The organism is Pseudomonas sp. FW305-70 (genome assembly GCF_058783925.1).
Genome location: NZ_JBYSYZ010000006.1, coordinates 115,344 through 172,590, shown reverse-complemented (window position 1 = coordinate 172,590; position 57,247 = coordinate 115,344). Strand labels below are relative to the sequence as shown.

The 57,247-nt window shown below is 60.5% G+C and carries 48 protein-coding genes (1 of these 48 running past the window's edge); 26 read left to right on the top strand and 22 right to left on the bottom strand.

The features are described 5' to 3' along the window. The first annotated feature begins 50 nt into the window (after positions 1-50). Both AC3WN7_RS07265 and AC3WN7_RS07260 read left to right on the top strand, forming a co-directional pair. On the top strand, positions 51-2,306 hold the full coding sequence (locus tag AC3WN7_RS07265) for an Orn/Lys/Arg family decarboxylase (RefSeq protein WP_102673604.1): 2,256 nt from the start codon (positions 51-53) through the stop codon (positions 2,304-2,306). A 14-nt stretch (positions 2,307-2,320) separates the two neighbouring features. Further along, the gene (locus AC3WN7_RS07260) at positions 2,321-2,935 is read left to right on the top strand and encodes a GNAT family N-acetyltransferase (protein WP_095966995.1); all 615 of its coding nucleotides are present in this window, start codon (positions 2,321-2,323) and stop codon (positions 2,933-2,935) included. Here the strand turns inward: AC3WN7_RS07260 and AC3WN7_RS07255 are convergent. Continuing rightward, positions 2,901-3,794, bottom strand: a complete 894-nt coding sequence (locus AC3WN7_RS07255) for a LysR family transcriptional regulator (protein WP_102673603.1) — start codon at positions 3,792-3,794, stop codon at positions 2,901-2,903. The genes AC3WN7_RS07260 and AC3WN7_RS07255 overlap by 35 nt on opposite strands. Positions 3,795-3,882: 88 nt before the next feature. Then, a complete protein-coding gene (locus tag AC3WN7_RS07250; protein WP_102673602.1) occupies positions 3,883-4,110 on the bottom strand; it encodes a hypothetical protein in 228 nt (75 codons plus the stop codon). Positions 4,111-4,285: 175 nt separating this feature from the next. On the opposite strand from AC3WN7_RS07250, the gene AC3WN7_RS07245 reads away from it, so the two are divergent. Next, positions 4,286-4,846, top strand: coding sequence for an NADPH-dependent FMN reductase (locus tag AC3WN7_RS07245; RefSeq protein WP_102673601.1), 561 nt, complete (start codon positions 4,286-4,288; stop codon positions 4,844-4,846). Positions 4,847-5,045: 199 nt separating this feature from the next. Here AC3WN7_RS07245 and AC3WN7_RS07240 read toward each other — a convergent pair whose 3' ends face one another. Further along, positions 5,046-5,996 (bottom strand): DUF1853 family protein, encoded by a 951-nt coding sequence (locus AC3WN7_RS07240; protein ID WP_095966998.1) that lies wholly within the window; start codon positions 5,994-5,996, stop codon positions 5,046-5,048. A 117-nt stretch (positions 5,997-6,113) separates the two neighbouring features. Here AC3WN7_RS07240 and AC3WN7_RS07235 point away from each other — a divergent pair, with 117 nt between their 5' ends. Genes AC3WN7_RS07235 through pepN form a run of 6 tightly spaced genes read left to right on the top strand, consistent with a single transcriptional unit; the run spans position 6,114 to position 12,630 of the window. Then, positions 6,114-7,004 (top strand): NAD(+) kinase, encoded by an 891-nt coding sequence (locus AC3WN7_RS07235; RefSeq protein WP_007979142.1) that lies wholly within the window; start codon positions 6,114-6,116, stop codon positions 7,002-7,004. Continuing rightward, the gene (locus AC3WN7_RS07230; protein ID WP_409077334.1) at positions 7,001-7,975 is read left to right on the top strand and encodes a metallophosphoesterase; all 975 of its coding nucleotides are present in this window, start codon (positions 7,001-7,003) and stop codon (positions 7,973-7,975) included. The genes AC3WN7_RS07235 and AC3WN7_RS07230 overlap by 4 nt, the downstream gene beginning before the upstream one ends. After that, positions 7,972-8,841 (top strand): rhomboid family intramembrane serine protease, encoded by an 870-nt coding sequence (locus AC3WN7_RS07225; protein WP_102673599.1) that lies wholly within the window; start codon positions 7,972-7,974, stop codon positions 8,839-8,841. Before AC3WN7_RS07230 ends, AC3WN7_RS07225 begins: the two co-directional genes overlap by 4 nt. A gap of 33 nt (positions 8,842-8,874) precedes the next feature. Then, complete coding sequence (locus tag AC3WN7_RS07220; RefSeq protein WP_007979148.1) at positions 8,875-9,135, top strand: YeaC family protein; 261 nt, start codon at positions 8,875-8,877, stop codon at positions 9,133-9,135. After that, complete coding sequence (locus AC3WN7_RS07215) at positions 9,132-9,962, top strand: DUF2797 domain-containing protein (protein WP_102673598.1); 831 nt, start codon at positions 9,132-9,134, stop codon at positions 9,960-9,962. Before AC3WN7_RS07220 ends, AC3WN7_RS07215 begins: the two co-directional genes overlap by 4 nt. A 10-nt stretch (positions 9,963-9,972) precedes the next feature. Next, positions 9,973-12,630: an aminopeptidase N gene (gene pepN / locus AC3WN7_RS07210; protein WP_102673597.1), complete on the top strand. Its 2,658-nt coding sequence runs from the start codon at positions 9,973-9,975 to the stop codon at positions 12,628-12,630. Between the two features lie 82 nt (positions 12,631-12,712). Here pepN and AC3WN7_RS07205 read toward each other — a convergent pair whose 3' ends face one another. Beyond that, positions 12,713-14,020, bottom strand: a complete 1,308-nt coding sequence (locus AC3WN7_RS07205; RefSeq protein ID WP_095967003.1) for an ElyC/SanA/YdcF family protein — start codon at positions 14,018-14,020, stop codon at positions 12,713-12,715. Positions 14,021-14,387: 367 nt separating this feature from the next. Here AC3WN7_RS07205 and AC3WN7_RS07200 point away from each other — a divergent pair, with 367 nt between their 5' ends. Beyond that, the gene (locus tag AC3WN7_RS07200; protein ID WP_095967004.1) at positions 14,388-15,440 is read left to right on the top strand and encodes a WD40/YVTN/BNR-like repeat-containing protein; all 1,053 of its coding nucleotides are present in this window, start codon (positions 14,388-14,390) and stop codon (positions 15,438-15,440) included. A 28-nt stretch (positions 15,441-15,468) separates the two neighbouring features. Continuing rightward, positions 15,469-17,853 (top strand): efflux RND transporter permease subunit, encoded by a 2,385-nt coding sequence (locus tag AC3WN7_RS07195; RefSeq protein WP_095967005.1) that lies wholly within the window; start codon positions 15,469-15,471, stop codon positions 17,851-17,853. A gap of 181 nt (positions 17,854-18,034) precedes the next feature. Here AC3WN7_RS07195 and AC3WN7_RS07190 read toward each other — a convergent pair whose 3' ends face one another. Together AC3WN7_RS07190 and AC3WN7_RS07185 are read right to left on the bottom strand one after the other, a co-directional pair. Continuing rightward, a complete protein-coding gene (locus AC3WN7_RS07190; RefSeq protein WP_032829613.1) occupies positions 18,035-18,754 on the bottom strand; it encodes a FadR/GntR family transcriptional regulator in 720 nt (239 codons plus the stop codon). Positions 18,755-18,939: 185 nt separating this feature from the next. Then, positions 18,940-20,676 (bottom strand): IlvD/Edd family dehydratase, encoded by a 1,737-nt coding sequence (locus tag AC3WN7_RS07185; protein WP_095967007.1) that lies wholly within the window; start codon positions 20,674-20,676, stop codon positions 18,940-18,942. Positions 20,677-20,870: 194 nt separating this feature from the next. On the opposite strand from AC3WN7_RS07185, the gene AC3WN7_RS07180 reads away from it, so the two are divergent. The 9 genes from AC3WN7_RS07180 (at position 20,871) to AC3WN7_RS07140 (ending at position 27,835) form a co-directional block, all read left to right on the top strand. Continuing rightward, positions 20,871-22,193 (top strand): MFS transporter, encoded by a 1,323-nt coding sequence (locus AC3WN7_RS07180; RefSeq protein WP_102673595.1) that lies wholly within the window; start codon positions 20,871-20,873, stop codon positions 22,191-22,193. A 159-nt stretch (positions 22,194-22,352) separates the two neighbouring features. Further along, complete coding sequence (gene araD1 / locus AC3WN7_RS07175) at positions 22,353-23,345, top strand: AraD1 family protein (protein WP_095967009.1); 993 nt, start codon at positions 22,353-22,355, stop codon at positions 23,343-23,345. Between the two features lie 10 nt (positions 23,346-23,355). Beyond that, positions 23,356-24,936, top strand: coding sequence for an aldehyde dehydrogenase (NADP(+)) (locus AC3WN7_RS07170; protein WP_102673594.1), 1,581 nt, complete (start codon positions 23,356-23,358; stop codon positions 24,934-24,936). 176 nt (positions 24,937-25,112) lie between these two features. Further along, positions 25,113-25,412, top strand: coding sequence for a DUF5629 family protein (locus AC3WN7_RS07165; RefSeq protein ID WP_172435746.1), 300 nt, complete (start codon positions 25,113-25,115; stop codon positions 25,410-25,412). Then, on the top strand, positions 25,405-26,574 hold the full coding sequence (locus AC3WN7_RS07160; RefSeq protein WP_102673593.1) for a lactonase family protein: 1,170 nt from the start codon (positions 25,405-25,407) through the stop codon (positions 26,572-26,574). Before AC3WN7_RS07165 ends, AC3WN7_RS07160 begins: the two co-directional genes overlap by 8 nt. A 156-nt stretch (positions 26,575-26,730) precedes the next feature. Then, positions 26,731-26,910 (top strand): hypothetical protein, encoded by a 180-nt coding sequence (locus tag AC3WN7_RS07155; RefSeq protein ID WP_102673592.1) that lies wholly within the window; start codon positions 26,731-26,733, stop codon positions 26,908-26,910. A gap of 217 nt (positions 26,911-27,127) precedes the next feature. After that, entirely contained in the window at positions 27,128-27,253 is a 126-nt protein-coding gene (locus AC3WN7_RS07150) for a hypothetical protein (protein WP_007979948.1), read from the top strand. A 115-nt stretch (positions 27,254-27,368) separates the two neighbouring features. Beyond that, positions 27,369-27,581 (top strand): hypothetical protein, encoded by a 213-nt coding sequence (locus AC3WN7_RS07145; RefSeq protein WP_102673591.1) that lies wholly within the window; start codon positions 27,369-27,371, stop codon positions 27,579-27,581. Then, positions 27,578-27,835: a hypothetical protein gene (locus AC3WN7_RS07140; protein WP_102673590.1), complete on the top strand. Its 258-nt coding sequence runs from the start codon at positions 27,578-27,580 to the stop codon at positions 27,833-27,835. Before AC3WN7_RS07145 ends, AC3WN7_RS07140 begins: the two co-directional genes overlap by 4 nt. A 167-nt stretch (positions 27,836-28,002) precedes the next feature. Here AC3WN7_RS07140 and AC3WN7_RS07135 read toward each other — a convergent pair whose 3' ends face one another. The 10 genes from AC3WN7_RS07135 to AC3WN7_RS07090 form a co-directional block, all read right to left on the bottom strand. Beyond that, entirely contained in the window at positions 28,003-28,599 is a 597-nt protein-coding gene (locus AC3WN7_RS07135; protein ID WP_102673589.1) for a glutathione S-transferase, read from the bottom strand. After that, positions 28,596-32,237: an AAA family ATPase gene (locus AC3WN7_RS07130; RefSeq protein WP_102673588.1), complete on the bottom strand. Its 3,642-nt coding sequence runs from the start codon at positions 32,235-32,237 to the stop codon at positions 28,596-28,598. Before AC3WN7_RS07130 ends, AC3WN7_RS07135 begins: the two co-directional genes overlap by 4 nt. Continuing rightward, a complete protein-coding gene (locus tag AC3WN7_RS07125) occupies positions 32,234-33,478 on the bottom strand; it encodes an exonuclease SbcCD subunit D C-terminal domain-containing protein (protein WP_095967015.1) in 1,245 nt (414 codons plus the stop codon). Before AC3WN7_RS07125 ends, AC3WN7_RS07130 begins: the two co-directional genes overlap by 4 nt. 291 nt (positions 33,479-33,769) lie before the next feature. Then, positions 33,770-35,422, bottom strand: a complete 1,653-nt coding sequence (locus AC3WN7_RS07120) for a BatD family protein (protein ID WP_095967016.1) — start codon at positions 35,420-35,422, stop codon at positions 33,770-33,772. After that, positions 35,419-37,158 (bottom strand): VWA domain-containing protein, encoded by a 1,740-nt coding sequence (locus tag AC3WN7_RS07115; RefSeq protein ID WP_095967017.1) that lies wholly within the window; start codon positions 37,156-37,158, stop codon positions 35,419-35,421. Before AC3WN7_RS07115 ends, AC3WN7_RS07120 begins: the two co-directional genes overlap by 4 nt. Continuing rightward, on the bottom strand, positions 37,155-38,237 hold the full coding sequence (locus tag AC3WN7_RS07110; protein ID WP_095967018.1) for a vWA domain-containing protein: 1,083 nt from the start codon (positions 38,235-38,237) through the stop codon (positions 37,155-37,157). The genes AC3WN7_RS07115 and AC3WN7_RS07110 overlap by 4 nt, the downstream gene beginning before the upstream one ends. Continuing rightward, positions 38,230-38,724 carry a DUF4381 domain-containing protein gene (locus tag AC3WN7_RS07105; RefSeq protein ID WP_095967019.1) on the bottom strand — a complete coding sequence of 165 codons (495 nt, stop codon included), beginning with the start codon at positions 38,722-38,724 and terminating at the stop codon, positions 38,230-38,232. Before AC3WN7_RS07105 ends, AC3WN7_RS07110 begins: the two co-directional genes overlap by 8 nt. Then, positions 38,721-39,665, bottom strand: a complete 945-nt coding sequence (locus AC3WN7_RS07100; protein WP_007979925.1) for a DUF58 domain-containing protein — start codon at positions 39,663-39,665, stop codon at positions 38,721-38,723. The genes AC3WN7_RS07105 and AC3WN7_RS07100 overlap by 4 nt, the downstream gene beginning before the upstream one ends. A 5-nt stretch (positions 39,666-39,670) precedes the next feature. After that, positions 39,671-40,630 (bottom strand): AAA family ATPase, encoded by a 960-nt coding sequence (locus tag AC3WN7_RS07095; protein WP_015095342.1) that lies wholly within the window; start codon positions 40,628-40,630, stop codon positions 39,671-39,673. 294 nt (positions 40,631-40,924) lie between these two features. After that, positions 40,925-41,278, bottom strand: coding sequence for a hypothetical protein (locus tag AC3WN7_RS07090; RefSeq protein ID WP_095967021.1), 354 nt, complete (start codon positions 41,276-41,278; stop codon positions 40,925-40,927). A gap of 321 nt (positions 41,279-41,599) precedes the next feature. Between AC3WN7_RS07090 and AC3WN7_RS07085 the strand changes: the two genes are divergently transcribed. Both AC3WN7_RS07085 and AC3WN7_RS07080 read left to right on the top strand, forming a co-directional pair. Further along, entirely contained in the window at positions 41,600-43,420 is a 1,821-nt protein-coding gene (locus AC3WN7_RS07085; RefSeq protein ID WP_102673587.1) for a S8 family serine peptidase, read from the top strand. Positions 43,421-44,007: 587 nt separating this feature from the next. Further along, positions 44,008-48,903: an NAD-glutamate dehydrogenase gene (locus AC3WN7_RS07080; RefSeq protein ID WP_102673586.1), complete on the top strand. Its 4,896-nt coding sequence runs from the start codon at positions 44,008-44,010 to the stop codon at positions 48,901-48,903. A gap of 79 nt (positions 48,904-48,982) precedes the next feature. On the opposite strand, the gene AC3WN7_RS07075 is transcribed toward AC3WN7_RS07080, so the two are convergent. From AC3WN7_RS07075 to pdxR, 5 genes are all read right to left on the bottom strand, one after another. Then, entirely contained in the window at positions 48,983-49,510 is a 528-nt protein-coding gene (locus tag AC3WN7_RS07075; protein WP_158247829.1) for a hypothetical protein, read from the bottom strand. A gap of 245 nt (positions 49,511-49,755) precedes the next feature. Further along, the gene (locus AC3WN7_RS07070; RefSeq protein ID WP_102673585.1) at positions 49,756-50,463 is read right to left on the bottom strand and encodes an ATPase; all 708 of its coding nucleotides are present in this window, start codon (positions 50,461-50,463) and stop codon (positions 49,756-49,758) included. A gap of 228 nt (positions 50,464-50,691) precedes the next feature. Then, positions 50,692-51,102, bottom strand: coding sequence for a cupin domain-containing protein (locus AC3WN7_RS07065; RefSeq protein ID WP_102673584.1), 411 nt, complete (start codon positions 51,100-51,102; stop codon positions 50,692-50,694). A gap of 153 nt (positions 51,103-51,255) precedes the next feature. Beyond that, positions 51,256-51,549, bottom strand: a complete 294-nt coding sequence (locus tag AC3WN7_RS07060; RefSeq protein WP_095967027.1) for a putative quinol monooxygenase — start codon at positions 51,547-51,549, stop codon at positions 51,256-51,258. Between the two features lie 123 nt (positions 51,550-51,672). Beyond that, positions 51,673-53,106, bottom strand: a complete 1,434-nt coding sequence (gene pdxR, locus AC3WN7_RS07055; RefSeq protein ID WP_095967028.1) for a MocR-like pyridoxine biosynthesis transcription factor PdxR — start codon at positions 53,104-53,106, stop codon at positions 51,673-51,675. Between the two features lie 203 nt (positions 53,107-53,309). Between pdxR and AC3WN7_RS07050 the strand changes: the two genes are divergently transcribed. From AC3WN7_RS07050 to AC3WN7_RS07035, 4 genes are all read left to right on the top strand, one after another. After that, positions 53,310-53,750, top strand: a complete 441-nt coding sequence (locus tag AC3WN7_RS07050) for a carboxymuconolactone decarboxylase family protein (protein ID WP_095967029.1) — start codon at positions 53,310-53,312, stop codon at positions 53,748-53,750. Positions 53,751-53,823: 73 nt separating this feature from the next. Continuing rightward, complete coding sequence (locus AC3WN7_RS07045) at positions 53,824-54,804, top strand: LysR family transcriptional regulator (RefSeq protein WP_095967030.1); 981 nt, start codon at positions 53,824-53,826, stop codon at positions 54,802-54,804. Between the two features lie 187 nt (positions 54,805-54,991). Then, on the top strand, positions 54,992-55,513 hold the full coding sequence (locus AC3WN7_RS07040) for a GNAT family N-acetyltransferase (RefSeq protein WP_095967031.1): 522 nt from the start codon (positions 54,992-54,994) through the stop codon (positions 55,511-55,513). A 187-nt stretch (positions 55,514-55,700) separates the two neighbouring features. Then, positions 55,701-56,195, top strand: coding sequence for a hypothetical protein (locus AC3WN7_RS07035; RefSeq protein ID WP_095967032.1), 495 nt, complete (start codon positions 55,701-55,703; stop codon positions 56,193-56,195). A 64-nt stretch (positions 56,196-56,259) separates the two neighbouring features. On the opposite strand, the gene AC3WN7_RS07030 is transcribed toward AC3WN7_RS07035, so the two are convergent. After that, positions 56,260-57,247 carry the final stretch of an LTA synthase family protein gene (locus AC3WN7_RS07030; RefSeq protein ID WP_102673583.1) on the bottom strand. It continues 1,049 nt past the right edge of the window, so the window shows 988 of its 2,037 coding nt (coding positions 1,050-2,037); its start codon lies beyond the right edge, outside the window; its stop codon occupies positions 56,260-56,262.

Below are 57,247 nucleotides of genomic sequence, written 5' to 3'. Positions count from 1 at the left end.
CCTGAGGTGATTGGCAGGCTCTGGTCTGCCGCCTCAGGACACTGAGCCTCATGTATAAAGATTTGAAATTCCCGGTCCTGATTGTCCATCGCGACATCAAGGCCGACAGCGTCGCCGGCGACCGCGTGCGGGGGATTGCCCGGGAGCTGGAGCAGGAAGGGTTCAGCGTCGTTTCGGCGGTGAACTACACCGAAGGACGACTGGTGGCGTCGACCTACCATGGCCTGTCCTGCATGTTGATAGCGTCTGAGGACGCCAGCACCCATTCCCACTTGTTGCAAAACATGGCCGAACTGATCGGTCTGGCGCGAGTGCGTGCGCCGGATCTGCCGATCTTCGCCCTGGGCGAAAAAGTGACCCTGGAAAACGCGCCCGCCGATGCCATGGCCGAGCTCAACCAGTTGCGCGGCATTCTTTACCTGTTTGAAGACACCGTGCCCTTTCTTGCCCGGCAGGTGGCCCGTGCTGCGCGCAAATACCTCGATGGCCTGTTGCCGCCGTTCTTCAAGGCCCTGGTGCAGCACACCGCGGATTCCAATTACTCGTGGCACACCCCCGGTCACGGCGGAGGGGTGGCGTATCACAAGAGTCCGGTCGGGCAGGCGTTTCACCAGTTTTTCGGGGAAAACACCCTGCGCTCGGATCTTTCGGTGTCGGTGCCGGAGCTCGGATCCTTGCTCGATCATACCGGCCCCCTGGCTGAAGCCGAGGCCCGCGCAGCCCGCAACTTTGGTGCCGATCACACCTTTTTCGTGATCAATGGCACGTCCACGGCCAACAAGATTGTCTGGCACTCGGTGGTCGCTCGCGATGACCTAGTGCTGGTGGATCGCAATTGCCACAAGTCGGTGCTGCACTCGATCATCATGACTGGCGCGATCCCGCTGTACTTGTGCCCGGAGCGTAATGAGCTGGGGATCATCGGCCCGATCCCCCTGAGCGAGTTCAGCCGCGAATCGATCCAGGCCAAGATCGACGCCAGCCCGCTGACCAAGGGGCGTGCACCGAAGGTCAAGCTCGCCGTAGTGACCAATTCGACCTATGACGGCCTCTGCTACAACGCCGAACTGATCAGGCAGCAACTGGGCAACAGCGTCGAGGTGCTGCACTTCGACGAGGCCTGGTACGCCTATGCGGCGTTCCATGAGTTTTTTGCCGGACGCTACGGCATGGGCACGTCCCGTGATGAAGGCAGTCCGTTGGTGTTCACCACCCATTCCACCCACAAGTTGCTGGCGGCCTTCAGTCAGGCGTCGATGATTCACGTGCGCGACGGCGGCGCGCGGCAGCTGGATCGGGATCGCTTCAACGAAGCGTTCATGATGCACATCTCGACCTCGCCGCAGTACGGCATCATCGCCTCGCTGGATGTGGCTTCGGCGATGATGGAAGGGCCGGCCGGGCGTTCGCTGTTGCAGGAAATGTTCGACGAAGCCCTGAGTTTTCGACGGGCGCTGGCTAACTTGCGCCAGCACATTGCCGCTGATGACTGGTGGTTTTCGATCTGGCAACCGCCGTCGGCGGAAGGCATCGAGCGGGTCGTCACCGAGGACTGGTTGCTGCAGCCGGAAGCCGACTGGCACGGCTTTGGCGGCGTGACCGAGGATTATGTGCTGCTCGACCCGATCAAGGTCACGCTGGTGATGCCGGGGCTGACGGCCGGTGGCGCCCTCAGCGAGCGCGGGATTCCGGCGGCGGTGGTCAGCAAGTTCCTTTGGGAGCGTGGCCTGGTGGTTGAGAAAACCGGGCTGTATTCGTTCCTGGTGTTGTTCTCCATGGGTATCACCAAGGGCAAGTGGAGCACGCTGCTCACCGAATTGCTGGAGTTCAAGCGCAGCTATGACGCCAACGTCAGTCTGGCCAGTTGCCTGCCTTGCGTGGCGCAGGAAAACGTCGCGCGGTATCAGGGCATGGGCCTGCGTGATCTGTGCGATCAGTTGCATGCCTGTTATCGCAGCAATGCCACCGCCAGGCACCTCAAGCGCATGTACACGGTACTGCCGGAAGTCGCGATGAAGCCGGCGGACGCCTATGATCAATTGGTGCGCGGTGAAGTCGAGGCGGTGTCGATCGATGCGCTGGACGGACGGATTGCCGCGGTGATGCTGGTGCCGTATCCACCCGGCATTCCGTTGATCATGCCGGGTGAACGCTTTACCGAGTCGACCCGCTCAATCATCGATTACCTGGCGTTTGCCCGCACGTTCGATAGCAGTTTCCCGGGGTTCGTTGCTGATGTGCACGGATTGCAACACGAAGATCAGGGCAGTGGGCGGTGCTACACCGTCGATTGCATCAAGGAGTGAGGACCTTTCCCAGTATGCAGCCGGTTATAAATCCGAATTACCCAGGGTTGTCGGTACGGGTTGCCGATGAAGGTTTTGCCGCCTACATCTGGGGCAGTGATTTCAGTTTTGAAGTCGCGGCCTATGGTGCGGCTGAAATCGGCAAACCGGTCGCGCAGTGGCCGGTGACGCCGATCACGCCTTACCGCAAGTGCTACGGCATCGACCCGGAGGAGTTCAGCAGCTTTCGCGATGCCGCCGACAGCGCGATTTTCATGGCCTACCTGGATGACCAGCCCGTGGGGCACCTGGTGGTCAGCACTAACTGGAACGGCTTTGCCCATATCGACGAACTGGCGGTGCATGCGCCGGCCCGACGGCACGGCGTGGCCAAGGCCCTGCTGGATGTGGCGCAGTTCTGGAGCCGCAAGAAGAAACTCCCGGGCATCATGCTCGAAACCCAGAACAACAACCTGGGGGCCTGCCGGCTCTATGAACGCTGCGGTTACATGATCGGCGGGATCGACCACCTGCGCTATCGCGGCATCGATCCGAACACCGCCGAAGTGGCGCTGTTCTGGTATCGAATATTCGAAAATCCGCTGGAAAACCCGCTCAGTTCGTCAGCATCGCCGCGGCTTGTTCCGTGACGATGGCCAGCAGGGTCTGAACCGCCGGAGAGGGTTCGGCATTTTTCAGGGACAGGGCGTAGAGACTGATCGGGATAGCGGGTGCCAGCGGGCAGCTGTCCAGTCCCGAGGCTTTGGCACCGACGGCAGTAAAGGGGTCGACGATGGCCAGGCCTTCGCCGGCCTCGACCATGCTGCGCATCATCTGGTGCGTCTGGACCCGGGTCTGAATCACCGGGGCAGGGCGCAAGCCGTGCAGTTTGTTTTCCAGTGCCGGGCTCAGCGGGTCGTGCCCCTCCAGGCCGATCATCGATTGACCGGCCAGGTCCTGCAGTGAAATGTATTTCTGCTTCGGTTGCAGCCAGCCGTGGGGGGCGAGCAACTGAAGTTTGCCCTGGGCAATCACCTGGCAATCGAGGTCGGCGTGATCGGGGTCGTGCAGGCTCAGGCCCAGATCGCTTTCACGCAGCAGCAGGCTTCTGACGATGTCGCGGGTCGGCTGGCTCAGCAGTGTGCAAGGCGCGTCGGGCAGGCGTCGGCGCAGGGCCGCGATGCTGTGTGGCAACAATTGGTTGGCCAGGGGCGGGGTGCAGATGATGCGCAACGGCGGCGCGAGGTATTGCCTGAGGCTGTTGGCCAGACGCTGCACCGGTTCGAGCGCGTCGTAGACCCGGGCGATTTCCACCTGCAGTTGCTGCGCTTCGCGGGTGGCCTGCAATCGTCCGCGGACGCTGGCGAACAGCATGAACCCCAACTGATCCTCGGCGTCGCGCAGCAAGCGCTCGACTTCGGTCACTGGCAACTGCAGCCATTCGGCGGCGGTGCCCAGGTGACCGGTCTGCAGGAGCGCCTGGATCACTTCGATATGGCGTAAGCGCATGCGTGAAGTCCATGTTCAGCAGGTGGAGGAGTCAGTGGCTGAATCCTACCCCAAGTCCGCGCATATGACTTCTGCTCATAACGACGGGTTATGAAGCGCTGACGGTTTGCGGTTCGCGGGTAATGGTCACGCCGGTTTGCACCAGCATGAATTCATTGTCGTCGACCTTGTTGACACGGTCGCCAATGGCCAGCTTATAGGTAGTGACAGGCCCGGAACCGTCTACCGCCGGGGTGGATTCCTGGAACTCGTGCACCGAATAAATACGGCCTTGCGCGTCTCTTGCATGGAACTGACCGACGAGTACTGCTGCCATCTGCTTAGAACCTCTGGAGATAAATCACTCAATTTGCGGCTCTGTAGACCGTGTCTGGGTGAGGTAAGTTTTCCTACAGGAAAAAAATAGTCAGGGGCGACGTTTTCAGTCACCCGCTGCTTGAATCGTCATCTATAACTACAAGCTCTTCCTATCGGACAGTCGAGACATTCCCATGAGCAACGTCTATTCGGTCGCCGTCGTGGTCGGCAGCTTGAGAAAGGAATCGATCAACCGCAAGGTCGCACGGGCCCTGGCTGAACTGGCACCGGCCAATCTGAAGCTGAATATCGTCGAAATTGGCGATCTGCCGCTCTACAACGAAGACATCGATGGTGCTTCACCGCCGGCAGCCTACAGCACTTTCCGGCAACAGGTGAGCACATCCGACGCGGTGCTGTTCGTGACCCCGGAATACAACCGCTCGGTGCCGGCACCGTTGAAAAACGCGATTGACGTGGGCTCGCGCCCCTATGGGAAAAGTGCCTGGAACGGCAAGCCGGGCGCGGTTATCAGCGTTTCGCCGGGGGCCGTCGGCGGGTTTGGTGCCAACCACAACCTGCGTCAATCCATGGTGTTTCTCAATGTGCCGCTGATGCAGCAACCGGAGGCCTATCTGGGGAACGCGGGTTCGGCGTTCGACGAGGCGGGCAAATTGTCCGAGTCGGTCAAGCCGTTCCTGCAAAGTTTCATCAATGCCTATGGGCAATGGGTCGAGCAGCACAAGAAAGTCTGATGGTCGTTTGCCAGCGCTTTGGCCTGCAAAGCGCTGGGTGGTTATCTCTTTAGACCGTGTTGGCCCCTTCGCGAGCAAGCCCGCTCCCACAGGGATCCTCAGTGGATACAAGACTTGTGTTCGGCTGAGGCCCAATGTGGGAGCGGGCTTGGTCCGGGCGGCGATCCGACGAAGGGGCCGGCACAGGCAATACAAAAACTCAACCCTGTCCCGGCACATTCGGCCAAAGATCCGCCACCAGAAACAATCGCTCGGCCTCTTCCCAGTCGCCATTGGCATTTTCCGTCAGTCGCACCAGCAATTGTGCCGGCGCCAGCGGGTCCAGGTCATTGAGCCATGCCCGCATCTGTTCAGGGGTCCAGGTGTGCTCCGCCCAATAGTGCGCGGGCGCCAGCCAGGCATGGCGGGGCAGGGGTTGCCAGCGACCGGGCGCGCTCTGGGCAACCAGCGCCGGCCAATCCTTTTGATGCAGCCAGCGACCGCGCAAATGCTGCGGATGGGCACCCGACGGCGGGGCGGCCTGTCCGGGCCAGGGGTAGAGCAAATAACCCCCCAGCCATAAATGGGCGCTGAAGGCCTGGATATCCAGCGCCGCCAGTACTTCGCGGCTCTCGGGGCGTGCGGAAATCGGTAACTGATGCTGGCTCAGGTGCGCCAGTTTGCGGTCGAGCCGATCGTGGCAGCCCGGGCCCAGCCACTGGGCGGTGTCGTGCCCGTCGCCCGACTGCGGGCCGAGGTAGAGCTTGATCGCCAGTTCCAGGTGATGCACGCCGTCGCGGTCGCGCAGCAGCATGTCCAGTTCACCCAGGGTGTGCCCTTCGCGGCGAATCGGCATGTTGGCGGCAATCAGCTCAATGCCCGGCGCGTGCTGCACGGCAAATTGCCAGAGGCGTTCGTAGTACAGGCCCAGGCGGCGGGTGCGGGCCTGGGCCAGCCAGTGCAGCAAGCCATAACTGTCCCGGTCCAGCTGCCGCAGCCACAGCTCCAGCCGGTCCGGTGCCTGCACCCAGTCGCTGCCGGCCAACGGGTGACGTTGCGGCCACGGGGTATCGTCCAGCATGGGCGGGGCGAGGATGACCCACGCCAGGTCACGCACTTCGGGATGGCGTAACTGATGGGGCAGGTGGAGCAGATCCGGAAATAGCATCATCTTGCGAGCATAGCCCGAAACCCGGGCACCCCCTTGAAGCTGAAAGGATTTTGTCTACGGGCGGCTTTCGCCCATAATCGTGGTTTTCGCCGCCACACAGATCCCTGCAGGAGCCCCATGGAGCAATTTCGCAATATCGGCATCATCGGTCGCCTGGGCAGTTCCCAGGTGCTGGATACCGTCCGCCGACTGAAACGGTTTCTGCTCGATCGTCACCTGCACGTGATCCTCGAAGACACCATCGCCGAAGTGCTGCCAGGGCACGGCCTGCAAACCTCGTCGCGCAAGATGCTCGGCGAAGTCTGCGACATGGTCATCGTGGTCGGTGGTGACGGCAGTCTGCTCGGCGCTGCCCGGGCGCTGGCCAAACACAATATTCCGGTGCTCGGCATCAACCGGGGCAGCCTGGGGTTCCTGACCGACATCCGCCCCGACGAGCTCGAGGCCAAGGTCGCCGAAGTGCTGGACGGCCACTATCTGGTGGAAAACCGCTTCCTGCTGCAGGCCGAGGTCCGCCGCCACGGTGAGGCCATTGGCCAGGGCGATGCCCTGAACGACGTCGTGCTGCACCCCGGCAAATCCACGCGAATGATCGAATTCGAGCTGTACATCGACGGCCAGTTCGTCTGCAGCCAGAAGGCCGACGGCCTGATCGTCGCCACGCCGACCGGTTCCACCGCCTACGCGTTGTCTGCCGGCGGGCCGATCATGCACCCCAAGCTCGACGCTATTGTTATTGTGCCGATGTACCCCCATACCTTGTCGGGTAGACCGATCGTGGTCGATGGCAACAGTGAGCTGAAAATCGTCGTGTCCAAGGATATGCAGATTTACCCGCAAGTCTCGTGCGATGGGCAGAACCACTTCACCTGCGCGCCCGGCGACACCATTACCGTCAGCAAAAAAGCCCAGAAACTGCGGCTGATTCACCCGCTCGACCACAACTACTACGAAGTCTGCCGGACCAAGCTCGGCTGGGGCAGCAAGCTGGGGGGTGGAGGCGACTGATGCTCGATCCCGCGCGTAGCTACGACCTGATCGGTGACGTGCACGGTTGCGCCCTGACCCTGGAGCACTTGCTCGACCGACTCGGTTATCACAAACAGGGTGGCGTCTGGCGGCATGCGTCGCGCATGGCGGTGTTCGTCGGCGATATCATCGACCGCGGCCCGCGGATTCGCGAGGCGCTGCACATCGTCCACGACATGGTCGAGGCCGGTCAGGCGTTGTGCATCATGGGCAACCATGAGTTCAATGCGCTGGGCTGGAGCACACCGGCGCTGCCCGGCAGCGGCAAGCAGTTCGTGCGCGAGCACACGCCGCGCCATGCCCGCCTGCTGCACGAAACCCTGACCCAGTTCGAAGGCCATCCGGGTGACTGGCACGACTTCCAGCAATGGTTCTATGAGCTGCCGCTGTTCGTCGATGCCGGGCGTTTTCGCGTGGTCCACGCCTGCTGGGATGCCGGGCTGATCGAGCCGCTGCGGGCGTTGTTCCCCAACGGTTGCGTCGACGAGCATTTTCTCCAGGCGTCGGCGGAGTCGGGTTCGTTTGCCTGCACCGTGTTCGATCGCCTGTTGCGCGGCACCGACATGCGCTTGCCCCATGGCCTGACCATGACCAGCGGCGACGGCCTGGTGCGTTCGTTCTTCCGCACCAAGTTCTGGGAAGACGATCCGAAAACCTACGGCGACATCGTGTTCCAGCCGGACGCGCTGCCTGAGCCCGTTGCGCGGACGCCGCTGACGTCCACTGAAAAGAACAGCTTGCTGCGCTATGGCATCGATGAACCGTTGTTGTTCGTCGGCCATTACTGGCGCAGCGGCAAGCCGGCACCGATCCGCCCGAACCTGGCCTGCCTGGATTACAGCGCAGTGCTCTACGGCAAACTGGTTGCCTACCGACTGGATCAGGAAACCCGCCTCGATCCGGATAAATTCGTCTGGGTCGATGTCGAGCGGCCGGAGGTGCTGCAATGAGTGCTGTAGCGGTATTGCGTCTGCCCCTGGCGGTGGACTTGAGCGGGTTCGTCACCTTGCTCAAGCGCATGCAGGTGCCCCATCGGGTCAGTGAGGAAGCGGGCGAGCAAGTGCTGTGGGTGCCGGACAACATCAGTGAAGACGTGCGCGCACTGTACGAACGGTTTCCGGCGGGCGATCCCGACCAGCAACTGGACATTCCGGTGGCGCAGACCATCAAGCGTCCGGGCTTTGTCGAACAGCTGAAATACGCCAGGGCCACTGCACTGGTATTGCTGCTGAGCCTCATCGTCGGTGCGGTCACCTTGCTCGGTGACAACCTGGAAACGATGCGCTGGCTGACCTTCCTCGAATTTCGCGTCGTCGGCGAATACATCCACTTCACACCGCTGGCCGACAGCCTGGCGGCGGGGCAGTGGTGGCGCCTGTTCACGCCGATGCTGATCCACTTCGGCATCCTGCACCTGGCGATGAACGGCATGTGGTACTGGGAGCTGGGGCGGCGCATCGAGTCGCGCCAGGGCAGCATCAACCTGATCGGCCTGACCCTGCTGTTCAGCCTGGTGTCCAACTACGCCCAGTACGCCTTCAGCGGCCCGACCTTGTTCGGTGGATTGTCCGGCGTACTGTACGGCCTGCTCGGGCATTGCTGGATCTTCCAGCTGCTGGCGCCGAACCCGGCTTATCGCCTGCCGCGCGGCGTGCTGGTGATGATGCTGGTGTGGTTGCTGCTGTGCCTGTCCGGGCTGGTCTCGATGATCGGCTTCGGCGAAATCGCCAACGCGGCCCACGTCAGCGGGTTACTCATCGGATGCTTCACCGGTTTGTTGGGCGGTTTGTATAACCGCCGTAAACTGGCCGCCTAATTCAAGAACATGTAATAAAGAGACGGAGACCCAATGTCCTCTTTCAACGAAATGATCCAGAACATTACCCCCGATATCTACGAGAGCCTGAAACTGGCCGTGGAAATCGGCAAATGGTCCGACGGTGGCAAGCTCACCGCCGAACAACGCGAGCTGTCGCTGCAGGCGATGATCGCCTGGGAAATCCAGAACCTGCCCGAAGACCAGCGTACCGGTTACATGGGGCCGCAGGAATGCGCCTCGAAGTCGATCGAAGTGCCGAATATCCTGTTCAAGTCGGATGCCATCCATTGATCGAGATTGGCCGCGGTGCAATCAGCAAAATGTCGGCACGCCTTGACGGGCCGAACGTGCAATACGCTTTCCGTCTGGGCGACACCGAGGTCCCGGTCAATCCGTTGATCGGCACCAGGGTACGCCTGGAATACCTGGGGGCGATCCACTGCACCCATTGCGGACGCAAGACCAAGACCAGCTTCAGCCAGGGTTACTGCTACCCGTGCATGACCAAGCTGGCCCAGTGCGACGTGTGCATCATGAGCCCGGAGCGCTGCCACTTCGACGCCGGCACCTGTCGTGAACCGGAGTGGGGCGAGACGTTCTGCATGACCGACCACGTGGTGTACCTGGCCAACTCGTCGGGGGTGAAAGTCGGGATTACCCGTGCCACCCAACTGCCGACCCGCTGGCTCGACCAGGGTGCGAGCCAGGCCTTGCCGATCGTGCGCGTCTCGACCCGGCAGCAGTCGGGTTTCGTCGAGGATCTGTTTCGCAGCCAGGTGGCGGACAAGACCAACTGGCGTGCTTTACTCAAGGGCGATGCGGCGGCGGTGAACCTGGCCGAGGTTCGCGATCAACTGTTCGACAGCTGCGCCGAAGGCTTGCAAGGGTTGCAGGAACGATTCGGCTTGCAGGCGATCCAGACGGTTAGCGGCGTCGAACCGCTGGAAATCCGCTACCCGGTCGAGCAATACCCGGCGAAGATTGTCAGCTTCAACCTGGACAAGAACCCGATTGCCGAAGGCACGCTGATGGGCGTCAAGGGTCAATACCTGATCTTCGACACCGGCGTGATCAACATTCGTAAATACACGGCTTACCAGCTCGCCGTGCATCAGTAAGGACTCCAGCATGCGCACCGAACAACCGAAGATGATCTACCTCAAGGACTATCAGGCGCCCGAGTACCTGATCGACGAAACACACCTGACCTTCGAGTTGTACGAGGACCACAGCCTGGTCCATGCGCAACTGGTGATGCGCCGCAACCCCGAGCGTGGCCCGGGGCTGCCGCCGCTGGTGCTGGACGGCCAGCAGCTGGAACTGTTGTCGGTCACCCTGGCCGACCAAGAGCTTTCTGCTGCACAGTATCAACTGACCGAGAATCACCTGACCCTGCACCCGACCAGCGCAACCTTCACGGTCGATACCAGCGTCAGGATCCACCCGGAAACCAACACCGCGCTGGAAGGCCTGTACAAGTCCGGCACGATGTTCTGCACCCAGTGCGAGGCCGAAGGCTTCCGCAAGATCACCTATTACCTCGACCGCCCGGACGTGATGAGCACCTTCACCACTACGGTCGTCGCGGAACAACACAGCTACCCGGTGCTGCTGTCCAACGGCAACCCGATCGCTTCCGGCCCCGGCGAAGATGGCCGGCACTGGGCGACCTGGGAAGACCCGTTCAAGAAACCGGCGTACCTGTTTGCGCTGGTGGCCGGTGACCTGTGGTGCGTCGAAGACAGCTTCACCACCCTGAGCGAGCGCAACGTGGCGCTGCGCATCTACGTCGAGCCGGAAAACATCGACAAGTGCCAGCACGCCATGAACAGCCTGAAGAAGTCCATGCGCTGGGACGAAGAGGTCTACGGTCGCGAGTACGACCTGGACATCTTCATGATCGTTGCCGTGAATGACTTCAACATGGGCGCCATGGAGAACAAGGGCCTCAACATCTTCAACTCCAGCGCCGTGCTGGCCAAGGCCGAAACCGCCACCGACGCCGCGCACCAGCGGGTCGAGGCGATCGTGGCCCACGAATACTTCCACAACTGGTCGGGCAACCGCGTGACCTGCCGCGACTGGTTCCAGCTGTCGCTCAAGGAAGGCTTCACCGTGTTCCGCGATGCCGGGTTCTCCTCGGACATGAACTCGGCCACGGTCAAGCGCATCCAGGACGTGGCGTACCTGCGCACCCATCAGTTCGCCGAAGACGCCGGCCCCATGGCCCACGCCGTGCGCCCGGACAGCTTCATCGAGATTTCCAACTTCTACACCCTGACCGTGTACGAAAAGGGCTCGGAAGTGGTCGGCATGATCCACACCCTGCTCGGCGCCGAAGGCTTCCGCAAAGGCAGCGACCTGTACTTCGAACGCCACGACGGCCAGGCCGTGACCTGTGATGACTTCATCAAGGCCATGGAAGATGCCAATGGCGTCGACCTGACCCAGTTCAAACGCTGGTACAGCCAGGCCGGTACACCGCGTCTGACGGTGAGCGAGTCCTTTGATGCCGCGGCGAAAACCTACAGCCTGACCTTCCGCCAGAGCTGCCCGCAAACCCCGGACAAGGTTGAAAAACTGCCGTTCGTGATCCCGGTTGAGCTGGGGCTGCTCGATAGCAAGGGTGGCGAGATTGCCCTGCGTCTGGCTGGTGAAACCACCGCGCAAGGCACTTCGCGGGTCATTTCCGTGACCGAAGCCGAGCAGACCTTCACCTTCGTCGACATCGCCGAACAACCGCTGCCGTCGTTGCTGCGTGGCTTCTCGGCACCGGTGAAACTGAGCTTCCCGTACAACCGCGACCAGTTGATGTTCCTGATGCAGCACGACAGCGACGGCTTCAACCGCTGGGATGCCGGCCAGCAACTGTCGGTGCAGGTGCTGCAAGAGCTGATCGCCCAGCAGCAGAAGGGCGAAACGCTGGTGCTCGATCAGCGCCTGGTGTCGGCGCTGCGCACGGTGCTCTCGGACGAGTCGCTGGATCAGGCCATGGTCGCCGAAATGCTCTCGCTGCCAAGCGAAGCGTACCTGACCGAAATCAGCGAAGTGGCGGACGTCGAAGCCATTCACAGCGCCCGCGAGTTTGCCCGCAAGCAACTGGCTGACGCGTTGTTCGAGGGCTTGTGGCTGCGTTACCAGGCCAACCGCGAACTTTCGAAGCAAACACCGTACGTGGCCGAGGCGGAACATTTCGCCCGTCGCGCCTTGCAGAACATCGCGCTGTCGTACCTGATGCTCAGCGGCAAGCCGGAGGTTCTGGCGGCGACGCTGGAGCAGTTCGACGCCTGCGACAACATGACCGAGCGCCTGACTGCACTCGCCGTGTTGGTCAATTCTCCGTTCGAAGCCGAGAAGGCCAAGGCCCTGACCAGCTTCGCCGAACACTTCAAGGACAACCCGCTGGTCATGGACCAGTGGTTCAGTGTCCAGGCCGGTAGCGTGTTGCCGGGCGGACTTGCGCGGGTCAAGGCGTTGATGCAGCACCCGGCGTTCAACATCAAGAACCCGAACAAGGTGCGGGCGTTGATCGGCGCGTTTGCCGGGCAGAACCTGATCAACTTCCATGCGGCGGATGGTTCCGGGTATCGCTTCCTGGCGGATCTGGTGATCGAGTTGAACGGGTTCAATCCGCAGATCGCGTCGCGTCAGTTGGCGCCTTTGACTCGCTGGCGCAAGTACGACAGCGCTCGGCAGGCTTTGATGAAGGGGGAGCTGGAGCGGATTCGGGCTTCGGGGCAGTTGTCCAGTGATGTGTTTGAGGTGGTCAGCAAGAGTTTGGCTTGATGTCTGTGTGAGCGGGTTTGTTCGCACCGGCTGTTGAAATACTGAAATGCCCGTATCTTGCGATACGGGCATTTTTTGTGGCTTACACGGTGTCGCGACTGAATGTGAGTTCCAGCGGATTGAAGAGAGACCTGAAGAAATCGTCGACTGTGCGGACGGCTGTCTTGTCTTCCGGGGTCAACTGCGCCGACTTGAATCGCTCAATCATCTGTTGATCAATCGTACGAATAGCACTGATAACCTTTTTATGTTCACCCGCATCTATCGGATGGTCCGCAGTCAACTTATCAGCGAACGTCGTCAGACAATCCTGAGCCGAGGAAAAAAAGGCATCAGGGTAGACGCCTGCATCACTTGGAAGATACTGGGTGTTAAACAAGTAATTCAGTGTTGTGGAAAACTCTCGAATAACGGCCAGATTGTCAGAGAGCGTGGTGTATTTAGCCTCGTCACAGAATGGGAAAGATTCAATCTGAAAAGGCTGTTCGGTATTTACCTTGAGTTGCTGGGCATAGGTATAGGTTTGTCGAAAGACCGCGGCGGGCGTACCGCTGACAATTACGGTGTCCAGTGGTTTTCCATCCTGAATGTCACGGTTGATGATGTCCGCGACGTTAATTGCGTTTTGACCGCTGTTGGTCGAGAACGGATCAACCGTAATCCGTTGTGGGGCGATGCCTTTTTTCATCAGCAACTCTTTAAAGCGGTCACCTTCGGTTTTGTTGGTCGCGATGGCATGGCGATCCGTCGTGCCGTGGCCACCGAAGCCGCTGGTAATAAAGTTGATGAGCTTGCTGTTCGCGAGTTTCTCGGCGATGTATGAGACGTAGGTTTCGTCGTTGTTGCCGTTCAACACAATGTAGCTGCCAGGCTTGTCATGGCTTTTTATCCAATCGGCCATGTCGCTTTTGGAAGGGCTGAGTGAAGTGACCTTGCTGTTGTCGAGGGTCAAGGCAATCGGTGAGGCGAGTACTGATAGACGACCGTTTGCAGCTTCGCCCAAGCTGGACTGAATACGTGTGGCCAGTTCTATGTGTGGCGAGTTGCCTGCAGGTTTTTGTTCGGCGAGTTCATGCCCTTCCTTGATCAGGTTGCGCATGGTGAGCGCGGTGTTCAGGATGCTTTTCGCATTGGCCAGAGTCTGTTCGAATGGCGGTTTCGCCGCGCTGTCATTCGAATAAGGGCGCGCCACGGTGAATAGGCACCCGGAGGTCAAAACATACCCATTGGGAACAGTGAACTGATTAAGGCGGTTGTCCTTTGTCAGCACTAATTCAGCGTTTCCTTGGCGTACATTTTTCAACTCCTTTGAAACAGGTGTGGTATCCGCTGGCTGGGGTCTGGGTTCGAGAGGCTGATTGGATGAGGAGCCGTTTACTGAGGAAATCATTTCACGCCTTCATGGTTAGTAAATTTGAATCACCATAGGGCGGGGGCAAGTTGATATCTGTAAAAAAACGATTATGACTACAGTTCGATTGACTCCGTTGACGAATGGCAACCGGTTGCCTGGAGGTGGCTCGATCAGTTTGTGGAATACCCGACCATTCACCCGGGCCGCATCCCCCCTCGGTTAACAAAACATAACGTGGCGTCGATTGTCAGACATGAAAAAACACCGATAGGATAAGCCAGCTTCCGAAGGGGCTCTGGATGACGGGTTTCAGGACTATGCTCTGAAACAACCGGTCCAGACACGCACCCTTGCGGCGCCCAGAAAGGTTGAACGACCTAACAATAATAATGGGAGAAGGTCTATGAGTGAGCCTGTCATGGGTGTGGGTATCTGCCGCCCGCCGGCACTGCGCAAATTAGCGTTGCTGGCTACAGCGCTCTCGCTGTTGGGCTCTGCCATGCTGTCGGCACCTGTGCTGGCCGCGGCGGCGCCAGCATCCGATGTTGTTTATTCCATTGAATCGGCCAAGGCTGCCAAAACCCTGATGCTCGATGTCGTCCACGCCGGCAAGCGCCTGGTGGCGGTCGGGGATCGTGGGCACATCCTGTATTCCGATGACCAGGGCGCGACCTGGACCCAGGCCAAGGTGCCGACCCGGGCCCTGCTGACGTCGGTGTTTTTTGTCGATGACAAGCACGGCTGGGCCGTCGGCCATGACGCGCAGATCCTCGCCAGCGAGGACGGCGGGGCGACCTGGACCAAGCAATTCGAAGATCTGAATCGTGAATCGCCGCTGCTCGATGTCTGGTTCAAGGACGTCGACAGCGGCTTTGCCGTGGGCGCTTATGGCTCGCTGATGGAAACCACCGACGGTGGCAAGCATTGGGAAGATGCCAGCGACCGCCTTGACAACGAGGACCAGTACCACCTGAACGCGATCGCCGCGGTCAAGGACGCCGGGCTGTTCATCGTCGGCGAGCAGGGCAGCATGTTCCGCTCCGCTGATTGGGGCCAGACCTGGGAAAAGCTCGAAGGTCCGTACGAAGGTTCGCTGTTCGGCGTGATCGGCACGGCGCAAGCCAATACGCTGCTGGCCTACGGACTGCGCGGCAACCTTTACCGCTCCACGGATTTCGGCAGCACCTGGGAGCAAGTCGAGCTCAAGGCCGAGCGCGGCGACCTGGAGTTCGGGCTGTCCGGCGGCACGCTGCTCGACGATGGTTCGATCGTGATCGTCGGCAACGGCGGTTCGGTGATTCGCAGCAGTGACAATGGCGAAACCTTCAAGGTGGTCAACCGTGCGGACCGTATTTCGGTCTCGGCAGTGACGGCGGCAGGCAATGGCAATCTGGTTCTGGCCGGGCAGGGCGGCGTTCGCGTCACCTCGCCAAACGGTACCGAGTCGGGCAAATGAGCCGGGTTAATAATAAGAAGGCGGAGCTATGACTTCCTTGAGTACACATCACCAGGACAAGGCGACGTTCCTCGAGCGCCTGATCTTCAATAACCGTCCGGCAGTGATCACGATCTGCCTGCTGGTCAGTATTTTCCTGTTCTGGCAGGCGACGCTGATCCGTCCGTCCACCAGCTTCGAAAAAATGATCCCGCTGGAGCATCCCTTCATCCAGAAGATGATGGAGCACCGCAACGATCTGGCGAACCTGGGCAACACCGTGCGGATCTCGGTGGAAGCCACCGATGGCGACATCTTCTCCAAGGAGTACATGGAGACCCTGCGTCAGATCAACGACGAGGTGTTCTACATCTCCGGTGTCGACCGTTCCGGTCTGAAATCGCTGTGGAGCCCCAGCATTCGCTGGACCGAAGTGACGGAAGAGGGCTTCGCCGGCGGTGAAGTGATTCCGCAGAGCTACAACGGCTCCCAGGCCAGTCTCGATTTGCTGCGCAACAACGTGCTCAAGTCCGGTCAGGTCGGGCGCCTGGTGTCCAACGATTTCAAGTCGAGCATCGTCGACATTCCGTTGCTGGAGTCCTACCCGGACCCGCAGGACCAGGGCAAGCTGCTGGCGCTGGACTATCGCAAGTTCTCCCACGAGCTTGAAGACAAGATCCGCACCAAGTTCGAAGCGCAGAACCCGAATGTGAAGATCCACATCGTCGGTTTCGCCAAGAAGGTCGGTGACCTGATCGATGGCCTGGTGATGGTCGTGATGTTCTTCGGCATCGCCTTCGTCATCACCCTGATCCTCCTGCTGTGGTTCACCAACTGCCTGCGCAGTACCGTCGCCGTGTTGAGCACGACGCTGGTGGCCGTGATCTGGCAGCTGGGCCTGATGCACTTCTTCGGCTTCGGGCTCGACCCCTATTCGATGCTGGTGCCGTTCCTGATCTTCGCCATCGGTATTTCCCACGGCGTGCAGAAGATCAACGGGATCGCCCTGCAATCGAGCGAGGCGGACAACGCCCTGACGGCGGCGCGCCGCACCTTCCGTCAATTGTTCCTGCCGGGGATGATCGCGATCCTTGCCGATGCCGTGGGTTTCATCACGCTGTTGATCATCGATATCGGCGTGATCCGCGAGCTGGCCATCGGCGCGTCCATCGGCGTGGCGGTGATCGTGTTCACCAACCTGATCCTGCTGCCGGTGGCGATTTCCTATGTCGGCATCAGCAAGCGTGCCGTGGCCCGCAGCAAGAAAGACGCCACCCGTGAACACCCGTTCTGGCGCCTGCTGGCGAATTTTGCCAGCGCCAAAGTCGCACCGGTTTCCATTCTGCTGGCGCTGATCGCCTTTGGCGGCGGCCTGTGGTACAGCCAGAACCTGAAAATCGGCGACCTCGACCAGGGTGCCCCGGAGCTGCGTCCGGACTCGCGCTACAACAAGGACAACAACTTCATCATCAACAACTACTCGACCAGTTCCGACGTGCTGGTGGTGATGGTCAAGACCAAGTCCGAAGGCTGCTCGCGCTATGAAGCCATGGCGCCGATCGACGAGCTGATGTGGAAGATGCAGAACACCGAGGGCGTGCAGTCGGCGATTTCCCTGGTAACCGTGTCCAAGCAAATGATCAAGGGCATGAACGAGGGCAACCTGAAATGGGAAACCCTGTCGCGTAACCCTGATGTGCTGAACAACTCCATTGCCCGCGCCGACGGCCTGTACAACAACAGTTGCTCCCTGGCGCCGGTGCTGGTGTTCCTCAACGATCACAAGGCCGAAACCCTGGATCGCGCGGTGCATGCGGTGCAGGAGTTCGCCAAGGAAAACAACAAGGAAGGCCTGGAGTTCATCCTCGCTGCCGGTAACGCCGGGATCGAGGCGGCCACCAACGAGGTGATCAAGAAGTCCGAGCTGACCATCCTGATCCTGGTGTACATCTGCGTGGCGGTCATGTGCATGATCACCTTCCGTTCATGGGCGGCGACCTTGTGCATTGTGCTGCCGCTGGTGCTGACCTCGGTACTCGGTAACGCCCTGATGGCCTTCATGGGCATCGGCGTGAAAGTGGCGACCCTGCCGGTCGTGGCGCTCGGGGTGGGGATTGGCGTGGACTACGGCATCTACATCTACAGCCGCCTGGAAAGCTTCCTGCGTGCCGGCCTGCCGCTGCAAGAGGCGTACTACCAGACGCTGAAGTCCACCGGCAAGGCCGTGCTGTTCACCGGTCTGTGCCTGGCGATCGGCGTGTGCACCTGGATCTTCTCGGCCATCAAGTTCCAGGCCGACATGGGGCTGATGCTGACCTTCATGCTGCTGTGGAACATGTTCGGCGCGCTGTGGCTGTTGCCGGCACTGGCGCGGTTCCTGATCAAGCCGGAGAAACTGGCGGGGCAGAAGGGCAACTCGTTGTTTGCTCACTGATCCATGCAGAAGTGAAAAAGCCGCAACCTTGGTTGCGGCTTTTTTTTATCTCAAATTCGCACCAGCCCCTGTAGGAGCGAGCTTGCTCGCGATGGTCGTCAACGAAAACGCTGGTTGGCAGATGCCCCGCGGTGCTCTGCGGTTTATCGCGAGCAAGCTCGCTCCTACAAGGGGACGGTGATCAGGCAGGATCGCTACCCAACACCACATTCAACGCGCTACGCGCATCATCGAGCTGCACCAGCGTCGCATGCCGTGCGCCCAGAGCATCACGGTTCTCGATGGCGGTGAGAATCGCCTTGTGCCGCGGCAGCGCCAGTTCATGCAGGTTCGGTCGCTGGTTCGAATGCTTCAAGGCTTCGGCAATCGCCACCGAGAGCATGTTGCACAGATTGGCCAGCAAGTCGTTGTGGGTGGCGTCGGCGATGCGACTGTGGAAGTCCAGGTCCGGCTGCAACAGCGCCTCCGGTGTCGGCGCGGCTTCCATGCGCTGGTAGGCCTCACCGATGGACGCGATGTCCGCCTCGGTGGCGAATTGCGCGGCGAGGGCGGCAGCGGCCGGTTCGATGATGCTGCGCACACTGGTCAGCAGGTCGAAAAACTGGTTCTGCGGACTGCTCTGCATCAGCCAGTGCAGCACGTCCGGATCGAGCATGTGCCAGTCCTTGCGTGGCTTGACCACAGTCCCGACGCGCGGGCGGGAATACACCAGACCCTTGGCAACCAATACTCGGGTGGCTTCGCGCAGCACCGGCCGGCTGACCGCATACTCTTCGCACAACAGCGCTTCGGCGGGCAGTTTGTCGTCCGGCAGGAAACGTCCCGAGACGATCTGCATGCCCAGTTCCTGGACGATGCGCGAGTGCATGCTTTTGCGGTCGGAGGGTTTGCGGTAATCCATGGGGAGCGACGCGGTCCTGTGCGAATTGGTGTCGCGCATGATAGCAGGCGCGGCACAATCTTGAGGCGGGCGTAGATCAAATGTGGGAGCGGGCTTGCTCGCGAAAGCGGTGGGTCAGACAACATATGCGTAGGCTGACACTCCGCTTTCGCGAGCAAGCCCGCTCCCACAGGGGGCGGAGGTGATCAGTGGGAGTGACGCGGTACTTCAGCCCCACGGCAACCGACCAGGAAGTCGAAGTCGCAACCCTGGTCCGCTTGCAGCACATGGTCGATGTACAGCTGACGATATCCCCCGACGATCAGATTCTGCGGCGGTTGCAGGTCGGCCATGCGCGCGGCCAGTTCGGCGTCCGGAATATCCAGGTGCAACCGGCCGCTGGCGCAATCGAGTTCGATCCAGTCGCCTTCTTTCACTGCGGCCAGCGGTCCACCGGCAGCGGCTTCGGGGGCGACGTGGAGGACAACAGTGCCGTACGCGGTGCCGCTCATGCGCGCATCGGAAATGCGCACCATGTCGGTCACACCCTGGGCCAGCAGCTTGGCTGGCAAACCCATGTTGCCCACTTCGGCCATGCCCGGATAACCCTTCGGCCCGCAGTTCTTCATCACCAGGATCGAGTTGGCATCCACGTCCAGTTCCGGGTCGTTGATCCGCGCCTTGTACATGTCGAAGTTCTCGAACACCACCGCGCGACCGCGATGCTGCATCAGTGCCGGCGTGGCGGCGGACGGCTTGAGCACGGCGCCCAGCGGTGCCAGGTTGCCGCGCAAGACGCAGATGCCGCCATCGGCGCGGATCGGGTTGTCGAGGGTGCGGATCACTTCGTCCTCGCCATAAATCGGCGCGTCTTTGGTGTTCTCGCCGATGGATTTGCCGTTGACGGTCAGGGCATTCGGGTTCGGGATCAGGTTGGCTTCGCCGAGGCGACGCAGCACGGCCGGCAAGCCACCGGCGTAATAGAACTCTTCCATCAGGAAGCGTCCCGACGGTTGCAGGTCGACGATGGTCGGCATGCCGCGACCGATACGGGTCCAGTCGTCGAGGTCCAGCTCCACGCCAATGCGCCCGGCGATGGCTTTGAGGTGAATCACCGCGTTGGTCGAACCGCCGATGGCGGCGTTGACGCGAATGGCGTTTTCGAAGGCTTCCCTGGTGAGGATCTTCGACAGTTTCAGGTCTTCACGCACCATCTCCACGGCACGCATGCCGGACATGTGCGCCAACACATAACGGCGCGCATCCACGGCCGGGATCGCGGCGTTGTGGGGCAGGGAGGTACCCAGTGCTTCGGCCATGCAGGCCATGGTCGAGGCCGTGCCCATGGTGTTGCAGGTGCCGGCCGAGCGGGACATGCCGCCCTCGGCCGCGAGGAAGTCGTCGATGCTGATGGTGCCGGCCTTGACCTGTTCGCTGAGCTGCCAGACCACGGTGCCGGAGCCGATGTCCTTGCCCTTGTGCTTGCCGTTGAGCATCGGCCCGCCGGTGACGACGATGGCCGGCACGTCGCAACTGGCGGCGCCCATCAGCAGTGCCGGGGTGGTTTTGTCGCAACCGGTCAGCAGCACCACGCCATCGATCGGGTTGCCGCGAATGGCTTCTTCCACGTCCATGCTTGCCAGGTTACGGGTGAGCATGGCGGTAGGACGCAGGTTGGATTCGCCGTTGGAGAACACCGGGAACTCCACCGGGAAGCCGCCGGCCTCGATCACACCACGTTTGACGTGCTCGGCAATCTGGCGGAAATGCGCGTTGCACGGAGTCAGTTCCGACCAGGTGTTGCAGATGCCGATGATCGGCTTGCCATCGAACTGGTGGTCGGCAATGCCCTGATTCTTCATCCAGCTGCGGTACATGAAGCCGTTCTTGTCGGCCGTGCCAAACCATTGGGCGGAGCGCAGGGTGGGTTTCTTATCAGACATGATCGGTTCTCTTATTGTATGACTATATTGTTCGAGCTGAGGCGTAACATAAGCGCAAATTGCGATGTTTGGAAGTGTTGTTGCGCAAATAGTATTACTATATAGTCCGCTCAAACGGAGGGATGGTCCTGGCGGATTTTTCGCGAGAGGCGTCCCCCGAGGTTCCATAACAACAACAATCGGAGACCGATCTCATGAGCCAGGAACTGCGGCTTATCCGTCGCATCACGCTGAAACTGATTCCCTTCCTGATCCTGCTGTACCTGATCGCCTACGTGGACCGCTCCGCAGTGGGCTTCGCCAAACTGCACATGGGCGCCGACATCGGTCTGGGCGATGCGGCGTACGGACTGGGTGCCGGGCTGTTCTTCATCGGCTACTTCCTGCTGGAAATCCCCAGCAACCTGATGCTCGACCGCTTTGGCGCACGGCGCTGGTTCGCGCGGATCATGCTCACCTGGGGCGCCATCACCATCGGCATGGCTTTCGTCCAGGGGCCGAACAGCTTCTATGTGATGCGCTTTTTGCTCGGCGCCGCCGAGGCCGGTTTCTTTCCCGGTGTTCTGTACTACATCACCCAATGGTTCCCGGTGCGCCATCGCGGCAAGATCCTCGGGCTGTTCATCCTCTCGCAACCCATTGCGATGATGATCACCGGCCCCGTGTCCGGCGGCCTGCTGGGTATGGACGGCGTGCTCGGGCTGCACGGCTGGCAGTGGCTGTTCATTGTCATTGGCATCCCGGCGATCCTGCTGACCTGGCCTGTGCTGCGCTGGTTGCCGGACGGCCCGCAGCAAGTGAAGTGGATGGACCAGGCGGAAAAAGACTGGCTGAGCGGCGAGCTGAAAAAGGACCTGGACGCGTATGGCCAGACCCGTCACGGCAATCCGCTGCACGCCCTCAAGGACAAGCGCGTCCTGTTGTTGGCGCTGTTCTACCTGCCGGTGACCCTGAGCATCTATGGCCTCGGCTTATGGTTACCGACCCTGATCAAGCAGTTCGGCGGCAGCGACCTGGTGACCGGTTTCGTTTCCGCGGTGCCGTACATCTTCGGCATCGTCGGCCTGCTGATCATTCCTCGCAGTTCCGACCGCTTGAATGACCGCTACGGCCACCTCGCCGTGCTTTACGTGCTGGGTGCGATCGGCCTGTTTCTGAGCGCCTGGCTGTCGGTGCCGGTGCTGCAACTGGCGGCACTGTGCCTGGTGGCATTCGCGTTGTTCTCCTGCACGGCGGTGTTCTGGACCTTGCCGGGCCGCTTCTTTGCCGGCGCCAGTGCGGCGGCGGGGATCGCCTTGATCAACTCGGTGGGCAACCTCGGCGGCTACCTCGGCCCATTCGTGATCGGCGCACTCAAGGAATACACCGGCAACCTGGCTTCGGGCCTGTATTTCCTGTCGTGCGTGATGGTGTTCGGGCTGGTGTTGACCGGTGTGGTGTATCGCTTGCTGGAACGCAAGCACGTGTTGCCGGCCGATGAGTTTGCGGCGAGTGCGCGTGGGGCTTCCCGTACCTGATTTTGAGAGTTCACACCGACCAAATGTGGGAGCGGGCTTGCTCGCGAAAGCGGAGTGTCAGTCACTGGTGATGTCGGGTATGACGGCCTCTTCGCGAGCAAGCCCGCTCCCACATTGGTTCTGCGGTGATTTGAAGTTTTGTTTTACAGGAGAAAATTCATGCGTTTGGTTCAATTCGAATTGAGTAACGGCGAACGCCGTGTCGGTGTGGTCGACAACGGCCTGGTCCGTGAAGTGCAAGACGCGCGCACTGTTCGCGACCTGGCACTGGCGGCGATTGAAGCGGGCGCGAGCCTTGAACAACAGGTGCAGAGCCTGGGGCTGGGCATCAGCCATGACTATGCCGATCTGCTGACGCAACGGCGCATCCTGCCGCCGCTGGATCATGCGGACCCGGCGCACATGCTGGTCAGCGGTACGGGCCTGACCCATCTGGGCAGCGCGTCGGCCCGGGACAAGATGCACCAGCAAAGTGGCGACGAAACCGCGATGACCGACACCATGCGCATATTCAAATGGGGCGTGGAGGGCGGCAAGCCGGCGGCGGATCAAGCCGGCGTGCAACCGGAATGGTTCTACAAAGGCGATGGCAGCATCGTCGTAAGGCCAGGCCAGCCGTTTCCAATGCCACCGTTTGCCGAAGATGCCGGTGAAGAACCGGAGATCGCCGGCCTGTACGTGATCGGTCACGACGCCAAGCCGTATCGCCTGGGTTTTGCCGTGGGCAACGAGTTCTCCGACCACGTCATGGAGCGCAAGAACTACCTGTACCTGGCCCATTCGAAACTGCGTAGCTGCAGCTACGGCCCGGAACTGCGGGTGGGCGAGCTGCCGCAGCATCTGGCGGGCACCAGCCGCATCCTGCGCAACGGCGAAGTGCTGTGGCAGAACGAGTTCCTCAGTGGCGAGGCGAACATGTGCCACAGCCTCGCCAACCTGGAATTCCATCATTTCAAGTACAGCCAGTTCCTGCGCCCGGGGGACGTGCACATTCACTTCTTCGGCACCGCGACCCTGTCCTTTGCCGACGGCATTCGCACCCGACCGGGTGACGTGTTCGAGATCACCCAGGCCGAGTTCGGCGCACCATTGATCAATGGCATCGCACCGGTCCCGGCGGCTTTCGAGCCCGGCACCGTCGGCACACTTTGAGGACTTGTCCATGACCCGGATTCTTGGTCACAACTACATCGGCGGCCAACGTAGCGCCGCCGGCAGCGTCAAGTTGCAGAGTGTCGATGCGTCGACGGGGGAGGCCTTGCCCCACGATTTTTCTCAGGCGACACCGGAGGAGGTCGATGCGGCGGCCCACGCAGCAGCGATCGCCTATCCGGCCTATCGCAGCCTGAGCGCGGAGCGACGGGCGCAGTTTCTCGATGCCATCGCCGATGAACTGGATGCCCTCGGTGACGACTTTGTCGCTGTCGTCTGCCGCGAAACGGCGTTGCCCGCAGGCCGGATTCAAGGCGAACGTGGGCGTACCAGCGGGCAGATGCGCCTGTTCGCCAAAGTACTGCGTCGCGGTGATTTCTACGGCGCGCGAATCGACCGGGCATTGCCTGAGCGTCAGCCGTTGCCGCGTCCGGACCTGCGTCAGTACCGCATCGGCCTGGGACCTGTGGCGGTGTTTGGTGCCAGCAACTTTCCGCTCGCGTTCTCCACCGCCGGTGGCGATACCGCCTCGGCGCTGGCCGCCGGGTGCCCGGTGGTGTTCAAGGCCCATAGCGGCCACATGGCCACCGCCGAGCAGGTGGCCGATGCGATCATTCGCGCTGCGGAAAAAACGGGTATGCCGGCCGGTGTGTTCAACATGATCTACGGCGGGGGTGTCGGCGAGGCATTGGTCAAGCATCCGGCCATCCAGGCCGTGGGGTTCACCGGTTCGCTCAAGGGGGGGCGAGCCCTGTGCGACATGGCCGCGGCACGTGCGCAACCGATTCCGGTGTTCGCCGAGATGTCGAGCATCAACCCGGTGATTGTCTTGCCCCAGGCATTGCAGGTGCGGGCCGACACGGTTGCCCGGGACCTCACGGCTTCGGTGGTGCAGGGCTGCGGGCAGTTCTGCACCAATCCGGGTCTGGTGATCGGCATTCGCTCGGCGTCGTTCAGTGCCTTTGTGCAGCAAGTGGCCGGGCTGATGGGCGACCAACCGGCGCAAACCATGCTCAATGCCGGCACCCTGGGCAGCTACGGTCAAGGCGTGCAAAAACTGCTGGCGCATCCGGGGATTGAGCACCTGGCCGGCGATCCGCAGCAGGGCAACCAGGCCCAGCCGCAGCTGTTCAAAGCCGATGCCCGCCTGCTGCTCGATGGCGATGAAGTCCTGCAAGAGGAAGTGTTCGGGCCAACCACCGTGGTGGTCGAGGTCGCGGATCAGGCGCAACTGACGGCCGCCCTGAACGGCTTGCATGGCCAATTGACCGCCACCGTCATTGGCGAGCCGCAAGACGTCGAGCAGTTCGCCGGGCTGACGGCATTGCTGGAGCAGAAGGTCGGACGCATCCTGCTCAATGGCTATCCGACTGGCGTGGAAGTCTGCGATTCGATGGTCCACGGCGGGCCTTACCCGGCAACCTCCGATGCGCGCGGTACATCGGTGGGTACACTGGCCATCGATCGTTTCCTGCGCCCGGTGTGCTTCCAGAACTACCCGGACAGTTTGCTGCCGGACGCGCTGAAGAACGGCAATCCGCTGCGCATCCAGCGGCTGGTGGATGGCCAATCGTCCCGCGAGGCGTTGTAACGACTCACCACAATCCCTGTGGGAGCGGGCTTGCTCGCGAAAGCGGAGTGTCAGCCAACAGAGATGTTGAATGATAAACCGCCTTCGCGAGCAAGCCCGCTCCCACAGTTTTGTGTGAAACTTTGGTCGGGTGCTTGCGCTATCATTGGTGCTTTCCCATTCAAAGATTGACTGCCATGACTTCCGCAACCGACACCCTGCTCAACGTCCTCGAACACTGCGATATGGTGGAAATCGACGGTTTGCACGCTTTCGAATTCTCCCTCGATGAATTCGACAACCTGCACATCGAATGCATGGATGGCCGCGCGGCCAAGCACTGGGAGTTCACGCCGGCGCAAATCCAGGCGGCGAGCTTCGATCCAACCCTGCAAAGCTGGCTGATTACCGGTGAATCCGGTGAGCACCGGTTGGTGTGCATGACCGCATACCGCGGTGACAACGATGACGGCGAAGACGCGCAAGACGATGCGTAACCTCTGGCCACTGTTGATGGCCGGCAGCATCGGCGCGATGGGCGTCCAGGCCGCATCCGCCGAGGACTATCAACTGCTGGTGGGCTCCTACACCGCCGGGCAAAGCCAAGGCATCTACCGCCTGGCGTTCGACAGCACCACCGGGCAGATCAACGCCAGGCCCTTGCAAGTGGTGAAAAGCGAAAATCCATCGTGGTTGACCCTGTCGAAAGACCAGCGACACCTGTTCGTGGTCAACGAAAACGGCCCGGGCCAGGTTGATCCGGTCGGGCGCGTCAGCAGTTATGCGATTGATCCCAAGACCCACGGGCTGAGCCTGATCAGCCAGGTACAAAGCCTGGGCAACGAGCCGACCCATTCGAGTCTCAGCGTTGATGGCAGCCATTTGTTTGTCAGCAATTATTCGGTGGCCGAAGACCCCGGCGGTACTCTCGCGGTGCTGCCGGTGGCGGCCGATGGCAAGCTAAAACCGGTGGTGCAGATGAGCAGCCACCCGGCGAGCCGGGTCAACCCCGAGCGCCAGGCCTCGGCCCACGTACATTCGTCCATCCCGTCGCCGGACGGTAAATACGTGTTCTCCATCGACCTTGGCGCCGACAAGGTGTTTGCCTACCGTTTCGACCCCAAGGCCAATCCGCAGCTGCCATTGACCCCGGGCAACCTGGCATTCGTGCAACTGCCGCCCGGTAGCGGACCGCGTCATCTGCTGTTCAGCGCCGATGGCAAACACGCCTGGCTGACCATGGAAATGAGCGCTCAGGTGGCGGCGTTCGATTACCACGACGGCACGCTAGAGCAGACGCAGATGGTCGACCTGGCTGCCGGGCAACCCGTCTCGGACAAGGCAGCCGCCGCGTTGCATGCCTCGGCCGATGGCAAGTTCCTCTACGTCAGCAACCGTGGCACGGCCAATCAACTGCTGGTGTTTGCCATTGATCCGCTAACCGGACGCCTTACCGAGCTGCAACGCCGGGCGGTAGAAGGTGAGCATCCGCGGGAGTTCAGCCTCGACCCGAGCGCCAAATTCCTGTTGATCGCCAACCAGAAGAGCAACCAGATTGTCGTCGTCGAACGCGACGCCAAGAGCGGTCTGTTGGGTAAAACCGTGCAAAAACTGCCGATGGACGCCCCCAGCGACCTGAAGTTTCTGCTGCGTCAATAAGCCGCAGGCCCCGGTTGACGGGGCCTGCCTGCTTTTATCAATGGCGCTGATATCTGGTACTGCTACAAAGCATTTCAAGGCATGAACCCTCGAGGGTTAAGTTTGCTCCACGGCCCCACCGGGCAAGCAAGCCAACTGAATCCGAGGAATACCGCCATGAACTTCAACATCTTCTCTGTCATCGCCGCTTCCGCCATTTCTGCCACCGTTGCGCTGCCAGCCAGTGCCAACGTTGAAATCAGCGACAAAAAAGCCCACACCCAGAGCTACACCCAGAAATACCTGCAACAGAGCGCCAACTTCTACGCCGCGCTGGATCACAAGAACCAAGCCTGAACTTCCCCCCCTGCCTTTATGCAGGAGCGAAGTCACTGATGATCGAAGCGCCTGATGCTGAAAAGCAGGTGTCGAAAACGATCAGAGTGATGTCGCTCCTGCATAACGCATTTGCGACAGCATCATTTTGCTATCAATGTCCCGCTTGATATCACATGGCCATGCGTTTAAATTGACGCTGATTTTTTGACTCCTCCTCACGGCAAGGATCGGCAGCATGGTGACGCGTCTGGCATTGGTTCTTCTGTTTCTCTATTCCACCCCTATTTTGTCGGCATCCGACGCTGTTTCCGGTGAACCGGATGCTGCGCGCGAGCGTTTGATGAGTTTTATCGAAGACTGAAATAGTCTGGCTTGATGATCAACGAAGCTGATGATCACTATGGATAACCCTGAGTGGTGACCCAGGCTGTTTTGATCGATTCTGTGGGCATTGAAACATGCCTGTGGAGAACATCATGGCCAGCGCAATTCTCACTTCTGCCAAATACGGTGCTTATGTAGCGATCGGCCTGTACCTTGCCATGGTGCTGTTGGTCAGCCTGTCCGCCCAGTCACAATCCAGCTTCGAAGCACCGATCCAGGTCGCTCATCCCGGCATCCAGTTTGACCACCGTGCGCAAAACGCCAGCGGTGATCAGGCTGAACTCGCAGGAGTCGCCGGCGCATGAAAGGGCACAGACTCTGGGTCATCGCTGTCCTGGCGTTCATGACCAACGGATCCTCCCTGCTGGGGATCGGGCAGGGCTCGGCGGGCTCGGTGGCACGCGCCATCGAAGCCAATCACAACATTGCCCGCAACATCGAAAATGCCAACGCACAGGGCATGCTGGCCGGCAACCCGCCGATCAGGACCGAAGGCGTGGTTTTCGGCCCGTTCCATGTGGATTGCTCGGCGATCGGGATGTGTGAGGTGTTGGCTTGAACCCTGCTGGTCACTGAATCCTTTGTGGCGAGGGAGCTTGCTCCCGCTCGGCTGCGCAGCAGTCGTAAACCGGTTGATATGGTTTACCTGAAGAATTGAGTGCAATGGATTTGGGGCTGCTTCGCAGCCCAGCGGGAGCAAGCTCCCTCGCCACAGTGTCGGTGTGCTTACTTGCGCATCACACTGGTAAACAGTTCAGACTCCAGAAACCGCTGCAACCAGTCCTGTAACCGCCGATACGGCGTCTGCGCAAACCATTCACGGTCGACGTGGGCGAACTGGCGTACGAAGGGCATCAGCGCCACGTCGGCCAGGCTTGGATGGTCGGCCAGCAAATAGTCGCGTCCCTCCAGCAACGCCTCCAGCCTTTGCAAAAACACCTCGCCCTCGGCGCGATACGCCTCCATCGGCTGCTCGGGATAACGCTCGGCGTACTTGTAGCGGTTCAAGTGCACCTTGAACACTTGATCGTTCTGTTCGATCAGCAGGGCGATTTGCGCCGCTGCATCAGGATCATCCTTGAGCAGCCAGTCTTGCGGATCGTTCTGCGCCAGGGCCCAGCGCATGATGTCGAGGCTTTCGTCGATCACCCGGCCATCGGCGCTCAGCACCGGCACCGTGCCTTTGCCCGACAGCGCGAGCATCTCGGCGGGCTTGGCCTTCAGGCTGACTTCGACGATGTCCACGGCCACTGCCGAATAACGCAGGGCCATGCGTGCGCGCATGGCGTACGGGCAGCGGCGGAAGGAATACAGCGTGTTCATTTCACCTCCAGGGTGCTCAGGCCGTTGCCCTGGCGGCGGACCTGAATCTGCACCGGAATCCGTTCATGCATTTCCTGTACGTGGGAAATCACCGCGACCTTGCGGCCCTGGGCCTGCAAGCCGTCGAGGGCGTCCATGGCCAGTTGCAGGGACTCCGGATCGAGGCTGCCGAAGCCTTCGTCGATGAACAGCGACTCGATTTTCAGCGTGCTCGATGCCATTGAGGCCAGGCCGAGGGCCAGTGCCAGTGATACCAGGAAAGTCTCGCCACCGGACAGCGAATGCACCGAACGCAGTTCGTCACCCATTTCGGTGTCCATCACCAGCAACCCGAGCATGCTGCCGCCGCGCTTGAGGCGATAACGGCGCACCAGTTGGCGCAATTGCACGTTGGCGTGATGCACCAGCAGGTCGAGGTTGTAGGCCTGGGCGATCTTGCGGAAGGTGTCGCCGGTGGCGGACCCGATCAACGCATTCAGGCGTGCCCAGCGTTGATACTCGTTGTAGGCGTCGGCAATCTGTTGGGCCAGGGCCTGATTGGCGTTCTGCCGGCGCTGGTCTTCGACCTGCTCGGCGCGCAGTTCGGCGCAGTGCTGCTCGCTGACGGCGAACTGATGTTGCAGGTCGGTGAGGGCGGTGGCGAGTTGCTCGGCATCGAGATGGCCGTTGTGCCGGGCTTGATGATCGAGCAAGCGCTGATCACGCTCCTGCAGCAGCACCCTGGCCTGTTCGATGGTTTTTTCGTTGTGTTGCAAGCGTTGGCGCAGTTCGCTGACCTGCGTGTCGTCGACCCGCAGCAGATCTTCGAGGCCACCGTCATCCAGCTCGGGATGTCGGCCGCGCCAGTCGGCGATTTTGTCGGTGAGATCGCGATCTTCGTTTTCCAGCGCTTGCAAACGCTCCTGCTGCGCCTTGAGTTCGGCGGCGATCTGCACCCGTTGCGTACTTACGTGCTGCAGCTCCTGCGCCGTTGTTGCCTGGGCACTGCGTGCTTGCTCTACGGCGTTTTCCAGCCCTTGCTGCCACTGCTCGGCGCTGCCGTGCTCGCCCAGCAGTTGTGCAAGTCGGAGCTGGCAAGCCGTTTGCTGTTCGGCCAGTGCAGTGAATTGTTGCTCGGCGATTTGCTGCTGTTGCACGCGGGTTTGCTGGCGATCCTGTTCTTTCTCAAGCGTCTGTTGACGCTGTTGCTGCTCGGCAAGTTCTTCCTTCTGCTGATCGAGCTGTGTGAGGCGTTCGGCGATCTGCCGATCCAGTTGCATGAACGTCGCAGCAGGCTCCATCCGCAGCGCTTCGAGGGTTTCGGCCGGCAGCAGACTGCCGAACGCGGTGAGCTCCTCGTCGAGCCGCTGACGGTCGCTGCTCAGTTCGCGCTGCTGGTTGCTCAGGTGCTGGGCCGCTTGCTGATGCGCGGTTTCGGCGTGGCGCAATTGCTGGGTCAGGCGCGCGGCGTCCTGCTGCAGGGTGAGCAGGGCGCGCTGACGCTGTTCGTCCTGAGTGATGCTCTGGTTCAACTGATCGTTTTGCCGGCTCAGCCAGGCGTCGCGCTTTTCGGCGTCCTGGTCCAGAAGTTGTGCGGCCAGTGGGTGAGCGTCGAGGCTCGGTGCCAAGGCTTGTTGTTGGGCGTCCAGTTGCTCCTGTTGTTGCAGCAGCTCCTTTTGCCGGGCGATGACGCCCACCACCTCGGCGCGCAATTCGGTGAGCTTTTCCTTGAGCTGGTCCACCGCTTGCTGCGCCCGGGCCTGTTCGTTTTCGTCGTGGCGACCGAGACTCTGCAGCAGCGCTTCGGGCTGATGGTAAGGATGCTCGTGACTGCCGCAGACCGGGCACGGCTGGTCGTCCTGCAACTGCGTGCGCAACTCTTCGACACTCGCGCTGCGGGCCAGACGCTGGCGCTCGAGCAGTTCCCGGGTGACGTTGAAGGTTTGTTCGGCGACCGTCAGTTCGGCTTTGGTTTTCACCCCGTCCTGAGTCAGGCCCTCACGTTCCTGTTGCGCGGCGAGTTGGCGTTGTTGCAGTTCGGCGCCGCGCTTGTCCAGTTCCTGCTGGCTGGCCCACAGCCGCGTCAGGTCTTCGATGGCGCGCAGCTGTTTACGGTTGTCCTGCAACAGGTTGCCGAGGATGCCGATCTGCTCGGCCACGGCGTCCGGCTCCGCACCAGCCTCCTTGAACAGCACTTCAAGTTGCTGCTTTTGCAAGGCGAGTTCTTCGCCGAAGCGGGTGGCGTTTTGTTCGAGGGTCGCCAGCTCGGCCTGGCCTTTGTTCAAGCGATTGCCGATCAGCATCAACTGTTGCAGGCGATCCCGATAGGCATTCCACGCGTCGCTGAGCGGCGCCAGATGGGCGCTTTGTTCAAGCTCGGTGGCGATACGCTGCAAACGTTCGGCAACCTGGTGCTGCTTTTCCAGCAAGGCTTGAATGGCGCTTTGGCCTTGGGCGCAGGCTTGTTCTGCGTTGTGCTTCGCCTCGGCGCTGAGGGCGGCGTCCCTGGCCAGGCGGGCGAGGGTGCTTTGCTCTTCGAAGGCCTGACGCAGTAGCGGAGCACTGTCGGTTTGTCGTTGTTGGGCTTCGCTCAGGGCGATTTGTGTGGCCGAGAGGTTTTGCTCCAGCACCGTCTGGCGTTCAGTCAGTTCGTGCTGCTGCCGGGTATGGGCAGCAACCTGTGCGGCCAGTGGCGTCAGCAGTGCATCGAGTTCGGTTTTGCGGGCGAACTGGTGCCGTTGCGGGCCGAGTTGTTCCAGCCGTGTCAGCTTCAAGCGTTCGCTGGCCAGACCTTCCCAGTGCTGTTGGGCGCTTTGAAGTTGCTCGGTCGCTGCGAGTTGAGCGTCCTGCAACTGACGCAAATCCTTGAGCCAGGTGTGCTGCTGCTCAAGCTGTTTGAGTTGTGCCTGCTGCAATTTCTGCTGTTGTTGCGCTTCGTTGAAGCGCGCATCCAGTTCTGCACGGACCTGCGGCGCCAGCGGCGTCACACCGCTGGCCTGATCCTGCAGCAGCTTGTGAACCTCGCGAGCCTCCTTGGTCTTGTCGAAGGCGCGACGACCGAGTCGGGTGTAGAGCGCCGTGTCGGTGAGTTTCTCCAGCAGTTCGCTGCGGTCGTTGTCGTCGGCCTTGAGGAATGCGCTGAACTCGCTTTGCGCCAGCAGCACGGCACGGGTGAACTGTTCGAAGTTCAGCCCCAGCGCGGCTTCGAGCTGAGCCTTGTATTCGCCTTTCTGGCTGGCCAGCAACTGGTCCTGATCGATGTCCCGCAAGCTCTGGCGGCTGGCCTGCAGCTTGCCGGCGGCCTTGTCCCGGGCGCGGTTGGCTTCCCAGCGGGCGCGGTAACGGCGGCCGTCGACTCCGACGAAATCCACTTCCGCATAGCCTTCACCGGTGCCGCGCCGCAGCAGGGTTCGCGGGTCACCGGTGCCGATTTCGCCGTCGGCGTCCGGCACTTTCGCGTCGCGGCCGGTGTTGTTCAGGCGTGGTACGGCGCCAAACAGCGCCAGGCACAAAGCATCGAGCAACGTGCTTTTACCGGCGCCGGTGGGGCCGGTGATGGCGAACAGTCCGGCACTGGCCAAGGGTTCGGCGGTGAAGTCGATTTCAAAGGGCCCGGCCAGGGAGGCGAGGTTTTTCAGGCGGATCGCGAGAATTTTCATGGCTGTTCGCTCTCCATCTGCACGTCTTGCAACAGCTCGGCAAAGTCCTTGAGGGTCTGCTCGTCGACCTCGCTGCCGTAGTTGTCCTGCCAGGCACGGCTGAACAGCTCCTGGGGCGTGAGCTGGTCCAGTTCGATCAGCGTGCTGCCCTCATCGGCACCGTCACGGCTGCCGTTGCCAGCGTACTCGGCGGCGATGCGCACCAGGCGCACGGCCTTGCCTTGCAGGGCGGTTTCCACTTGATTGCGCAGGTCGGGCTGCGGCTCATCGAGGCGCACCCGCACCTCCAGCCAGGGTTGGCGCTGGATGTCGGCCAACAGGTCGATGTCCGGCAGGTCCGCCAGCTGCAGCAGGATCTCGCTCAAGGGCGCCGGACCGATGCGTTGCAGGTTGACCGCGCGGGGAATCAGTTTCGGCTCGACGCTGACCAGGGTTTCGCCGTCGAGCGTGATGTCGAGAATCTGGTGCTGATAGCTGATCTCGGAGAACGACAGCGGAATCGGCGAGCCGCTGTAGCGGATGCGCTCCTCGCCGTTGACCTTCTGCGGTTTGTGCAGGTGGCCCAGGGCAACGTAGCTGATGCTCGGTCCGAACAGGCTGGCGGGCAGGGCTTCGGCATTGCCGATGATCAGGCTGCGCTCGGAGTCTTCCGACACCGAACCGCCCGCCATGTGCGCGTGGCTGATGGCGATCAGTGCCTGGCCTGGCGTGCGCCTGGCGTTGGCCGCTTCGATCAGCCATTCGTGCACCTGACCGATCCCGCGCAGGTAGTTGTCGCCCAAGTGCGCGCCGGTGACTTCCGCCGGGCGCAGGAACGGCAGCGCCAGGCACCAGGCGGTGACTTCACCACTGGCGTCAGGCAACGGCAACAACAGGCGCTCGGCATCCAGCTGTCCGTCATCCAGCCACAGCACACGACCGAGCGCATGGGTGCGCAAGCGCCGCATCAAGGGGGCCGGCAGCTCGATCCGCGAGCCGGAATCGTGGTTGCCGGCGATCATCACGATGGTCAGCGACGGCTGCTGCTCGTGGGCGCTGACGATGAAGTCGTAGAGCCGCTCCTGAGATTTGACCGGCGGGTTGACCGTGTCGAAGATATCGCCGGCGATCAACAGCACATCCGGCTGATCCAGCTTCAGCTGGCGCAACAGCCAGTCAAGAAAACAGCCGTGTTCGAAATCGCGATCCTGGCCGTGCAGGTTTTGCCCCAGGTGCCAGTCGGAGGTGTGAAACAAGCGCAAGGCGGACTCCGGTACAAAAAACAGGTGGTGGCCGCGTGAAAAATGAAGGCGGCGAAAGGGGGGAGAGTTTACTGGTAAACCGGTCGGGTGTGGTTGCACACCGAATTTCTTGTGGTATGGAGTTCTGTGGCGAGGGAGCTTGCTCCCGCTCGGTCGCGAAGCGGCCCCCCTGATTCCTTCAGGCATACCGAGCTGTAAGGATTTACGGCCGCTTCGCGACCGAGCGGGAGCAAGCTCCCTCGCCACAGGCAAGCCCCCTCGCCACAAATGCATCCTTGCCGGCGAAGGGTTCTATTTCGGATAAAGCGGCGGCAACCCACTCTCGCCAACCACATCCTGCACCCGTTCGGCCATCGGGATCGCCTTGATCGCCCGCCACAGCTCGTCACCTTGCCAGTACTGGCCGGTTTCGCTGTAGAGCGCGCCGTTCAAGCCGTCGAGGGCATTGGACAGGGGCACGAAGCGGGCGGCCATGTCGGCCAGGGTTTCCGGTTGTTGCCGGGCCCAGGCGTCGAGGGCCTGGCGGGTGGCGTGGGAATCATTGGCCAGGCAGGCACGCTTGAGGTCGTCGAGTACGGTGCGCGGGCTCGGGCCGGTTTGGGCGGTGCGCGCCACCGCCGGTTGCCAGCGGCCACGCCACCAGAGGCCGAAGCCGAGCAGGGTGGTGCAGGCCAGAAACAAGGTGCTGAGCTTCCAGCGCCACAGGGCTTCGCTGTCGGCGCTGGCCTGGACCGCAGACGCGCCGGCCGGGGTGTCGACCACCAGGCTCGGGTTGGCCGCCACGTGCAGCGTGCGGGCAGGCAGGCTGCTGTGTTCCAGATGGTCTTCGAAAGTGTTCCACCAGACTACGTCGACGGTGGGCAGCTCGATGGCACCGGTCCGTGTCGGCACCAGGGCCTCGCGGTCTTCACGGCTGCCGACCAGGCCGCGTTCGCTGTTCTGGTTGCCGAACACCGGTTGATCCGGGTAGCGGCGCAGCCCGCCGACATCGGTGCCGGGCAGCGGTGGCAGTTGGCTGCTGGACAAGCCTTCGGCCGTCACCGTCAGGCTGCGGGTCAGTGAATCGCCGACCTGGGTGTGGTCCGGCTCCGGGTTCCAGCTTTCGCTCAGGGTCAGGCTGCGCGCAGGCAGCCAGGGGAGATCGGCCGGCCAGGTGATGGGTTTGGCCTTGACCGTCAACAGCAGTTCGGTCGAGGTGACGCGCATCAGCTTGCCGGATTTCGCTCCCTGGGCGGCGCTGTCCTGTACCGGTTGTGCGTCGACCAGCGCCGCGTTGAAGATCTGTGCCGGAATGATCAGTTCGCCACTGTGTTGCGGGTAGATCGCGTAGCGCATTTCGATCACGCCGTGGCGTAGGCCATCGATGTCTTTTTCGTAGGTGCGTGAGTCGCCCAATTGTTCGATGCGTGCGTCAGGTATCTGCAAGGGTGGCAGGCTGCTGTCGTCGTACAGCGACACCGAGTGGTAGATGCGCAGGGTCAGGACGGCCTGGGCCTGAACGTACACGCTGGTTTGATCGAGGCTGGCATCGATGAACACCGGGGCGCGTTTGTTCGGGGTGTCCGGTGTTTCGCTCTCGACCACTTGCAGGGTGATCGGCTGGCTCTGCAGTTCGCCCAGTTGCAGTGGCGCAATCACGACGCTGCCGTTTTGCCGCGGCAGGAGGGTGATGATCCAGCGCGTGGCGGCCTGGTTTTCACCGCTGAGGGTATTCAACTGGTTGACCTGGCGGGTGCCGCGCACTTCGAACAACGGCTCCAGGGGTGTCAGGTCGGGTTTGCCGAACTGTGTCACGTCGGTGGACTCCAGGGTCAGCTCGACCGTCTCGCCTGAGCTCAGGCGAGTGCGGTCCACACTGGCGGCCAGCTCTGCAGCCTGCGCCTGGATAGAGCAGAGCAACAGGCCGTGCATCAGCGCGAGCAATAAAACGGTGAAGCGGGTCATCGAGTTTTTTCCTGATCCTGATGTTGTTGCTGTTCGTACCAGAATTTTCGCCGCAGCAGCTCACCGGGGTCATCCGGAATCTGCCGCAACCACTGCTCCAGTGCCTGACGCTGTTCACCTTCGATACTGTCGGTGGCAGGGCGCAAGGGCGGCGTGGTGTGTTGTTCGTCGCCCAACTCGCTGCCGGGCACTTCATTGGCACCCGGTCTGGGCGGCGACACCGGCGGTTGCGCGGTGTTGGAGTCGGCCGGCGGTTCCTGCGCCTGCGGCTCACCGTTTTCCGAAGACAGCGATGAAACACCAGGTGGAGTCTGTTGTTGCATGGCCTGGGGTTCGTCGCTGCCAGAAGGGTCCGGTTCCGGGGCGGGCGAGCTGTTTTTCTGCTTGAGCAGCTCCTCTACCAGCGCCTTGTTGGTCAGCGCCGGGCGCAAATCCGGTTGACGTTCCAGAGCCTGTTCGTACGCGTCCAGGGCCGCCTCCAGCTCACCGCTTTTGGCCAGGGCATTGCCTCGATTGTAGTGGGCGTGGGCATCGTTGCCTTCTGCGAACCGCTCGGCGGCGCGGGCATAGTCTGCGGCTTCATAGAGCGCCACGCCTTGCCACTGATGGTCTTCGAAGCGCCGCGCGGCTTCGGCCGGGCGCTTTTGCTTGAGCAGGTGTACGCCTTGTTGGTCGGGACGCAACCACAGGTCGACGAGGTCGAAGGCGTAGCTCGGTTGAGGCAGCGCCAATAGCAGCGGCAGGAACAGCAGCCAGCCACGACGTCCCGCGCAGGCCGCCAGCAACAGGAGCGGTAGCAACAGCCAGTAACCCTGATCGGCCCAAGTGTCCAGGCGCAGGGTCTGACCATCGTTGCGCAGGTGGCGTGGGCCGTCGAACAGGCCAAGGGCATGCAGGTCACTGTCGTCCAGGCGTGCCTGGCGAAAGCTTCCATCCAGGTCGTTGGCAAAACTTTTCAAGCCTGGCTCGTCCAGGCGCGGCACGAGAATGGCCCCTTGTTCATCCTTGAGGAAACTGCCGTCCTCCTGGGTGATGGGCGAGCCTTCGGCGGTGCCGATGCCAAGCATCAGAAATTGAGTCGATTTGCCGTTGAGCGCGTGACGAATGCCCAGCCGTTCCTGTTCGGTCAAGGACGAACCGATCAGCAGGATCCGGCCGTCGCCCAGCGCCGCTTGTTCGAGCAGCGCCAGCGCCTTGAGCACCGCCAGATCGGCGCGATGCCCGGCCTCTGGCATCAACGACGGCTTCAGTGCGTCCAGCAGATTGCGGCTGGTGGACAGATCATCCGACAGCGGTACCAGCGTGTGGGCACTGCCGGCGTAGACGACGATGGCGGTTTGCGCGTCGCTGCGAATCTGCAGCAGATCGAACAACTTGCGTCGAGCCTGTTCAAGCCGGTTGGGCATGACGTCGGTGGCGAGCATTTCCGGGGTCAGTTCGAGCACCACCACCAGCGGGTCGGCGGGCTTTTGACTGGTCTGCTCGACACGCTGCCAGCCCGGACCGAGCAGGGCGAGCACGGTCAACAGCCATGCCAGACCGAGGGCGATCCAAGGCAGTTTACTGTCACGGCCACTGCCGCCACTGAGCAGTGCGGCGTGAAAGGCCGGTGGCAGAATCATTTGCCAGCGCCCGGCGCGCTTCTTGCGGTGCCAGAGTTGCCAGAGCAACCAGCCAAGCACCGGTAGCAACAGCAGCCACCAGGGGCGGAACCAGTACGGCCACAGCGCACTCATCGACGCCTCCGCAGGCGCAGGCGTTTGAGACGCTGACGCCAGTCAGGCAGCAGTTGGGTTTGCAAGAACAGGTCCTTGGTAAACAGGCGTTGCAAGGGGTTGTCCGGCCAGAGCACGGGGGCCACCAGGAGCATGCTCAACCACAGCGCCAGGGCGAGTGGCCAGTGGTACAGCGCTTGAGTCGGGCGGGCCTGGGTGGGTTGCTGGGCCACGGGCTCCAGTTGGTCCAGGGTGTCCTTGATCGCCTGCAGCTCTTTGCCGTCGCGAGCACGGAAATACTGGCCACCCGTGGCCTCGGCGATGGCCTTGAGGGACGGTTCGTCCAGGTCCAGGCTCGGATTGACGCCGAGAAAGCCGACCGTGCCACTTTGCTCTGGATCGGCGCCGATGCCGATCGGGTAGATTTTCACGCCTTCCTTGGCGGCGAGTCGCGCTGCGGTGAGGGGGTCGATTTCACCGCCATTGTTGGCGCCATCGGTCACCAGGATCAGCACGCGGCTGGTGGCCGGACGCAAACGCAGGCGCTTGAGGGCCAAACCGATGGCATCGCCGATGGCGGTGTTTTTGCCGGCGATGCCGATGCGCGCCTCGTCGAGCCAGACGCGCACGGTGTGGCGGTCGAAGGTCAGCGGTGCCTGCAGGTAGGCCTGGCTGCCGAACAGGATCAGCCCGACCCGGTCACCTTCGCGGCTTTCGAGAAAGTCTCCGAGCAGATGCTGGACCAGTGACAGGCGACTGATGTCTTCGTCCTGCCATTGCATGTCAGGGAAATCCATGGACCCGGAAACATCCACTGCCACCAGCAGGTCACGTCCGCTGGCGGCAATTGGCATGGGTTCGCCGAGCCACTGCGGGCGAGCCGCCGCGACCAGCAGCAATAGCCACAGCAGGATGAACGGTGCCTGCTGGCGCCAGGCTGGCAGGTTGGCCCGGGCGCGTCGCCCGGCGAGACCTTCCAGATCGCTGAGGAAGCTGACCTTGAGTGCCGGTTCACCACTGTCGGCCACCGGCAATACGATGCGCATCAGCCACGGCAGCGGCGCAAGGGCAAAAATCCACGGCCAGGCGAATTCAAACATGTTTGCGAATCCACGTTTCGACGGCTTGGGTCAGGCCGGCGATGGCCTTGTCGTCGAGTTTGCATTCGGGTTTGTAGGCGCCTTCGACAAGCACCATCCAGCGGGTCAGGCCGGCCGCCGGGCAGCGATTGTCGAGGAACGCCAGCCATTTGCGGCCGTTGAGGGTGTGGCTCTGGCTGTAAGGATAATGGTTGCGGCACAGGCGCTTGAGCAAGCCGTTGAGTTGCTGCAGCCAGGCACCGGCCGGCGCACCGTCGTAAGGCTTGGGCATCAGTGCCAGCTCGGCCAGGGCCGCAAGGCGTACCGGGTCAAGCGGCTGTTCGGCACGTACCACGGGACGTTTGTGTGGAATGAAGCGACGCAGCTTCCACAGGCCCAGACCGATCAGCGGGATCACGAGCAGCAGTAACCACCAACCCGGTGCCGGAGGCCAGAATTGCACCGGTGGCGGGGATATCAGCGGTTGCAGTTGATCAAGGCTGCTCATCGGCCTTTCCCCGGTTTCTGTGGGTTCAGGTATTCGCGCAATTGCTCGACCATCTCGCTCTGAGTGCTCAACGGCATCATCAGCACCCGTAGTTTCTGCGCGAGCAGTTCCCAGCGGGCGATACGTGCTTCGGCCTGGGCCCGGTAAGTCTGGCGCAGATCGAAATTCAGCGTGTCGAGTTCCAGTTGTGCGCCGCGTTCGGCGAAACGCAACAGACCTGCGGCGGGCAGGGCATGATCCAGCGGATCGGACAACGGCAGCAGCAACAGGTCGCAGTGGCGCGATAACAGGCTCAGCTGTTGCTCGGCGCTGTCCGAAAGGGCGCGTTCGTCGCAGATCACGATCACCAGGCTGCCAGGGCGCGACACTTCCCGGGCACGGCGCAGGGCAATGCCAAAGGCGTCGCGGTCCGGCTCGCTTTCGCTATTGAGCGACTGATTGACCCGCACCAGCCGGTTGAGCAACTGCAGCAGGCTTTGCTTGCTGCGCCGAGGCTTGATTTCGTAGTGCTCGTTGTCGCCATACACCAGCCCGCCGACCCGGTCGTTGTGCCCCAGGGCGGCCCAACCGATCAGGCTCGCGGCCTGGGCGGCGAGCACTGACTTGAACATCAGGCCCGAGCCGAAAAACAGCCGGCGGCTTTGTTCGACCATGATGAAGATCGGTCGCTCACGTTCTTCGTGGAACAGCTTGGTGTGGGGTTCCTGGGTGCGGGCAGTCACGCGCCAGTCAATGGTGCGCACATCGTCGCCGGCCTGATAGACCCGCACCTGATCGAAGTCGACGCCACGTCCGCGCAGTTTTGAATGGTGCAGGCCGATCAGCGGGCTGCGCTGGCTCGGCGTGGAAAACAATTGCACTTCACGCACGCGATGGCGCATCTCGATCAGGTCGGCGAGGCTGACACGGATGCCCGGCTCGGGCGGCAGGCTGGCGTTCATCGGGGTCAAGCGACGGCTACGACGTCGAGAATCCGCTGGACCACCCGGTCCTGATCGATGCCAGCGGCTTCGGCTTCAAAGGAAAGAATGATGCGATGGCGCAACACGTCGAACAGCACGGCCTGGATGTCTTCGGGGCTGACGAAGTCGCGGCCGGCCAGCCAGGCGTGGGCACGGGCGCAGCGGTCCAGGGCAATCGAACCGCGCGGGCTGGCGCCATAGGCGATCCACTCGGCCATCTCCGGGTCGAACTTGGCCGGGATGCGGGTGGCCATGACCAGCTGCACCAGGTATTCCTCCACGGCGTCGGCCATGTACAAACCGAGGATTTCCTTGCGCGCGACAAAAATCGTCTGTTGAGTAACCCGACGCTCAGGCTTCGCTTCGCCGTTCAGGGCTTCTCCACGGGCTTGCTGCAGAATCCGGCGCTCGACAGCGGCATCGGGAAAGCCGATTTTCACGTGCATCAGGAACCGGTCAAGTTGGGCTTCTGGCAGCGGATAGGTACCTTCCTGCTCGATGGGGTTTTGCGTGGCCATCACCAAAAACAGCGGCGACAGCTCATAGGTGCTGCGCCCGACACTGACTTGCCGCTCGCCCATGGCTTCGAGCAAGGCCGACTGAACCTTGGCCGGGGCGCGGTTGATTTCGTCCGCCAGTACCAGGTTATGGAAGATCGGCCCTTGCTGGAACACGAAGCTGCCGGTTTCCGGGCGGTAGATTTCCGTACCGGTAATGTCGGCCGGCAACAGGTCGGGGGTGAACTGGATGCGGTGGAACTGGGCCTCGATGCCTTCGGCGAGTTCTTTGATGGCCTTGGTCTTGGCCAGGCCAGGGGCGCCCTCGACCAGCATGTGGCCGTCGGCGAGCAGGGCGATGAGCAAGCGCTCGATGAGTTTTTCCTGGCCGAGAATCTGCGTTGAAAGAAAGGTTCGCAGCGCGAGCAGCGCTTCACGATGTTCCATCGATGACTGTTCCTGCAAAAGGGTGGCCGAGGACGTTCGAAAATGCGCCAGGGCTGGGGGCGTTACTTTAATCCATCGCGGGGGGCGGCGACTAACGGCATTTTGTGCAAAGTGCAGGAAATGGTTGGTAATCGTTGTAGGAACTTTCTACAGGTTTCAGGCTGGTGGTGTTCTTTCGGGCCTCTTCGCGAGCAAGCCCGCTCCCACAGTATCGGTGGCGGGCTTGCGATCTGCGTAACACATCAGGACCCTGTGGGAGCGGGCTCGCTCGCGAAAGCACCCGCCCAGACACCATCAAATCTGACTGATATAGGTGCCAGTACCCTTGAGAATGTTCTGCAGGGTTTCTTCCACTTCAGCCAGATCCGTCATGTCGGCATCAAAGGTGATCTCCAGCACATCATCCCCATTGAGCGCATCGGCATCTGCCGCCGCAATTTCAATCTTCAGCAGGGAAGGGCTCAGGGTGACTTTCACGCCCTCCAGGGTCGAAGGCTCGCCGTCGAGGGTGATTTCCAGTTCGTCTTCATCCGGGTAGCGGCTCATCAGGAACATTTCGCCCTGTTCGCTATGGCAGCAGAGCATGGCCATGTTGTCTTCTTCGTCATCGCATGGGTTGACGATCAAGAGGGCGGTTTTCATTTTCATGGGGATTTCCTGGCTCGACGAGCGCTGCGAAGACAGACAAGGGCACAATTCTGCCAGCCTTTAAAAAATCCTGCTCGGCTACAGGGCCTTTTGCGTAGCGATAGCAATAACAACGAGACGTCTCTGTGCAATTGTCTTCAGTCTATGTGACCAGTCGTCGGCACTGTTATTTTTGACAGTAGCCACTCTTCGGATTGCAGCATTCACTGTAGGCCGAGCAATCAATGAATAGCAGTCAAGTTTGTACTGTGTTGCATGGGTCAGTGTTGGTGTTGCTGGAAAGTGCTTTATTGATTTTTGCAACAGTTGCGAGGTGCAGACATGAAGTCGATGAATAAATGGCTGGGTGCTATGTTGTTCTGTGTTGCTTCGTTGCCTTTGCTGGTGAATGCGGCCGCTCCTGATTATTCGCGTGTGATGATATTGGTTAAGCGCGGTGTTTTATCTTCGGAAAGTCATGATGAATCGTTAAAGACACTCAGGCTTATTGTGCCTGATATGCGGCCGCTGGTTCCAGCTTCCCGAGAGAGAACCAATGCCCAGTTACAGGCACTGCAGAGACATCGATTGGATCGTTACTTCATGGTTGATACCCACCAACTGACTGAAAATCAGGCTGAGTCATTGCTTGATAAATTAAGACGGAATCCTTTGGTCGAAAGCGCCGAGTTTGAACCGCGTGTAGAAGGGATGCATGAAGATAATGGTAAGCCTATTAAAAAGCTCGCGCGCAAAAGTATTCCTGACTTCACGGGTCAACAAAACTATCTGCAAGGCAAAGCTACTGTAACCCCCTATAAGATTGGTGGCGTGAACGCGGTTGAAGCCTGGAAAGTTTTGGGTGGCAAAGGCCGCGATATGCAGGTGGTCTCCGCAGAAGTAGATCGATGGGCGAGGGAACATGTTGATTTGCCAAAAGCTAATCTGGAAATTGATGTTGGGGCCGTAACAGGCTCTCATGATACGGCCAGTGCAGGCATTATTGCATCACAGGAAAATGGCTTTGGCACTACCGGGATTGTTCCCTGGACCAAGCTCGGTTATTTGCACTGGGGTACGGACAGATTGCTCCAGTTGGCGGATAAGCTAGGTGAGGGTGATGTAGTGCAGATAGGTGTTCAAATCAGAAAAAAGGAGCCTTTTAGTCAGGTTGGCTGCACGGTTAACTGTTTTGTGCCGATCGAAGAAAATAGAACGGTGCGCGATATTATTTCTTATCTTGTTGAAGAAAAAGGCGTGCATGTGGTGGAGGCTGCGGGGAATGGCAACATAGATTTGGATCATTCATTTTTCAATGGCTACTATGATCGTAATGTTTTCGATAGCGGTGCAATTTATGCGGGGGCTGTTGACCCAAAAACTGGCCTTAGAGCGAGCTATTCCGACTACGGAAGTCGCGTCGATTTATTTAGTTGGGGTTACAATGTCACAACGACAGCATGGAGTGTGAACAATCCAACCACGGGCTATACGCATACGTTTAGCGGCACCTCTTCAGCGAACCCAATCATTGCCGGTGTTGTTGCCTCGTTACAAGGAGTAGCCCGCGCCAAGGGACTAGGCAATATTCCACCGAAAGAACTCCGTAAACTCCTTGTCGAAACAGGCTACCCGCAGATCAACGGCGATAGTACAGAAATAGGCGTTCAACCCGATCTGGAGGTCGCAATCAAGAAAATGTTGGAGGACAAACCGCCTGCAGGACGGCTTGCCGTGCCAGAGGAAGTAGCATCGGGCGAGATATTCAGCGCACATGTCTATGCGGGGTCTCCAGCAAACAAGCCCCTGAATTATCTTTGGACCGCCACCGGATTCGAGCCTTCGAGAGGTGATACGCAATCGATGTCCTTCAAAGCGCCGACAGTCACTGCGGATACTAGAGGCACCCTTTCTGTAGCTGTTTCTGATGGCGCGCATACCATTACGCTAACCGAGCATCTCAATATCAAAGCACCTGCCGGGGGCGGTGAGTGCGGCGATATCCCGACCTGGGATGCCAGTAAAAAATATGTAACTTATGACGAAGAGGTGGCGTACAAAAGGAAAAAATACAAACAAAACTTCCAGAGCGAGAATAAGCCACCGGATCTCTATTCAGCTCCGTGGGGAGAGCCTTGGCAGCCAGGGATTGATTGCCCATAACAAGGCAGTTTGTTGTCTCTGCCGAAATCTTGAACCGCCAGTGAGCACTGAAGTCCCCGTGCTCACTGTCACCTTTGACTCGCTCATCTTCGTTGAACACTGCACCTGACACCAACAAGCCTCATTCCCCCCCAAAAAAATCTGCTCGTCCGAGCGGCCATGCTCATGTAGTGAACAATCAGTGTGTTACCGGTCATTTCTGGTACGAAGGTCCCGTAAATGCGGGTGCAAAGCCGTCATTTTCCTGTACGACTGCTAGTGTTGTTCGATACGCATGCCTTGAGCAGCGTGCCGATGACCGAATATGTCGCAGCACCGCAAGCACGGGCCTTGCCGCACTGGTTAAGCTGCGCAACCAATGGATACCTGTAAAGACATTGGAGCAACCTGTGGCCAGTCGTTTTTGCAGATGCCCATTCACGGAAGGTGGATGTGACCTGAGTGTCTCGTCCAGCTTCACCCACCTGTCACCCTGTTTCCTCTGCCCGAGAATCAGGAACCGGGTGACGGCTAGCTTTGAAACGTAGCCCCGAAAGGGGTTTCGCGCGACGCTTCCATCAATAACAAGCCCAAGCGGAGTACCACAGATGGCGTTCTTCACCGCAGCCAGCAAAGCCGACTTCCAGCACCAACTGCAAGCGGCACTGGCGCAGCACATCAGTGAACAGGCACTGCCACAAGTGGCGCTGTTCGCTGAACAATTCTTCGGCATCATTTCCCTTGACGAGCTGACCCAGCGTCGGTTGTCCGACCTTGCTGGCTGCACCCTTTCTGCATGGCGCCTGCTTGAGCGCTTCGATCACGCGCAACCGCAAGTGCGAGTCTTCAACCCCGATTACGAACGCCACGGCTGGCAGTCGACCCACACGGCGGTCGAAGTGCTGCACCACGACCTGCCATTCCTGGTGGACTCGGTGCGTACCGAGCTGAACCGCCGCGGCTACAGCATCCATACCCTGCAAACCACCGTGCTGAGCGTGCGTCGTGGCAGTAAGGGCGAGTTGCTGGAAATCCTGCCCAAGGGCACCCAGGGCGAGGACATTCAGCAAGAATCGCTGATGTACCTGGAAATCGACCGCTGCGCCAACACCGCCGAACTCAATGTGCTGAGCAAAGAGCTGGAGCAGGTGCTCGGTGAAGTCCGCGTGGCGGTCGATGATTTCGAGCCGATGAAGGCCAAGGTTCAGGACATCCTGAGCAAGCTGGACAACAGCCAGTTCGCCGTCGATGGCGACGAGAAGAACGAAATCAAGAGCTTCCTGGAATGGCTGGTGGGCAACCACTTCACCTTCCTCGGTTATGAAGAGTTCGTGGTCAGCGACGAAGCCGATGGCGGCCACATCGTCTACGACAAGGACTCCTTCCTCGGTCTGACCAAGCTGCTGCGTGCCGGCCTGACCTACGATGACCTGCGCATCGAAGACTATGCCGTGAACTACCTGCGCGAACCGACCCTGCTGTCGTTCGCCAAGGCCGCGCACCCAAGCCGTGTACACCGCCCGGCTTACCCGGACTACGTGTCGATCCGCGAAATCGACGCCAACGGCAAGGTCATCAAGGAATGCCGTTTCATGGGCTTGTACACCTCGTCGGTGTATGGCGAGAGCGTGCGGGTGATCCCGTACATCCGCCGCAAGGTCGAGGAAATCGAACACCGCTCCGGCTTCCAGGCCAAGGCTCACCTGGGCAAGGAACTGGCGCAGGTGCTCGAAGTGCTGCCGCGCGACGATCTGTTCCAGACCCCGGTGGACGAGCTGTTCAGCACCGTGATGTCGATCGTGCAGATCCAGGAACGCAACAAGATTCGCGTGTTCCTGCGCAAAGACCCGTACGGCCGCTTCTGCTACTGCCTGGCCTACGTGCCGCGCGACATCTACTCCACCGAAGTGCGCCAGAAGATCCAGCAAGTGCTGATGGATCGCCTGAAAGCCACCGACTGCGAGTTCTGGACGTTCTTCTCCGAGTCCGTACTGGCCCGCGTGCAGCTGATCCTGCGCGTCGACCCGAAAAACCGCCTCGACATCGACCCGCTGCTGCTGGAAAAAGAAGTGGTGCAGGCCTGTCGCAGCTGGCAGGACGACTACGCCGCACTGACCGTCGAGAGCTTCGGTGAAGCCCAGGGCACCAACGTGCTGGCCGATTTCCCGAAAGGCTTCCCGGCCGGTTACCGCGAGCGTTTCGCCGCGCATTCCGCTGTGGTCGACATGCAGCATCTGTTGAGCCTGAGCGACAAAAACCCGCTGGTGATGAGTTTCTATCAGCCGCTGGGCCAGGTCGCCGGTCAGCGCCAGCTGCATTGCAAGCTGTACCACGCCGACACGCCGCTGGCACTGTCCGACGTCCTGCCGATCCTGGAGAACCTCGGTCTGCGCGTGCTGGGCGAGTTCCCGTATCACCTGCGTCACAGCAATGGCCGCGAATTCTGGATTCACGACTTCGCGTTCACCGCCGCCGAAGGCCTGGAACTCGACATCCAGCAGCTCAACGACACGCTGCAGGACGCGTTCGTCCACATCGTGCGTGGCGATGCCGAGAACGACGCGTTCAACCGTCTGGTACTGACCGCCGGCCTGCCATGGCGTGACGTGGCGCTGCTGCGTGCCTACGCCCGTTACCTGAAGCAGATCCGCCTGGGCTTCGACCTGGGTTACATCGCCAGCACCCTGAACAACCACACCGACATCGCTCGCGAACTGACCCGGTTGTTCAAGACCCGTTTCTACCTGGCGCGCAAGCTGACCAGCGATGACCTGGACGATAAGCAACAGCGTCTGGAACACGCGATTCTCAGCGCCCTGGACGACGTCCAGGTACTGAACGAAGACCGCATCCTGCGTCGCTACCTGGACCTGATCAAGGCCACCCTGCGCACCAACTTCTACCAGACCGATGCCAACGGCCATAACAAATCGTACTTCAGCTTCAAGTTCAACCCGCACTTGATTCCCGAGCTGCCCAAGCCGGTACCGAAGTTCGAAATCTTCGTGTACTCGCCACGCGTCGAAGGCGTGCACCTGCGCTTCGGCAACGTTGCCCGTGGCGGCCTGCGCTGGTCCGACCGTGAAGAAGATTTCCGTACCGAAGTGCTGGGCCTGGTAAAAGCCCAGCAAGTGAAGAACTCGGTGATCGTGCCGGTGGGTGCGAAGGGCGGCTTCCTGCCGCGTCGCCTGCCACTGGGCGGCAGCCGTGACGAGATCGCGGCCGAGGGCATCGCCTGCTACCGCATCTTCATTTCGGGTCTGCTGGACATCACCGACAACCTGAAGGACGGCGCACTGGTACCACCAGCCAACGTCGTGCGTCATGACGACGATGACCCGTACCTGGTCGTGGCGGCGGACAAAGGCACCGCGACCTTCTCCGACATCGCCAACGGCATCGCCATCGACTACGGCTTCTGGCTGGGTGACGCGTTCGCCTCCGGCGGCTCGGCAGGTTACGACCACAAGAAGATGGGCATCACCGCCAAAGGCGCGTGGGTCGGCGTACAGCGCCACTTCCGCGAGCGCGGCATCAATGTCCAGGAAGACAGCATCACCGTGGTCGGTGTCGGCGACATGGCCGGTGACGTGTTCGGCAACGGCTTGCTGATGTCCGACAAGCTGAAGCTGGTCGCGGCGTTCAACCACCTGCACATCTTCATCGATCCGAACCCTGAGCCGGCGTCGAGCTTCGCCGAGCGTCAGCGCCTGTTCGACCTGCCGCGTTCGGCCTGGTCGGACTACGACACCAGCATCATGTCCGAAGGCGGCGGTATCTTCTCGCGCAGCGCGAAGAGCATCACGATTTCCGAGCAGATGAAAGAACGCTTCGACATCGAGGCCGACAAGCTGACCCCGACCGAACTGCTGAACGCCTTGCTCAAGGCACCGGTGGATCTGCTGTGGAACGGCGGTATCGGTACGTACGTCAAGGCCAGCAGCGAAAGCCACGCCGATGTCGGCGACAAGGCCAACGATGCACTGCGCGTGAACGGCAACGAACTGCGCTGCAAAGTCGTGGGCGAGGGCGGTAACCTGGGCATGACCCAACTGGGTCGTGTGGAGTTCGGCCTCAATGGCGGCGGTTCCAACACCGACTTCATCGACAACGCCGGTGGTGTGGACTGCTCCGACCACGAAGTGAACATCAAGATCCTGCTGAACGAAGTGGTTCAGGCCGGCGACATGACCGACAAGCAGCGTAACCAGTTGCTGGCGAGCATGACCGACGAAGTCGGTGGTCTGGTGCTGGGCAACAACTACAAGCAGACCCAGGCCCTGTCCCTGGCAGCCCGTCGCGCCTTGCCGCGGATTGCCGAATACAAGCGCCTGATGAACGACCTGGAAGGCCGCGGCAAGCTGGATCGTGCCATCGAGTTCCTGCCGTCGGAAGACGCGATCAACGAGCGTGTCGCGCAAGGCCATGGCCTGACCCGTGCCGAGCTGTCGGTATTGATCTCCTACAGCAAGATCGACCTCAAGGAGCAGTTGCTGGGCTCCCTGGTGCCGGACGACGACTACCTGACCCGCGACATGGAAACCGCTTTCCCGCCAACGCTGGTGAGCAAGTTCTCCGTGGCCATGCGCCGTCACCGCCTGAAGCGCGAAATCGTCAGCACCCAGATCGCCAACGACCTGGTCAACCACATGGGCATCACCTTCGTTCAACGACTCAAAGAGTCGACCGGCATGAGCCCGGCGAACGTGGCCGGTGCCTACGTGATCGTGCGTGACATTTTCCATCTCCCGCACTGGTTCCGTCAGATCGAAAACCTGGACTACCAGGTTGCCGCCGACGTGCAACTGGAGCTGATGGACGAGCTGATGCGCCTGGGCCGTCGCGCTACGCGCTGGTTCCTGCGTGCCCGTCGCAACGAGCAGAATGCTGCCCGTGACGTCGCGCACTTTGGTCCGCACTTGAAAGAGTTGGGCCTGAAGCTCGACGAGCTGCTCAGTGGCGAGATCCGTGAAACCTGGCAGCGCCGTTATCAGGCCTACGTCGAAGCCGGTGTGCCGGAGCTGCTGGCGCGTATGGTGGCGGGTACCTCGCACCTGTACACCCTGCTGCCGATCATCGAGGCTTCCGACGTGACCGGCCAGGATCCGGCTGAGGTGGCCAAGGCTTACTTCGCCGTGGGCAGCGCGCTGGACATCACCTGGTACATGCAACAGATCAGCGCTCTGCCGGTTGAAAACAACTGGCAGGCCCTGGCCCGTGAAGCGTTCCGCGATGACGTCGACTGGCAGCAACGCGCGATCACCATCTCGGTCCTGCAACAGGGCGACGGCACCCAGGACGTGGAAACACGGCTCTCCCTGTGGATGGCGCAGCACGAAGGCATGATCGAACGCTGGCGCGCCATGCTGGTGGAAATCCGTGCCGCCAGCGGCACCGACTACGCCATGTACGCGGTGGCCAACCGCGAACTGCTGGACCTGGCGTTGAGCGGTCAAGCGGTAGTGCCTGCCGCCGTCGCCGCCGAGCTGGAACCGGCGGCCTGATCAGGCGTTGAATGAAAAAGCCCCGCATCGAAGGATGCGGGGCTTTTTTTAATGGGTCAAATCACCACACACTGCTATTTCAAGTGTAGGGTGTAGTGCTTTGAGGGGTGGCCACGTTTCTTTCAAGAATGTGCAGTTTGAATAAAACCTGGTGACCCGCCAGGTCGTGGAAGCAATAACGGTTCACCTGAGCGCCCCATAGCATTTTTTTGATAACGCCTGCATTGCGTGCCTGCAAGTAAACGGTCTGATTGTCGCTGTCGAAATCATCTAGCGTGACAGTCTTGAAACTTTCATTCAGCAAGTTAAAAGAAGTCGTATCACCTCCCGCCGCCGGAAGCGCTCCGAGGAAACCTTGGGTGCTCTTGCTGAAGTAGTTGTTGTAGTAGGGCTCGCTTAAAATCTGCAGATTGTAGTAGTCGTCATAGCACCTGAAATGCACCACTATCCCTATGCTGTTTTTATTTTTAGAGGTGACGCCCAAGGGTACCATTTTCTGTAAATCAGCGGAGTAGACTTCTGCAGTCGTAATCAAGTGTTTGTGTGGGCCATCTTCATCGTCTTGCTGAAAATGCCTGTCGCTTAATACCCTTTCGAAAAAAGTCATGGGGCTCCCTTCGCAGGTCAAGCACGCTATGAAGGATCTTTCCTCATCTTTGCTCATATATCAATCCATTATTTAAAGTTTAAAAGGTGGCTGTTCCGTGCCGAACTTAAAATAACTTTAATTGGTTTGTTTTACCTTGGTTATTTGTTTCGCAGTGCTACACGGCCCGCTCCCATTTCCTGATCTACTGTGGGAGCGAGCTTGAGCGTGCCTTTAGGCGTCAGAAAGTCTGGAGGGCGATAACGTCAGTAGTGGTTTTGCTCTGGCGTGTTGTCAATCATCGAGAGGCTAGTCGGTTTGCTAAGCAAACTATTGAGCGTCTGGTCGAACTTCTGCAGCGCCCTGACTTGCACATTCTGTTGTTCATTGATGTCTGCAACTATGTCTTCACTACGTTTGTAGTCAGCCCACACGGGACTGAGTGCTTTGGCGTCATGCCCTTGTGCAGTACCGATATAGTTAAAGTTCTTGTCGTAAAAGTCCGCACTGACATCTGACTGGATGTCTGAACTGCGCGATGTCATCAGTTGGCTGCGGGTGTCGACCACTGCCATCACGTCCGGCTTCGCCGCCCTGAGGCTCTGCATGTCCGGATACACGGTCACCGAACCGAATTGCCGCTGCAGGGAGGCCTTGACCCAATCCACGGCCATGTCCGGCCTGGAGGTGGCTACATAGGCGTCATGAATCGGCTGTACCAGCAGGCTTTGGCCGAAACCGGTGCCGGCGTTGGCCTGGTAGTCCCGCAGATAGGCACGGTTCGTCTGGGTATTCTGACTGTAGATAATGCCCAGCGAGACATGGCTGCCGTTGGTAATCAGGGTGGCACCACTGCGGCCTACCGGTTCGGTGAAAATGCCATTGAGCGAAGAGACCGCCGTTGGCGCAGTCGGGATCGAGCAACCAGTTAAAACTACCGTTATGGTCAACGTACTGACAAGTGCAAGTTTCATGGTGTTTCTCCAGTGAAACAGTTTGGTCGACAGTTGATGTTGCCGGTGTTGTGCCGACAGTGACTCAAGACTAAACCCTGGATGTTTTATTGAAACAGCCAATGTTCGAACTTATCCGGTGGCCAATAGTTTTGTTTGGCTTAACAGCTTGCGGTTAATTGCCTCGGGAAATAAAAAGGCCCGAATTCGCCATTCGAGCCTTTTTATTTATGGCTGTACGTTCAGTCATCAGTTTTCCAATGGGATCAACACTTTCTCGTCCGGGGCTAATACCATGAACACCAACAGCTTCGCCGGTTTGGTTGTACTGGCGTTTTTCGAGACCAGGTGTTCCGAACCTGCGGGTTCGTACCAATACTCACCGGCCTTGTAGGTAACCGCTTTTTCGCCTTTCACCTGAGAAGTGATCGACCCCGAAAGCACATAGGCCATGGCCGTGCCGTCGTGCTTGTGGGCGATGGACGATTGGCCTGGCTGGTAGTCAACTTCGATCATCAAAGCCTTTTTGCCGGGAGCATTTTTCAGCATCTGGTCCTGCAAAACAGTGACCTTTTCCGAAGGGTCATGGGCAAAGGCCGAAGCGGACACAATCATGGCCAGAGCGGCGAGGGAGGCAGCACAGCAACGCAACATGTTCATGGTTCTTTACCTGCGGTGGTTAGTTGTTGCAAACCACAGTAGTGCGCAAGCGGTAGCGGTTAAACAGCCAATATTGCGGAAGGCGAGGGGACCAAAGCAAAGATCGCAGCCCGTGCAGGCGCTGCCGCAGGCTGCGATCCATTGATCTTGTTTTCAGACGATCGGAAAACTGTTGAAGTCCACCGCATTGGCCAGTTGGCTGTCGATCAGGCTAATGAAACCCTGGACTTCGGGGCAGTTGAAATGGGATTTCATGGCCGCTTCCGATTGCCAGCGGGCGCTGACGGTCCAGCGATTGCTGTCCTCTGGGCAGCGGTCGACCATATAGGATTCGCAGCCCGGTAGTTCACGCAGGGTTTCGACAATCTTTTGCAGTTGCTTACCCAGTTCATCCGAGCGGCCGGCGGCGGCCTGTACCTGTACGGTATTGATCACTTCATGGGACATTGCTCACACTCCTGAATCAGGCCGGACGAATCCTGCTCATTGAGGGTTAACGCCTATGCAGGATAGGCCTGACCCTGCGGACCGCCAATAGCCAATCGCCGGATAAAATCCCAGGCCAATCCGTCAGGCCAGCTGCTGCAAAATGTCGCGCACACGGTCCAGGGCGGTGTCGATGTCCAGGGTCTCGATGGCGCCAAAACCGAGGAAAAACCCGGCCTTGGGCGCTTGCTGATAGAAAAAGCCGTCGATGGCATAGAGCCCGACTTCGACTTTTTTCGCCAGTTCGATCACCAATGGAATATCCATGGGCACTTTGCACATCACCACCATGTGGAAGCCGGCGGTGGACGGCACCGCCTCCAGCCAGGGGGAGAGGTCGCCGGCCATGCGCGTCAGGATCCGTTCACGGCGCCCGGCATAGACCGTATGGCAGCGGCGGATGTGCTTGAGCAGGCAGCCTTCGGCGATGAACTTGGCCAGCGCCCATTGCGGCAGGGTTGAGGTGTGCAGGTCGGTGAGCTGTTTGGCGCGCACCACGGCCTCCAGGATCGCTGGCGGCAGGATCGCATAGCCAAGCCGCAGTTCCGGCAGCAGGGTTTTGGAAAAGGTCCCGACGTAAGCGACGATCCCCCGTTCATCCATGCTTTGCAGGGAATCGGTGGGGCGTCCTTCGTAGCGGAATTCGCTGTCGTAGTCGTCCTCGATGATGATCGCGCCCAGTTCATGGGCCTTGGCCAGCAGTGCTTGCCGGCGCGCCTGGCTCATCGGCATGCCCAGCGGGAACTGGTGCGACGGGGTGACGTAGATCAGGCGCGTGCCGCGAGGAATCTGGTCCACCACAATGCCTTCGGCGTCCACCGGCACGCCAATCACCGTGGCACCATGGGTGCCGAACAGCAGTCGCGCCGGCGGGTAGCCAGGGTCCTCCATGGCGACCAGGCTGCCCGGACTGATCAGCACCCGCGCAATCAGGTCCAGTGCCTGCTGCGCGCCGTTGCACACCACCACATCCTCATCCTGGCAATTGACCCCGCGAGAGAATGCGATGTGCCGCGCAATGGCGTTGCGCAGGGCGGGCAAGCCCTCAGGCTGGCTGTACAAGCCCTTGGAGCCGGCAATCTGGCGCAGCGCGTGGGAGGTGCAGCGTCGCCAGTCATCCTGGGGAAACTGGCCCTTGCTGGTGGCGCCACCAATGAAATCGTAGCGCAGCGAGCCTTCCAGGGTCGGATGACGCAGGAATACCGGCAGGTTGCGCCAGGATTCGATCACCTCAAAGCCGCCAAGCTCCGTGTAGTTCTGTTTACGCTGCACTTTCGACGAGCGCGCATTGACGTAAGTGCCTTTGCCGACCACCCCGGTGAGGAAGTTTTCGTAGGTCAACTGGGCGTAGGTATCGGAAATGGTCTTGCGTGAAATGCCTAATTGTTCGGCCAGCAACCGGCTGGGCGGCAGTTGCGTCCCGGCGGCCAGGCGTCCGGACTCGATGGCGCTGCGCAGTTGGTTATACAACTGGCCGGCCAGGTCCTTGCGGCCGTTGATGACAACATGTAGTTCCATGCCGGCGAGACTCCGGGGCTGTTGAGGCGCGTGTGCGTCGCGCAAGATTACCCTTATCCGCTCGCTCGGCAGAAGTTGCGCGGTGGAAAAACCGTCAATTGGTCTGCAGGCCGTGGCCCACGGGGAAATCGCGAAATTGGATCTGTCATGCTCGCGCGCCAGCTATTATCGTGAAAATCAACTCAAGGCCGCACGAGAACGCCATGAAGCCCCGCCTGGATTACTACAGCGCGTCCCCCCAAGCGATGAAGGCCATGATCGCCATGGAGGCCCTGACCAGCAGCCTGAGCATCGAGCAGGGCCTGCTGCACCTGGTCAAGATTCGCGCCTCGCAACTTAACGGCTGTGCCTTCTGCACCGACATGCACTCGGTGGATGCAAGGCGCCTCGGCGAAAGCGAGCGCCGGCTGTATTCCATCGTGGTCTGGCGCGACAGCAACTTTTTCAATCCGCGGGAAAGAGCCGCGCTGGCCTGGACCGAAGCCGTCACCTTGCTCTCGCAAAGCCACGTCCCGGACGATGTTTACGTGCAGGCCAGGGAGCAGTTCAGTGAAAGCGAAATAGTCGACCTGACCATCGCCGTCACCACCATCAACAGCTGGAATCGCCTGGCCGTGAGCTTTCGCCAGACACCCAGCGCCTGAGTTATTGTCACGGCAGGTTCATCAATGATCCGCAGGATGGAACTGTCAGTGTCATGTCGACAGGGAGTCCTCGATGTCAGTCATGGAAACCGGCGCCCACCGGGGCGCTACCGAGTATCGTGTAACCATCGATAAAAATGCGTCCTGGCGCCAGTTGGCCGCGGGTATCGACCCCGAACTGGCGCTGTGCTTCACCGTCAGTGCCCGTTGCGGTTGTTTCATGCAGGCCGCGCGCAGCCTGAACATCAAGGCCACCCGCCTGCGCAGGCAACTGGCACTGCTGGAGGCACAGCTGCGCTGCTCGCTGTTCAACCCGTCAGACAATGGTTTGAGCCTCAGTCGCGATGGCTTGCGCCTGCACGCACAATTGATCGCACTGGCCCATGAGCGCAATTTGCCGGTGATCGAACAGCCGTTGATTCGGCTGGCCGTGGCCGATTCGATCCTGCATGACATTCTCGGGCGTGACCTGGTGGCGCTGCTGCGACGCAATGCCAGCGTGCGCCTGGACATCAAGACCCTCGACAGCGAACTGTCCCTGCAAGCGGTCAGCGCCGACGTGGTGGTGTGGCTGGGCGAAACCGGATCGCCGTTGCCGGGGCCGAGCTTTACCACCACCGAAGCCCGGTCTCTGGCGCAACTGGAGTACCTGCCGCACATTGCCAAGCGTTACTCACGGGTGGCTTCCAGGCCGGAATGCCTGGAGGAACTGGCCGATTTCCTCCTGGTGCAATGGCAGCAGGACTGCCAGGTTGAAAGCTTCCGGCCATGGAATGCACTGGTGGACCAGCGCCTGGCGGGAGCTGTGCAGTTGCAGTCCTACGAACTGATGCTGGAGATGATCCGTTGCAGCGCCTGCGTCGGCCTGCTGCCGCACTACATGAGCCACTTCGACCGCGGCCTCGTTGCCTTGCCGGGACTGTTTGACCGGCCGATGCAGCGTCAGGTGTGGATGGCGGTCAATGCCCGTTCCGAGGAGGACGCGCAGGTACGGATGATCGTCGAGTTGATCGAAAACACCTTCAGCGAGCGTCGGGAGTGGTTCGAAAGCTGAGTGCGATCAAAATGTGGGAGCGGGCTTGCTCGCGAAGGCGTCATCACATTCAACATTGAAGGTGACTGGTCAACCGCCTTCGCGAGCAAGTCGGATCGCCGCACCGCCGCTCCCACATCGATTCTCGCCACACTGAAGAAAGCGTTATAGAGTGAACGGCCATGTCTGCTTCAAGGATGATTCACCCATGCCGACCACCGAACCCGTTATCACGTTCGAGCGCTTCAACGAATCCCATATCGAAGGCATTACGGCGCTGTACAACGATCCCGCCATCGCCCGGCAAACCCTGCAAATGCCGTTTCAGTCCACCGAGCTCTGGCGCAGTCGCCTGGCGCCGGATAACGAACGCCTGGTGAAGGTAGTGGCCCTGCATCAAGGCACGGTCGTCGGCAACATTGGCCTGGAGCAGTTCTCGCGCATTCGTCGCAGCCATGCCGGCAGTTTCGGCATGGGTGTTGCGGTCGAGTGGCAAGGCAAGGGCGTGGGTTCCAAGTTGCTCGCGACGGCGCTGGATATCGCCGACAACTGGATGAACCTGCAGCGCGTCGAGCTTTCGGTGTATGCCGATAACGAAGCAGCCATTGCCCTGTACCGCAAGTTCGGCTTCGAAACCGAGGGCCTGTTTCGTGATTACGCCGTTCGCGACGGCGTACTGGTGGACACCTTGAGCATGGCGCGCCTGCGTCGCCCGCCCAGGGCCGGCTGAGTCATTCGCCCAGGGCGAACGCCACCGCAGCTGGCGCTTGCAGCTCCGTTTGTCCGGTGAAGTGCGCACCTGCAGTGCCTGCGTTTACGCGACGGTGCAAACTGTCGTCAGGTTATAGTCGTACACAGCGTGCGCGCATCTGCCATGCTCCAGGTCCGCAACACCGGTCTATTCAGGGAACACCGCTATGGACGATGTACAGCAACTGGGCGAAATGCTTCGCCACTACGCCGAAAGCGAAGCGCACAAAAAACAAGTGTTCGAATCGCAATCGGCCGAGTGGGCGAAGCGCATTGGTGCGCTGTTCGATGAGATCCAGCAGTGGCTCGAACCGGTCAAGGCGCCTGACCTGCTCGAAGTGAATCGTGAAGTGTATGTCGCGTCGGGGCCGAGTGTTCCGGTGGAGACCTCTCCCTTCAAGACTGAAAAGCTGAGCATCCTGATCGCGGGCAAGCCGGTGGAGTTCGTGCCGGAGGCGATGGGTGTCGGCGGGCAGATTTGCGTGGCGGTGATGGGCTTTACGGCAGCACGTTATGGCAGCGTGTCACTGGTGTGCCTGCCGCCATCCACTGGCTGGCAGTGGCGCAAGACCAATGGCTTGAAGGACCCGGATACCTTTGAGTTCGATGCAAACTTTCTGGCGCAACAGCTGCAGAGCCTGATTCCCCGCGAGCGCAGCTGATGTCATAGGTCAGGGCGACCCGCGTCTATCTGCACCATAGACGCGGGCTCGCTGGCGCCAGCAGTTACTGTCGCACGTTCTGATACAGCATTAACCTTGAGGTTTCATGCATGGCGCGGGTCAACTGCACCAGGCGTTTGAATTCTTCAGGGTTTTGCTCGGCCACGTTGTCCAGGGGCGTTTTCGAAGCAAGGTCGTGGAGCGTTGGCGAGCTGCCGTCGTGCTCCATTTGCACCATGTAATGTTGAGTCACGCCGGCAATCAGCGGGAACGTTCCCTCGCGCAATACCAGCGGTACTACGCGTTCACCCTCGGGCGCCGGCTGCTGAATATCACGACCCATGCCGCTGTTGCGGAACTCAAGACCGGCCATGCCCGCCACTGTTGGCAGCAAATCCACCAGGCCAACCGCCTCCTGGACCTTGCGTGTCCCGAGCAAGCCCGGGGCGTGGATGATCATCGGCACCGCATTGCTTTCCAGGCCCAGTTGCTCATAGGCCGGGGCCAGGAAAGGGATCTGCGCGATACGGGTGTTATGGTCACCAAACAGCACAAAGATGGTGTTGTCGTAGTAGCCACCGGCCTTGGCGATTTCCATCAAGCGACCGATGTTGAAGTCCAGCAGGCGCACGGCGTTGTATTGCTCGACACTGCGCGATCCTGCGGCCTGGACTTCCTCGAGGGTAGGGTGCTTGACCTCGAATCCATCATTGGTCTTGGGGATCGTGAAGGGACGATGGTTGCCAGCAGTCTGTACATACGCAAAGAACGGTTTGTCCTTGGGCAACGCCTGCAGGAGCTGGTCGGTCTCCTTGAACAGGTCCAGATCGGAAATGCCCCAGACATCCACCACCGGGGATTTCCAGTCCCGCTCTTCGTACAGGCGAACGCCGTCGATGCTTTGCCGAATCAAGGCATTCATGTTGGCCCAGCCGGAATTGCCGCCGATGGTGTAGATCTTCTCGTAGCCGGTGAAGGCATTGACCAGGGAGTGCTGCCGGGTGATCAACGGGTTACGCGTCGCAGTCTCTTGACGCGTGACGTCAGGGACC

Bases quoted from the DNA above. Each gene is read 5' to 3' on its own strand.
- AC3WN7_RS07060 (WP_095967027.1), bottom strand. From the start codon at position 51,549: ATGTCCCATGAAGTGATCAATACCGTACAGGTACAGGCCGCCGCCGGC.
- AC3WN7_RS07065 (WP_102673584.1), bottom strand. From the start codon at position 51,102: ATGAACATGTTGCGTTGCTGTGCTGCCTCCCTCGCCGCTCTGGCCATG.
- AC3WN7_RS07170 (WP_102673594.1), top strand. From the start codon at position 23,356: ATGACCCGGATTCTTGGTCACAACTACATCGGCGGCCAACGTAGCGCC.
- AC3WN7_RS07130 (WP_102673588.1), bottom strand. From the start codon at position 32,237: ATGAAAATTCTCGCGATCCGCCTGAAAAACCTCGCCTCCCTGGCCGGG.
- AC3WN7_RS07110 (WP_095967018.1), bottom strand. From the start codon at position 38,237: ATGTTTGAATTCGCCTGGCCGTGGATTTTTGCCCTTGCGCCGCTGCCG.
- AC3WN7_RS07155 (WP_102673592.1), top strand. From the start codon at position 26,731: ATGAACTTCAACATCTTCTCTGTCATCGCCGCTTCCGCCATTTCTGCC.
- AC3WN7_RS07120 (WP_095967016.1), bottom strand. From the start codon at position 35,422: ATGACCCGCTTCACCGTTTTATTGCTCGCGCTGATGCACGGCCTGTTG.
- AC3WN7_RS07040 (WP_095967031.1), top strand. From the start codon at position 54,992: ATGCCGACCACCGAACCCGTTATCACGTTCGAGCGCTTCAACGAATCC.
- pdxR (WP_095967028.1), bottom strand. From the start codon at position 53,106: ATGGAACTACATGTTGTCATCAACGGCCGCAAGGACCTGGCCGGCCAG.
- AC3WN7_RS07100 (WP_007979925.1), bottom strand. From the start codon at position 39,665: ATGAACGCCAGCCTGCCGCCCGAGCCGGGCATCCGTGTCAGCCTCGCC.
- AC3WN7_RS07165 (WP_172435746.1), top strand. From the start codon at position 25,113: ATGACTTCCGCAACCGACACCCTGCTCAACGTCCTCGAACACTGCGAT.
- AC3WN7_RS07115 (WP_095967017.1), bottom strand. From the start codon at position 37,158: ATGAGTGCGCTGTGGCCGTACTGGTTCCGCCCCTGGTGGCTGCTGTTG.
- AC3WN7_RS07185 (WP_095967007.1), bottom strand. From the start codon at position 20,676: ATGTCTGATAAGAAACCCACCCTGCGCTCCGCCCAATGGTTTGGCACG.
- AC3WN7_RS07250 (WP_102673602.1), bottom strand. From the start codon at position 4,110: ATGGCAGCAGTACTCGTCGGTCAGTTCCATGCAAGAGACGCGCAAGGC.
- AC3WN7_RS07035 (WP_095967032.1), top strand. From the start codon at position 55,701: ATGGACGATGTACAGCAACTGGGCGAAATGCTTCGCCACTACGCCGAA.
- AC3WN7_RS07050 (WP_095967029.1), top strand. From the start codon at position 53,310: ATGAAGCCCCGCCTGGATTACTACAGCGCGTCCCCCCAAGCGATGAAG.
- AC3WN7_RS07075 (WP_158247829.1), bottom strand. From the start codon at position 49,510: ATGACTTTTTTCGAAAGGGTATTAAGCGACAGGCATTTTCAGCAAGAC.
- AC3WN7_RS07235 (WP_007979142.1), top strand. From the start codon at position 6,114: ATGGAGCAATTTCGCAATATCGGCATCATCGGTCGCCTGGGCAGTTCC.
- AC3WN7_RS07205 (WP_095967003.1), bottom strand. From the start codon at position 14,020: ATGATTTCCTCAGTAAACGGCTCCTCATCCAATCAGCCTCTCGAACCC.
- pepN (WP_102673597.1), top strand. From the start codon at position 9,973: ATGCGCACCGAACAACCGAAGATGATCTACCTCAAGGACTATCAGGCG.
- AC3WN7_RS07240 (WP_095966998.1), bottom strand. From the start codon at position 5,996: ATGATGCTATTTCCGGATCTGCTCCACCTGCCCCATCAGTTACGCCAT.
- araD1 (WP_095967009.1), top strand. From the start codon at position 22,353: ATGCGTTTGGTTCAATTCGAATTGAGTAACGGCGAACGCCGTGTCGGT.
- AC3WN7_RS07195 (WP_095967005.1), top strand. From the start codon at position 15,469: ATGACTTCCTTGAGTACACATCACCAGGACAAGGCGACGTTCCTCGAG.
- AC3WN7_RS07095 (WP_015095342.1), bottom strand. From the start codon at position 40,630: ATGGAACATCGTGAAGCGCTGCTCGCGCTGCGAACCTTTCTTTCAACG.
- AC3WN7_RS07255 (WP_102673603.1), bottom strand. From the start codon at position 3,794: ATGCGCTTACGCCATATCGAAGTGATCCAGGCGCTCCTGCAGACCGGT.
- AC3WN7_RS07140 (WP_102673590.1), top strand. From the start codon at position 27,578: ATGAAAGGGCACAGACTCTGGGTCATCGCTGTCCTGGCGTTCATGACC.
- AC3WN7_RS07085 (WP_102673587.1), top strand. From the start codon at position 41,600: ATGAAGTCGATGAATAAATGGCTGGGTGCTATGTTGTTCTGTGTTGCT.
- AC3WN7_RS07220 (WP_007979148.1), top strand. From the start codon at position 8,875: ATGTCCTCTTTCAACGAAATGATCCAGAACATTACCCCCGATATCTAC.
- AC3WN7_RS07260 (WP_095966995.1), top strand. From the start codon at position 2,321: ATGCAGCCGGTTATAAATCCGAATTACCCAGGGTTGTCGGTACGGGTT.
- AC3WN7_RS07070 (WP_102673585.1), bottom strand. From the start codon at position 50,463: ATGAAACTTGCACTTGTCAGTACGTTGACCATAACGGTAGTTTTAACT.
- AC3WN7_RS07265 (WP_102673604.1), top strand. From the start codon at position 51: ATGTATAAAGATTTGAAATTCCCGGTCCTGATTGTCCATCGCGACATC.
- AC3WN7_RS07225 (WP_102673599.1), top strand. From the start codon at position 7,972: ATGAGTGCTGTAGCGGTATTGCGTCTGCCCCTGGCGGTGGACTTGAGC.
- AC3WN7_RS07135 (WP_102673589.1), bottom strand. From the start codon at position 28,599: ATGAACACGCTGTATTCCTTCCGCCGCTGCCCGTACGCCATGCGCGCA.
- AC3WN7_RS07045 (WP_095967030.1), top strand. From the start codon at position 53,824: ATGTCAGTCATGGAAACCGGCGCCCACCGGGGCGCTACCGAGTATCGT.
- AC3WN7_RS07190 (WP_032829613.1), bottom strand. From the start codon at position 18,754: ATGGATTACCGCAAACCCTCCGACCGCAAAAGCATGCACTCGCGCATC.
- AC3WN7_RS07145 (WP_102673591.1), top strand. From the start codon at position 27,369: ATGGCCAGCGCAATTCTCACTTCTGCCAAATACGGTGCTTATGTAGCG.
- AC3WN7_RS07090 (WP_095967021.1), bottom strand. From the start codon at position 41,278: ATGAAAATGAAAACCGCCCTCTTGATCGTCAACCCATGCGATGACGAA.
- AC3WN7_RS07150 (WP_007979948.1), top strand. From the start codon at position 27,128: ATGGTGACGCGTCTGGCATTGGTTCTTCTGTTTCTCTATTCCACCCCT.
- AC3WN7_RS07200 (WP_095967004.1), top strand. From the start codon at position 14,388: ATGAGTGAGCCTGTCATGGGTGTGGGTATCTGCCGCCCGCCGGCACTG.
- AC3WN7_RS07160 (WP_102673593.1), top strand. From the start codon at position 25,405: ATGCGTAACCTCTGGCCACTGTTGATGGCCGGCAGCATCGGCGCGATG.
- AC3WN7_RS07105 (WP_095967019.1), bottom strand. From the start codon at position 38,724: ATGAGCAGCCTTGATCAACTGCAACCGCTGATATCCCCGCCACCGGTG.
- AC3WN7_RS07245 (WP_102673601.1), top strand. From the start codon at position 4,286: ATGAGCAACGTCTATTCGGTCGCCGTCGTGGTCGGCAGCTTGAGAAAG.
- AC3WN7_RS07180 (WP_102673595.1), top strand. From the start codon at position 20,871: ATGAGCCAGGAACTGCGGCTTATCCGTCGCATCACGCTGAAACTGATT.
- AC3WN7_RS07080 (WP_102673586.1), top strand. From the start codon at position 44,008: ATGGCGTTCTTCACCGCAGCCAGCAAAGCCGACTTCCAGCACCAACTG.